A 55,646-nucleotide genomic window follows, 5' to 3' on the forward strand; every position below is an offset into this window, starting at 1 on the left:
CGCCCCCCCAACTGGGGCGGACGCATTGCCCATCTCCCTGGTGGGTTTTTTTTAAAAAACCCAAAATTTTTCTGCCCGGGGGGGGGGGGGGCGCGCCCCCCCGCGAGTGGAGGAGTTGTATCGCCATGAAAAAGTTGGGTATTTTGGGTGCGGCCATAGTCGGCCTGGTGATGAGTGCGCCGGTTGCCTTCGCCGAAGACATCACCTTTTCGGTGGTCGGACCGATGACCGGACAGCTTGCCACCATCGGCGACCAGTTCAAGCAGGGCGCGCAAGCCGCCGCCGACGCGATCAACGCCGCCGGCGGCGTCGACGGCCGCCAGATCAAGCTCGACGTCCAGGATGACCAATGCGATCCGAAGCAGGCGGTTTCGGTCGCAAACCGCATCGTCGCCAACGGCGTCAAGTTCATCGATGGCCATGCCTGCTCGGGCTCGAGCATCCCGGCCTCGGCCGTCTATGCCGAAGCCGGTGCGATGATGATGAGTCCGGCTTCGTCGAACCCGGAGTTGACGGACGCGGCGGCGAAATCCGGCTGGCCGACGATCATGCGCCTTTATACGCGCGATGATGCGCAGGGCGCCTTCATCGGTCCATGGATCGCCAAGAAATACGCCGGCAAGAAGGTCGTCATCATGCATGACAAGAGCGCCTATGGGCAGGGCGTGGCCGATGCCGTCAAGGCGACGATGAACCAGAACGGCCTCAACGAGATCCTCTACGAGGGCATCAACGCCGGCGAAAAGGACTACTCGGCGCTTGTCACCAAGCTCAAGGAACTGAAGGCTGATGTGGTCTATTTCGGCGGCTACCACCCAGAGGCCGGCCTCATCCTGCGCCAGTCGGCGGAACAGGACTTCAAGTTCCAGCTGATCATGCCGGACTCGATTGCCACGCCGGAATTCTGGCAGGTTGCCGGCCCGGCCGGCGAAGGCACCATGTTCGTCTTCCCGTCGGATCCGCAGGCGAAGCCCGAAGCCAAGCAGGCCATCGAAAAGATCAAGGCGGGCGGCTTCGTGCCCGAGGGCTTTACGCTGTTCTCCTATGCCGTGATCCAGGCCTTTGCCGAGGGCATCAAGCGCGCCGGCAGCGACGACCCGGCCAAGGTTGCCGAAGCGCTGAAGAATGGCCAGCCGATCAGCACCGTCGTCGGCCCTGTCACTTTCGATGAAAAGGGCGACCTCAAGAACGTCAGCTACGACATCAACCAGTGGCACGACGGCAAATACGCGCCGATCCAGCCTTGATCGCCGGCTTCGCCTGGCGACAATCGGAGATGGCCGGGGCAGATCCGGCCATTTTCACTTGGTCATGCGTTTGTGGCGCGCGTCTTCCGTCGTCGCCTCTCCTTGGATGAACAGCGTCAGCCGTGGGCTTCCTCGGCAAAACGCACCAGCACCGTCCCGTCGGTTACCTGCGCGCCCTCTGTTGCGATCTCGGCGATCGTCCCGTCATGCGTGGCGGAAATCGTGTGCTCCATCTTCATCGCTTCCAGGATCAACAGCGGCTGGCCCTTGATGACGGTTTCGCCTTTTGCCGCGCGCACCAGCTTGACCAGTCCCGGCATCGGCGCGCGCAGGCTGTCGGCACCGGCGGCGATTTCGTCGGCCCTTGCCAACGGGTCCGGCACCGCGAAGCTGTAGCCGACGGCGCCTGAAAAGACAGTGACATGGCCTGGCCAGCGGGCGAGGCGAGGGGCAGCGCGAAGATCAAGCGCGCTGTCATAAGGCGCGTCCAGTGCCACCTGGAAGCGCCCGTCCGGCCGCATCGATACAAGCGCCAGGATATCGTCCTCGCCGTAGCGAAGCCGCGTGCGCCGCGCCATCGCGTGGAAATGCGCATAGCCGGCAAGCGACGACCACGGGTCGCGGGTCGGCGCCTGAGCCCCGGCGCCGGACGCCGCAAGTGCGGCCGCGGCGACGATCTCGCTGCTCGGCGGCGGCACTGCGGTCAGCGCTTGCTGGTGCCTGCCGATCAGCCCGGTGTCGACGTCACCTGCCGAAAAATCCGCGTCAGCGGCGAGAGCCGCGAGAAAGGCGGTGTTGACGGTCGAGCCGGCAATCTCGGTTTGCGAAAGGGAAATGCCCAGTGCCTCGAGCGCCGCCTGCCTGTTCTTGCCGTGGACGACGAGCTTGGCGATCATCGGGTCGTAGAACGGCGAGATGGCATCGCCGGTCCGCACGCCGGTCTCGATCCGCATGCTGGCGCCCTCCGGCACTGTATCCGGAACTTTCAGGTGATGCAGCGTGCCCGTCGCCGGCAAAAAGCCCTTTGCCGCGTCCTCGGCATAGATGCGCGCCTCGAAGGCGTGTCCGGAGAGCGCAATCTCGCTCTGCGCCTTCGGCAGCTTTTCGCCCGACGCCACCCGCAACTGCCACTCGACCAGGTCGGTGCCGGTGACCATTTCGGTGACGGGGTGCTCGACCTGCAGGCGGGTGTTCATTTCCATGAACCAGAAGCGGTCGGCCTTCAGCCCTTGCGAGGCGTCGACGATGAACTCGATCGTGCCGGCGCCGGAATAGTCGATTGCCTTGGCGGCCTTCACCGCCGCCTCCGTCATCGCCTTGCGCAATGCCGGCGTCATCCCGGGGGCGGGGGCCTCCTCGATCACCTTCTGGTGGCGCCGCTGCGCCGAGCAGTCGCGCTCGTAGAGATGCACGACATTGCCGAAGCTATCGCCGAAAACCTGAACCTCGATGTGGCGCGGCTTGTCGACATATTTCTCGACCAGCACGCGGTCGTCGCCGAAAGCGGCCTTGGCCTCGCGCCGCGCACCCGACAGCGCCTCGGAAAAGTCGTCGGGATGTTCGACGCGCCGCATGCCCTTGCCGCCGCCGCCGGCGCGCGCCTTGATCAGCACGGGATAGCCGATCTCGCGTGCCTTGGAGGCGAGCAGCACGATCTCCTGCGCCTCGCCGTGATAGCCCGGCACAACCGGCACGCCGGCCTTCTCCATCAGCCGCTTGGCCGCGTCCTTCAGCCCCATGGCGCGGATCGAGGCGGCCGACGGGCCGATGAAGACGAGCCCGGCGGCTGTCACCTGATCGACGAAATCAGGGTTTTCCGACAGAAAACCGTAGCCGGGATGGATGGCTTCGGCGCCGGTGGCCAAAGCCGCCGCGACGATCTTGTCGCCGCGCAGATAACTTTCGCCGACCGGCGAGGGTCCGATATGCACCGCCTCGTCGGCCATCCCGACATGCAAGGCACCGGCGTCGGCGTCGGAATAGACAGCGACCGTGCGCACGCCCATCCTGCGCGCGGTGCGGATCACCCGGCAAGCGATCTCGCCGCGGTTGGCGATCAGGATTTTGGCGAACATGGGACCTCCAAAGCCAGAGCTTGCCGCCAACGGCGCGAATGCTCCTTCACGCGAGCTGTGGCAACACCCTGCTTTGCAGTCCGGCCATTGTCAAAGGATCGGTAAGCCAGCCTGCCTACTTGGAGGCGGCGATCTCGCAAGCTCCTCCGGTCGTGACCTATTTGGACGCGGCGATCCCGCAGCCGCCGGCCGCGGTCTTGACCTTCCATCTCGTCAAGCCGGCCTGGCAATTGCCCAACGCACTCTCTTCCGCGGCCTGTTGCGAGGGTGCATTGAGTTTGGAGCCGCAGATGATGTAGAGGTCGGTCACGCGCGATTGGAACGTCGTCGCATAGGCCGAATGGCCGCTCGCCGCGACATAGGCCTTGTAGGCCTTCGGGCAGTCTCCGGTCGAACCTGCCGGAAAATGGACGGCGAAACGTTTGTCGCCCTTGCTTCCCGCCAGCGGTTCCGCCGCTCCGATGCCGGGTGCCGCTAATATAAGCAATCCCGCAAGTACAGATACAGTTGTTTTCTGAAAAAGCTGCTGTCTCATCTTCGCCCAATCCCCATTGGTATTTGCAATGAGCAATAGCCGCGATTCTTTCGTCTGGCCAGGTCGGGGAATGAAAATAAGTCTGAGAACTATGGATGGATTTTCTTACCTGAGCCGGTTACGCTCCCGCCATGCGCAGCAACGCCTGTTGGTACAGGTCCGCCGTCTGTTGGTCGAAGCAGCAGAAGATGACGGTTTCCGGAACCGCGTTGTGGCTGATGAAGGCGCTCACGGTACCAACGGCGATCTGCGTCGCCTGGTCCTTTGGATACCGGTATACACCGGTCGAGATCGCCGGAAATGCCACCGTCCTGCAATCCTTGCCGGCGGCGAGTTCGAGCGACCGGCGGTAGCAGGAGGCCAACAACTCGGCTTCGCCCTTGCCGCCACCTTGCCAGACCGGTCCGACCGTGTGGATGACATAGCGTGCCGGCAGCCTGTAGCCCTTGGTGAGTTTTGCGTCGCCGACCTTGCAGCCATTGAGGGATTGGCATTCGGCCAGAAGCTCGGGGCCGGCCGCCCGGTGGACGGCGCCGTCGACGCCACCGCCACCCAGAAGTGAGGTGTTGGCGGCGTTGACGATGGCATCGACCGCCAGCCTGGTGATGTCGCCGACATGAACGCGAATCCTGGGCTCGCTCATCGTCACATCCTGAACACGCCGAAGCTCGTCTCCTCGATCCCGGCGTTCAGCGCGGCTGACAGGCTGAGCGCCAGCACCTCGCGCGTCTTGGCCGGATCGATGATGCCGTCGTCCCAGAGCCGGGCGGAGGAATACAGCGGATGGCCTTCATGCTCGTATTTCATCAGGATCGGCTTCTTGTATTTTGCCTCCTCCTCCGCGCTCCATTCCCCGCCCTTGCGTTCGATCCCCTCGCGCTTGACCACGGCCAGCACGGTGGCCGCCTGCTCGCCGCCCATCACCGAAATGCGGGCATTCGGCCACATCCACAGGAAGCGTGGCGAATAGGCGCGTCCGCACATGCCGTAATTGCCGGCGCCGAACGAGCCGCCGATGATCATGGTGACCTTCGGCACGCGGGCCGTGGCGACCGCCATCACCAGCTTGGCGCCGTCCTTGGCGATGCCGCCGGCCTCGTATTTTCGCCCGACCATGAAGCCGGTGATGTTCTGCAGGAAGATCAGCGGGATCTTGCGCTGGCAGCACAGCTCGATGAAATGCGCACCCTTCAGCGCGCTTTCGGAAAACAGCACGCCGTTGTTGGCGATGATGCCGACCGGCATGCCGTTGAGATGGGCAAAGCCGGTGACCAGCGTGGTGCCATAGTTCTGCTTGAACTCGTCGAATTCGGAGCCGTCGACGATGCGGGCGATCACTTCACGCACGTCATAGGGCTGGCGCAGATCGGTCGGCACGATGCCGTAGAGTTCTTCGGCCGCATGAAGCGGCGCAATCGGATCGCGTAGCGCCAGCCCGATCTGCTTCTTTCGATTGAGGTTCTTGACGATGCGGCGCGCGATCGCCAGCGCATGCTCGTCGTCCAGCGCAAAATGATCGGCAACACCGGAAAGCCGTGTGTGGACCTCGGCGCCGCCCAACTCCTCCGCGCTGACGTCCTCGCCGGTGGCGGCCTTCACCAGCGGCGGACCGCCGAGGAAGATGGTCGCCTGGTTGCGTACCATGATCGTCTCGTCCGACATCGCCGGCACATAGGCGCCGCCCGCGGTGCACGAACCCATGACGCAGGCGATCTGCGGAATGCCAGCAGCCGACATGTTGGCCTGGTTGTAGAAGATGCGGCCGAAATGGTCGCGGTCGGGAAACACCTCGTCTTGGTTGGGCAGGTTGGCGCCGCCGCTGTCGACCAGATAGACGCAAGGCAATCTGTTCTGCAGCGCGATCTCCTGGGCGCGCAGATGCTTCTTCACCGTCAGCGGATAATAGGTGCCGCCCTTTACCGTGGCGTCGTTGACGACGACCATCACTTCGCTGCCTTCGACGCGGCCGATGCCGGCAATGATGCCGGCCGATGCGATATCCTCGCCATACATCGACCACGCCGCGAACTGGCCGATCTCGAGGAATGGCGAGCCGGTGTCGAGCAATTGCGCGAGGCGCTCGCGCGGCAAAAGCTTACCGCGGCTCTGGTGGCGCTCACGCGCTTCCTCCGAGCCGCCACGCTCGACGGTTGCCGCCTTTTGCGCAATGTCGGCGACCAGCGCCCGCATGCGCTCGGCATTGGCGCGGAAGGTGTCGGAGGCTGGCGAGATCTGCGAGGTGAGGGGGGCCATTGGCGTTACCGGATCAGTTCGATCTTGCAGCCGATATCCAGGTCGCCCCAGTCGCGGTCGGCGGTGACGGCAATGGCGTTCTCGCGAATTGCCAGGGCCAGGCAGGCCCGGTCGCCCAGCGACAAGCCGCGATGCCGCGTCAGCTCGCGAAGCTGACCGGCGGCGATGCCCATCATCTCGTCGAAAGCAGCGACCGGCATGCCGAGACTGGCGAGGTCTTCCGCGGCCTCTTTCATGCTGCGTCCCCTGTCGATCAGCTTGGCTATGATTTCGGCCGCATTGACGGAGCTGCATTGCGCATCCGGCGCGAAACCCAGGGCAATATCGGTGCCTTTCTCGTCAAGCAGGATCGCAAGCGCCGCCGAACTGTCCATGACGTAAGGTTTCACTTCGCTCCCTTCCTCGCCGTACCTTCGGCATGAAGCCGATCCAAACGTCTATCGCTTCGACGCTGTTCTTCCCGCCGCTCCTTCAGAAATTCGTCGACGACACTTTCGCCGGGCTTTTTCAACGCTGACAATTCGGCCTGGACGCGCCGCAGGTTCCGAAGCCACGACCTTACCCGCAACTCGCCGTTCTCGACATGAAGGATCAAGTCCTCACCAGGCTTTACCCCGATTTCCTCGCGCATCGCAGCCGGGATAACGAAGCGTCCGCCCTCGCCAAGCCTGACGCGCTCGCGCTTCGCTGGCAACCGGAGCGGAGTTTTTTGAGCTCCTGCCTCGAATTGTGTCGGCGGATTCCCGTCAAACCCAGCCTTTTCGGTTCCGTTCGCCATAGCCCGCCTCGTTCCAAAAATATGACATATCACGAGAAATATGGGGCAAATCGTCCAGCATGGCAAATTCAGGAGATAGCGCCATCAGACTCCTTCCGCCATGATTTCCCGCCCGATCAGCCAGCGGCGGATCTCGCTGGTGCCGGCGCCGATCTCGTAGAGCTTGGCGTCGCGCAAAAGCCGGCCGGTCGGATAGTCGTTGATGTAGCCATTGCCGCCCAGCAGCTGGATGGCGTCGAGCGCCATCTGCGTCGCCTTCTCGGCAGCGAACAGCACGCAGGCGGCGGCGTCCTTGCGACTCGTCTGGCCGCGGTCGCAGGCGGCGGCGACGGCATAGACATAGGCGCGCGCGGCGTTCATCGTCGTATACATGTCGGCGAGCTTGCCCTGCACCAGCTGGAACTCGCCGATCGGCTGACCGAACTGCTTGCGTTCGTGCACATAGGGGACCGCCACATCGAGGCACGCCGCCATCAGCCCGAGCGGGCCGCCGGCGAGCACCGTGCGCTCGTAGTCGAGGCCCGACATCAGCACCTCGACGCCGCGCCCTTCCTCATGCAGCACGTTGTCGAACGGCACTTCGACATCCGAAAAAACCAGTTCGCCGGTGTTGGAGCCGCGCATGCCGAGCTTGTCGAGCTTTTGCGCGACGGAAAATCCGGCGAAATCCTTTTCGACGATGAAGGCGGTGATGCCGTGCGACTGGAGTTCTGGATCGGTCTTGGCGTAGACGACCAGCGTCTCGGCGTCCGGGCCGTTGGTGATCCACATCTTGGTGCCGTTGAGCACGTAGCAATCATTGCGCTTTTCGGCGCGCAGTTTGAGCGACACGACGTCGGAGCCGGCGCCGGATTCCGACATTGCCAGCGCGCCGACCTTTGCGCCGCTGCACAGCGCAGGCATATATTTTTGCTTCTGCGCCGGTGTTGCCCAGCGATTGATCTGGTTGACACAGAGGTTGGAATGGGCACCGTAGGAGAGGCCGACCGAGGCCGAGGCGCGCGAAATCTCCTCCATCGCCACGACATGGGCGAGATAGCCCATGCCGGTGCCGCCGAATTCCGGATCGGCGGTGATGCCGAGCAGGCCGAGCCCACCGAGCTCGGCCCACAGATGCGCCGGAAATTCATTCGAGCGGTCGATCTCGGCGGCGATCGGGGCGATCTTGTCCTGGGCGAAGCGCCGCACCAGGTCGCGCAGCGCTTCGATGTCTTCGTCAAGCCCGAAGTTGAGTGTGTGCGTGTACATGCCGTTTCTCCCGGCGCACGGCCCCGAAATCGAATTCGATTTCGGGAAGGGCGCAAAATCAAAGTGCTACAGCGTCCTTTGCTCGCCGGCTGCGGCTCTGCAGGTCGTTGTCGCGCCAGAGGCCTTTGCCTCCAACCAGGCGCATCGTCATTGAAAGATATGTGGCGGTTACCTCCGAGATCGATAGCCGCTCGCCCGGCCGGAACCAGACGATGACGCCGGTCATCATCTGGATCAGCGCCATGGCGGTCAGCCCTGTGTCTTCGACGTCGAAGACGCCGGCTTCCGCGCCGTCGCGCAAGATGACGCGCAGCTCCTTCTCATAGGCGGTGCGCATACGCAGGATCTGCGTCAGGCGGTCATGCGACAGGCTGCGCAATTCCATGTTCGAGACATGGGTGGAATGGCGGCGTTCGATGTGGAAGGCGATGTGGTTTTCGACATAGGCGGCGAGCCGTGTCGCCGGATCGGCCGCGACCGGGCGCGCCGCGTCCCATGCCCCGATCAGCCCTTCCATGTGCTCGCGCATCAGCGTGAACAAGAGGTCTTGCTTGGTCGGAAAATAACGGTAGAGCGCCGCCGCCTGGACGCCGACCTCGGCGGCCAGCTGGCGCATCGACATCGCCTCGTAGCCCAGACGCGCGATCAGGCTGACCGCCGCGTCGCGAACCGCTGCTTCGGTCTTTTCGCCGTCGGAACCGGTCGTGCGCGCCATGCAAGCCTCGTTGAGAGGGTAAGAATAAAACGAACGTTCAATTAATTCAAGAGCGCGACTCCTTCTTCTCCCCTTGTGGGACAAGGTGGCCTCGCGAAGCGAGGTCGGATGAGGGTGTTCCAGCTTGGCACCGTCGGCATTCCGTCCAACACCCCTCATCCGTCTCGGCGCTGCGCGCCGATCCACCTTCTCCCACAAGGGGAGAAGGAAGAGCGCCTTTCAGCTTCCCCGTGCTGCCGCCAGCGCACCCGGCAATTCCTCGGCAAAAATGTCGAGCTCGTGGTCGAGGCCGACGCTGACCCTGATACAACGGTCGAGCACCGGCACCATCGGCTTGCGGATGAACACATCGCGCGACAAAAGCGCCTGCAGCACCTTCAGCGCGAAGGCGCCGTCGCCGCCGCAGTCCATGGTGACGAAATTGGTAGCCGAGGGCAGCGGCTTCAGCGCATTGGCCTCGGCGATCTCGGCGATGCGCCGGCGGCCGGAAGCGACCCGCGCCACCACGCTTTGCAGATAGTCCTGATCGGCCAGCGCCTCGACGCCGGCGATCTGCGCCATGCGGCTGACGCCGTAGTGGTTGCGGATCTTCTCGAAATCGCGGATCACCTGAGCGTCGGCTACCGCATAGCCGCAGCGTATGCCGGCCAGCCCGTAGGCCTTCGAGAAGGTGCGCAAGCGGATGACGTTCGGCCGCGACACGTCGATCGGCGGCAGCGCCGAGGCAGGGCCCAATTCGCCATAGGCCTCGTCGAGCACCAGCATGGTGGTCTCCGGCAGGGCTTCGATGAAGCGGATGAGTTCCGCCGCCTCCCACCAACTGCCCATCGGATTGTCCGGGTTGGACAGGTAGACCAGCGGCGCTTTGTCCCTGGTGACCGCAGCCAACAGGCCGTCCAGGCTTTCCCGGTCGTTCTCATAGGGGACCGCGACCAGCCGGCCGCCGACGCCGGCAATATGGAAATTGAAGGTCGGATAGGCGCCGAGCGAGGTGACCACCGCGTCGCCCGGTGCCACATACATGCGCGCCACCAGGCTGAGCAACCCGTCTATGCCTTCGCCGACCGCCACGTTTTCGGCGCCAACGCCAAGATGCGCGGCGATCGTCAGCTTCAAATCGTGATTGTCGGGGTCGCAATACATCCACATGTCGCCGGCAGTCTCGGCCATCCGGGCTACGACGCGCGGCGAGGGGCCAAAACTGCTCTCATTGGCGCCGATGCGGGCGCGAAAGGCGCGACCGCGATCCCGCTCCTGCGCCTCCGGGCCGACAAACGGCACCGTCGAGGGAAGCGCGCTGACGATCGGCGTGAGGGGAGGGCGCTGGCGCATGGCAAAGGCTCGTTTGAAAAGGGCCTTCTTGCTAGCGCGCCACAGTTGGCCGCGCAAGCTCCAGCCTTGGCTGCAACCAGCATGCTGGATTCCCCCCTCACTTTTTGATAGCGAGATATCTCTTTTTGCTAGCGAGATATCATGAACAATCGACTCCCGCCTGCCTGGTCAAAGCACATCAAGCCCGGACCCGCGCCGAAAGTGAAGGGGCCGATAGTGAAGCCTTTGGTGAGCCCGCAGAAAGCAAGCGCCCAATCGCGTGCGCAGGCCGACGACGCATTGCTGAAACAGGCATATGCCTTTCAGCAGGCCAAGCGGTTCGACGAGGCTCAGGACCTATGCCTTCGTGTCCTGGAGCGCACGCCAAATCATCCGCTCGCCTTGTACATTCTGGGGACCATCTACCTGGGTTACGATGATGAGAGGGCCTTGCGATATTTCGCACGGGCGGTCGGCGAGGAACCCAAAAACCCGTACTATCATCTCAGCCTGGGCGAGGCCTATGTGAAGGTCAGCGAGTATTCGCCAGCAATCAAGCATATGCAGTATGCCTTGGAACTGCAGCCCGGCCTTATCGAAGCACTTTGTGCATTGGGGCGCACTTACACGGCGTTCGACAAGCCCGACATGGCTTTGCCGCTTTACGAAAAGGCGCTGAAAATCAACCGCGATCATCCCAAGGTGCGAGCCGGGCTGGCCAGCGCGCTCAGCGGCCTGGGGCGTATGGATGAAGCCGCAGCCTATCTGAAAGAAGCAATCCAACGTCGTATTGCCGTGCCGGCTGCCTACAATGATCTTGTACAGACCCGAAACTTCACCGAGGAGCCCGAGGAGCTCCAATCCATCCTTCGTGAGCTCGGCAATCCGAAACTTGGTTCGGAAGGCGCGCAGCAACTCCATCACGCCGCCGGCAAGGTGCTGAACGACCTCAAGCGCTATGACGAGGCATTCGACCATTTCAACAAGGCGAAACAGGCCTCCGGCCAAAGGTTCGATATCGACCTGTATCGTCGGTGGGTCGATTCGATGATTGAAACCTTCACGCCGGACTTTTTGGCTGACCGCGCCGGATATGGAAATCCTTCCGAAGCGCCTGTGTTCGTGGTTGGCATGCCACGCTCGGGGACGACGCTCACGGAGCAGATCTGCGCCAGCCATCCGGACGTCCATGGCGCAGGGGAGCTTAGCAAACTGAGTCGGGTCGCGAATGCGATCGGCCTCAAGACATTATCGGCTGGTGATTTGAGCCAGCCGATCACCTCGATCACTGAAGACCTGTCCAGAACGTTGGCCGAAGAGCATCTGTCCTATTTGCGGGAGCGGGCGCCTGCCGCACTTCGCGTCGTGGACAAGACGCCGCACAATTTTGAACTGATCGGCCTTATCGGCCTTCTCTTCCCCAACGCACGCATCATTCATTGCCGACGTGATGCCATCGACAATTGCGTCTCCTGCTTCGTCCTCAACTTCAGCGAGGCACACAGCTACAACACCGACCTGAATACACTAGGCCTGTACTATCGCGAGTATGACCGCCTGATGCGGCACTGGAACGAGGTCTTTCCAGGCCTTATCTTCGAAAATCGCTATGAAACGCTGGTTGAGGACCAGGAAGCCCAGTCGCGCCGCCTGATAGATTATCTCGGGCTGCCTTGGGATGACGCCTGCCTGCGCTTTTTCGACAGGGATGGTTCGGTCAACACGCCCAGCCGCTGGCAGGTTCGCCAACCGATATACAAATCGTCGGTCAAGCGCTGGAAGAATTATGAAAACGAAATTCAGCCACTGATACAGTCGCTGGGCGATCTTGCTGAGATTTGACCGGGGCTCTCTCCTTCTCCCCTTGTGGGAGAAAGTGGCCGAGCGAAGCTCGGTCGGATGAGGGGTGTTCCAGCTTGGCACCAACCGCACTCCGTCCAACACCCCTCAACGGTCTTGGCGCTGCGCGCCAATCCACCTTCTCCCACAGAGGGAGAAGGAAGAGCCCTGTCCGGCAGGACAGAGGGGGGCGCGAAGGATCGCCGCTGCTTTCATTCTGTGCAGCTGCATTATTCGGCTGAAAACATTCCGCCCTTGACAGCCACGCCGATACGAAAAAACCCGGCGGTTGCCCGCCGGGTTCGAGTTCAGTCAGACGCTGCTGATTAGAACGAGCGCTGGAAGCGGAGCATGCCGCCGAGGCTGTCTTCGTCGTCCGCAGCGGTCCAGTTGGAGAAGTCGGGCTCGTCGAAGTCGCCGGCGTGCAGGTAATCGACTTCGGCCGTGATCGTCAGGCCCGGAACGATGTCATAGGCGATGTTGGCAGCGATGCCGAGGTTTTCGCCTTCGTCATACGAGATCTGGGTGTTGAACGAGGTCTTCTCGTTGATGGTGTAGGTGCCACCGCCCCAGACCGCCCAGTTGCCGCTCCACAGCTTGTACATGCCGCGGCCGCCGGCGACGGGTGTTGCGAAGCCGGGATCCTCGTAGTTGTCGTCAGTGCCGTAGCCGGCCATGATGAACAGCGACAGGTTCTCCATCGGGGTGATGTCGAGGCGAACCTTGCCGGCCACTTCTTCGTAGTTGGCGTCGTAGGCAATGACGCCGGTGATGGCGCCCCAGCCCTGCGTCCACTTCAGGCCGCCGACGACATGCGGAACATAGCTGTCGATCGTGAAGTCGCCATAACCTTGTTCGAGCGAGACCACGGCCGAGAAGCCGTTGCCGGCGTCGAAATAGTACTGGACGACGTTGGTGTCGAAGCCGCCGTAGGGAACCAGCGTATCCTGGATGACGTTGCCGGCGTAGCCGATGAACGTATCGAAGGCCGATTCGTCTTTACCGACGCGCAGGCCACCGAGCTGGATCCAGGCGAAGTTCAGCGAAATGCCTTTGTTTTCGGCAGGGTTAGCGACATCAATGATAGTCTCACCTGGCGGCGCGGGCAGCGGACCGTCGCCGTCCGGATCGACACCGGGGACGTATGTGCTGCTGACGTGCCGGTTCCGGTTGCCGAAGTTGAAGCGGGTCTCGGTGTAGGTCTTCAAGGTGCCGAGCTCGGTTTCCTGGCCGGTCCAGGTCTTCAGGTTAAAGCGGGCCTGCTTGTAGTACGTGTCCTGAATGTCGCCGTCCTCGACGTCGAAGTTCTCAGCACCGTCGAACGAGCCGACGTCGCCGACGCCGATGTCGTAGCGGACATAGCCGCCGATGCGCAGGCAGGTCTCGGTGCCGGGGATGTAGAAGTAGCCAGCGCCGTAGACGTCGCAGATGCGGACGTATTCAGCGGGTTCCGGCTCGGCAACGACGACGGCGTCGGCGGCGCGCGCACCGGAAACTGCGACCAGTGCCGCAGCGGAGCCAAGAAGAAGGCTCTTGATGTTCATTTTCTGACCTCCAGTCAAAAGTTAAAAAACGGGTCTGGGTATTCTTTGCTGAAGGACAGCGTTCCCTGCCCCATCCCCACTACCGAAAAAGATGCGCACCGCGCCGCTCCTTCAAATTCGACATTACCCATGAGGCGGCGGCGTTCAACCACCATCGCATCGGCGAACGGTCTGTGCGGGTGCTATCCCCCTGCGTTGTTGCACAAATGACACGATTTGGCCTCACTCGGAAAGCTCCCGTTAACCATTGGGCTGCCGGAGACAGGTTGGAGACCCATTGGGCCAGCCCTTGCAATCCGGCCGATTCCGGCAATTGCCTGCCGCAATTGCGGCGATGTCTGTGAGTCGCCGGCCAAGGCATTGCCGCAGAATCGCCGCATGGCGAAAAGCGGCGAGCGCGAAGCGCGAAGCGCATGGCGGAGAGGATGGGATTCGAACCCACGAGAAGCTTTTGACCTCTACTCCCTTAGCAGGGGAGCGCCTTCGACCACTCGGCCACCTCTCCGTTGCGCTGGTGGATAAAGAAAAGCGCCGGCACAATCAACAAGCCTGACCCATTATCGTTGAAAAAACCGGCTCCCGGCGAAGCGTTGCTCTGTCCTGTCCAGAAAAGCGGCGATGGCGCCGGGCAGGCCGCCGGTATCGAGGAAAGGCGCATGGCCCTGGCCTTCGACCGTGATCGTCTCGACACAAGGATGACGCTTTCGCATCTGTTCGAAAGTCTCGGCGGACAGCAGCTTCGAATTGGCGCCGCGTATGGCGAGCAAGGGTATTGCCGCCAGCGCCTCGAACTGCGGCCACATGTCTGGCAGCTTCTGGGTCAGGTCGAGTCCCGCCAGCGTCTCGACCAGCTTCGGGTCGAAATCCGGCAATAATCCTTCAACCGTCTCTCGGTAGAGCGCCGCTACCATCCGCTCCCAATCCGCCTCGGTCAGGGCAGGAAAGTCACTGCCATGCGCGCCGCGCTGGGCGCCGACGGCCTCGGCATAGGTTTTCGGCTTCGGCGCGCGCTCGAGATAGGAGCGGATATGGGCGAGACCGCCGGCCTCGAGCACCGGGCCGATATCGTTCAGCACGATAGCCCGCAGGACTGCCGGCCGCATCGCGCCGAGCACATGGATGACCAGCCCGCCACGCGACGTGCCGATGAAACCTGCCTCGTCGATGCCCAGCGCCGCCAAGCCGGCGAGGATGTCACCGGCTTCGACGCCGATATTGTAGTGGCCGATATCGGGGTCGTAGGCGGATTGCCCGCGCCCGCGATAGTCGAAGGCGACGATTTTTCGCGGCGTTTGCGCCCGCCGCGACAGATGCAGCGCCAGTTCATGAAAATCGCGGCTATTGCGGGTCAGGCCAGGCAGGCAGACGACCGGCCAGTGGCCGGAATTCGCTTCGCCGTAGATGCGGGCGTGGAGTTCAAGCCCGTCCGGCGAGGCGTAGAAGAAGTCGGAAAAACCGCTCGACATTTTGGGACCTCGCTTCCTCGCCGTTGCCGGATCGTCGACTGCTACAGGCGAGGGCGGGGGTGGTCAAATCGAAGCGTCATTTTCGAGATGTCGGCGGGACAGCGCCCCCCTCTGTCCTGCCGGACATCTCCCCCTCAAGGGTCCCTCAAGGGGGGAGATTGGCTGTCCGTTTGCTTTTCGCCAATCGCCAACGCTGATAAGGAAGGCGCCGCCAGTGAAACTGCCAATCTCCCCCCTTGAGGGGGAGATGCCCGGCAGGGCAGAGGGGGGTGCTTCGCCAAGCCAGCCTTCGCCCGAACGGATCAACTCCGCCCGTTCACCAAATCCCCGACAATGTCGTACTTGCCGGAAATGCGCATCTTATAGACTTCGTAATTCTCCATCACGCGCTGGACGTAACTTCTTGTTTCGGTATAGGGAATCCGCTCGATCCAGTCGACGACGGCGTCGATGTCCTTGCCGCGCGGGTCGCCATATCTGGCCACCCACTGGGCTGCGCGGCCGGGGCCGGCATTGTAGCCGGCGAAGGTCAGCACATATGAGCCGTCGAAGCGGCCGAGCTGCTCGCCGAGGAAGGCGGCGCCCAAGGTCGCGTTGTAGCCGGCGTCGGTGGTCAGCCGCGCCTGCGAGAAGGTCATTCCGGCCTTGTCAGCCAATTGCCTGGCGGTCGCCGGCATCAGCTGCAGCAGCCCACGTGCGCCGGCGCTGGAGACGGCGCCGATGTTGAACTCGCTTTCCTGGCGGGCGATCGCATAGGCCAGCGCCTTGCCGGAGCCGGAAATATTGGCGGTCTCGGGAATGACGCCGAGCGGATGCGAAAGCGCCCCGACATCGATGCCGCGCGCGCCGGCGATCTTGCCGACTTTCAGTGCCAGGAAGTGATTGCCCTGCTTTTCCGCCATCGCGGCCAGCAGCGCCAGCTCTCCGGGACTGCTCAGCTGTCCGGCGAGGTCGCGGTAAAGCGTGTCGGCGTAGCGCTGATAGCCCGCCTGCTGCAGTCGCTTGATGGCGCTGACCGCCTCGCGGCTGGAAAAATTCCGGTGATCGGTGGCGCTCGGCTGCGGATGGGCGATGTTGAGGACCTGCCGGCCGACGCGCTCGCCGGCGAGCTGGCCGTAGAACGTCGTGCCGTAACCTGCGGCACGGCTAAAATAATCCCTGGCGCTGCCGGGGCCGCCGGCTTCGGCCGTACGGCCGAGCCAGTAGTAGGCGCGCGACAGCGATATCGGCCCCTGGGCGAGACCGGCGATCCGCTCAAAATGCTTGGCAGCGGTGGTGGGATCGTTGAGGCCGCGCAATGCGTACCAGCCGGCATGAAACTCCGCATCCGCCACGTTGGCAGCAGTTTCGCCGGCGTGTGCGGCGACTATCCTGTAGGCGGTCTTCATGTCGCCCTGGTCGACCAGTTCGCGCGACAGCACCCGGCGCTCGGCCCACCAGGCATCCGGGTCGATCAGAGCGCTGCGGTCGCTCGGCGCCTTCATCACCATTGCGGCGGCGTCGGAAAACTTCTGCTGCTTGCGCAGATATTGGGCTTGGGCGAAGAGATAGCCGGCCGAACGCTGCGCGCCGGGCACCGCCTTCAGCAGTCTGGCCGCGCTCTTGTCGCCCGCATTCTTGTCGCCCGCATTTTTGTCGCCCTTGTCCGCCGCGGCCCAGGCGTCGGCCAGCTGCCGGGCGCCGGCAAGGCCGGCGACGCGCAGCGCCGAATTGACCCGGTCGGCATAAAACATGCGCTCCATGCGGAAACGGTGGTCGGCTGCGGGGATCAGCGTGCCGAATTCCTGGATGATCGCCGCCTCGTCCCTGGCTTGCAGTTTCTCGGTGCGCCAGAAAGGCGACAGCACCGAGCGCGCCGCCTGGACGTTGCCCTGCGACACATAGGAGCGGGCGAGGATCACCACGCCCTCGGCTGTTTGCGGCTGGCTGCCGCCGAATGCCTGCACCACGATCTCAGGCGCGGGGTTCTCGCGGTAGAGCGCGCGCTCGCTGTTCTTGCGCAAGGCGATCATGCCCGGCCAGTTCGGCAGCATTTTCGCAGCATCGGCGATGTCACCGCTTGGCACCCTGTCGCCGCCATAGAACGCGATCGCCCAGGCAAGGATGTGCTGGTCAAGCGAATTGACCGGCAGGGTGTCGCGCACCTGGCGCGCACCGGCAATGTCGTTTGCCGCCAGCGCATCGAGGCCGCTTTTCAACCTGGCGACGCTGGCGAGAGGGGATTCTGGACCCTGCAGGCCGGTATCAAGCAGGTTTGGCTTCGGAATGGTCGACGTGACCTGTGCATCGACTTTGCCGGCGGCGGTCGGCGTCAGCAGGAGAATTGCGCCAAGCAGCGCGAAAAAATGAGGCTGCCGGGTCGGCATCGTCTTCATCATTTCCTGTCTTGCACAATCACCAACAGGCACAGATCAACTGAAGCCTAGTTGGGTGTGGTGAAGAGCCTGTAAACGGGGCTATCGAAGTCGTTCAAAATTGCGCTTGCTGGCATTCTTGTCATGCTTGCCGCGCAACAATGTCGAGACTATGGTGCGCCGCTTCGCTTTCGGCTAGAAGGCGCGCACGACAAAACACCTGCAGCGCCGCGCGTCGTCTCGGACGCGCAAAGAACGCTGTGGCACTTAAAATTTGGCGCATGATCTTTCCGTGAATCGGCTCCGATTTTCGGGCTCGTGCGCCAGTCCCAAGGAGTTGGACGACATGCTGAGAGGCTCGCTTACCGCGCTCGTGACACCGTTCGAAAAGAGCGGCCGTTTCGACGAGAAAGCGTTTCGCGCCTTCATTGCCTGGCAGATCGCTGAAGGCACGACCGGCGTGGTTCCGGTCGGCACCACCGGCGAGTCGCCGACGCTGTCGCATGACGAGCACCGCCACGTCGTCAAAGTGTGCGTCGAGATGGCAAAGGGCCGCGTTCCGGTCGTCGCCGGCGCCGGCTCCAACAACACCGAGGAGGCGGTTGGCCTGGTGCAATATGCCGAGAAGGCCGGCGCCGACGCGGCACTCGTCGTCACGCCCTACTACAACCGGCCGACGCAGCGCGGCCTCTATGCGCATTTCGCTGCCGTCGCCAAGGCGACCAGCCTGCCGATCATCATCTACAACATTCCGCCGCGCTCGGTGATCGACATGATGCCCGAGACGATGGGCCAGCTGGTGCATGACTTCAAGAACATCGTCGGCGTCAAGGACGCCACCGGCAAGGTCGAGCGGGTTTCCGAGCAGCGTGCCACCTGTGGCAAGGATTTCATCCAGCTTTCCGGCGAGGACGCCTCGGCACTCGGTTTCAACGCCCATGGCGGCGTCGGCTGCATCTCGGTGACGGCGAATGTCGCGCCGCGGCTGTGCGCCGAATTCCAGGAGGCGACGCTTTCCGGCGACAGCGCCAAGGCGCTGGACTTGCAGGACCGCCTGCTGCCGCTGCACAAGGCGATTTTCCTGGAACCCGGCGTGTCCGGCGCGAAATATGCGCTGTCGAAGCTCGGCAAGGTCGAGAACGTGCTGCGTTCGCCGCTGGTCACCGTCGAGCAGTCGACCGCCGAAAAGATCGATGCGGCGATGAAGCACGCCGGCTTGATAAACTAAGGATAAGGCGCCACCTCGCCGCATCATGAACCAGGTCAGAAAAGCCGATCCCAACAACAAGACCGTTGCGGAAAACCGCAAGGCGCGGTTTTCCTACGAGGTGCTCGACACGATCGAGGCCGGCTTGGTGCTGACCGGCACCGAGGTGAAGTCGCTGCGCCAGGGCCAGGCCAACATCCAGGACAGCTACGCCTCGGTCGAGGGCGGCGAGATCTGGCTGATCAACTCCTATCTGCCGGAATATCTGCAGGCCAACCGCTTCAACCATGAGCCGCGCCGGCGCCGCAAACTCCTGCTCAACAAGCGCGAGATGGCCAAGCTGTCGCAGAGTGTCGATCGCGAAGGCATGACGCTGGTGCCGCTAAAAATCTATTTCAATGAAAAGGGCCGGGCGAAGCTTGTGCTCGCCGTCGGCCGTGGCAAGAAACTGCACGACAAGCGCGAGACCGAAAAGCAGCGCGACTGGTCGCGCGAAAAGGGCCGGCTGCTGAAGGAGCGTGGGTAGGCCGGGAGCCACTCTTTTGAAGAACCGGATGAGGAACCGAATTGTCCTTTGGGGTGCGGCCAGCCTGATCCTGGCGTGCCTTGTCACGGCCGCCGGCTATTTCTACTTCCAGCCGTTTTCTCCGGACCGCGGCAAATATCCGGTCAGGGGCATCGACGTTTCCCATCACCAGCGACAGATCGACTGGCGGCGTGTTGCCGCCGACGATGTCGCCTTCGCCATCATCAAGGCAACTGAAGGCGGCGACCACGTCGACGATGCCTTCGCGGCCAATCTGCGTGAGGCGCGTGCGGCTGGTCTGGCGGCCGGCGCCTATCATTTCTTCACCTTCTGCCGGCCTGGCGCCGATCAGGCGAAGAATTTCATCTCCGTCGTGCCGAGCGATCAAGCGCTGCTGCCGCCGGTGGTTGATATCGAATTCGTCGGCAATTGCCCGCGACGGCCATCGCCCGAAGAATTGAGCGTTGAACTCTCGGCTTTCCTCGGCCCTGTCGAGGCAGCTTTCGGCAAGACGGCGATCCTTTACGTGACCGACGACGCGGCACGGGCCTATACCAGCCAGATCGTCGGCCGCCCGCGCTGGGTTCGTTCGCTGGCGCTGCAGCCAGGTCATGACGACTGGATCTATTGGCAGTACCACGACAGCGGTCGCGTCGACGGCATCACCGGGGATGTCGATCTGAATGTGCTTCAGGGCGGGCCGGAGAAATTGGCCGAGCTGTTTGCGTCACCGCCCGAATCTATCTCTCCAGAAACGCCGCTATCTCCCTGACGACGTTGACGAACATTGCTTCCGTCAGCACGCCGGTGTTGGTGTTGTAGCGCGAGCAATGATAGCTGGAAAACAGCGTCACGCCATTGGTTTGCTGCTGCCCGCCATGCTTGAACGGATAAGCGGCGACACGCTGGCCGAGCGCCCGCACGGTCGACTGGTGCGCGATCGAGCCCAGCGCCAGCACCGCGCGCAGGTTCTTGAACCGCGCGATCGTCGGCACCAGGAACGTCCGGCAGGTGGCAATCTCGGCGCCGGCCGGCTTGTTGTCCGGCGGCACGCAGCGAACTGCATTGGTAATCGCCGTGCCGACAAGCTCCAGCCCGTCATCGGGCCGCGCCTTGAATTGGCCACGGGCAAAGCCGTGTGCGATCAGCGTGTTGTAGAGCAGGTCGCCGGCAAAATCGCCGGTGAAGGGGCGTCCGGTGCGGTTTGCGCCGCGCAGGCCCGGCGCCAGTCCGACGATCAGCAGCCGCACCGCATCCTCGCCCTCGGGTGGCAGAAAGGTCGGCACTGGTGCATTGAACCAGGACGGCTCGCGCTGCCGCCATTGCGCGATAAAATCATGCAGCCGCGGGCAGAGCGGGCAATCGCGGTCGGGCTCGGAGGACGCGACCAGGGGAGCGGTCAAGACCGCCGCCGTCAATACTCGTCCTCGTCGACTTCGGCCGGTTCGGGCCGGCGCACCGGCCGCTCGGACGGATCGCGGCCGACATCGCTCTTCAAGGTAATCAGGTCGATGAAATGATCGGCCTGGCGGCGCAGATCGTCGGAAATCATCGGCGGCTGCGAAGCCATGGTCGAGACGATCGAGACCTTGCGCCCGCGCCGCTGCAGCGCCTCGACCAGCGTGCGGAAATCGCCGTCGCCGGAAAAGATGACATAGTGGTCGACGACATCGGCGAGTTCCAGCGCATCGACGGTCAGCTCGATGTCCATATTGCCCTTGATCTTGCGGCGGCCGGTCGAGTCGGTGAACTCCTTGGCCGGCTTGGTCACCACCTTGAAGCCATTATAGTCGAGCCAATCGATCAGCGGCCGGATCGAGGAATATTCCTGGTCCTCGACCAGCGCGGTGTAGTAGTAGGCACGCAGCAGGTAGCCGCGCTTCTGGAAGTTCGACAAAAGCCTGCGGTAGTCGATGTCGAAGCCGAGCGCGCGCGACGTGGCGTAAAGATTGGCACCGTCGATGAAAAGGGCGATTTTCTCACGAGGGTCGAACATGGAAATATTCCTTTTCGAAAATATGCGGTCGTCTAAATGCGCGTGACTATCGGTCAGCTTGAAATAACCGGCTGACCTTCGTCATTCGAGATAACGCCGGTTTTACGGCAATCCAAGGGTATGATGCTGCATAGCAAGCAATTGTGATCGGTGCCGCATGTCGCAGGCGGCGCGCGCCCAGACTGGCCTTGGCCAGACCCCGGGCCCAGGCCCCCAGGCCCGGCATTGTCCGGCACTGCCAAAAAGCTTGTATTTTGGCGGCGTTCGGGTTATGGACCGCGCCTGTTTTCCATCAAATCCAGGCATGAAAGGGGCAGCTCATGGCCCGCGTAACCGTTGAAGATTGCATCGACAAGGTCAACAACCGCTTCGAGCTCGTGCTTCTGGCCGGCCACCGCGCCCGTCAGATCAGCCAGGGCGCGCAGATCACCGTTCCTCGTGACAACGACAAGAATCCGGTCATCGCGCTGCGCGAGATCGCCGAGGAGACATTGTCGCCCGACGACCTCAAGGAAGACCTGATCCACTCGCTGCAGAAGCATGTCGAGGTCGATGAGCCGGAAGCCGACGGCGAGGCGATCGCCGACCAGACCGGTACCGCCGCTGCGGCAACTGACGCCGACGACACCGAGGACAACATCACCTTCGACCGCATGACCGAGGAAGACCTCCTGGCCGGCATCGAAGGTCTGGTGCCGCCGGAAAAAAGCGACGATTATTGATCTTCCCACCGGCCGCCGACACTTTCGCGCCGGCGGTTTCGTGGTTATCTATGACATGCGCCGTACGCCAGTGCGGCGCATGATTCATTTCTGCACTGCGAGATCCCGCCCATGATGCGTCAGTATGAGCTTGTCGAGCGCGTCCAGCGCTACAAGCCTGACGTCAACGAGGCGCTGCTCAACAAGGCCTATGTCTACGCCATGCAGAAGCATGGTCACCAGAAGCGCGCCTCCGGCGATCCCTATTTCTCGCATCCGCTCGAAGTCGCCGCCATCCTCACCGAAATGCACATGGATGAGGCGACCATCGCGGTTGCCTTGCTGCACGACACCATCGAGGACACCACGGCGACCAGGGCCGAGATCGACGAGCTGTTCGGTCCGGAAATGGGCAAACTGGTCGAAGGCCTGACCAAGCTGAAGAAACTCGACCTCGTCTCCAAGAAGGCCGAGCAGGCGGAAAACCTGCGCAAGCTGTTGCTGGCGATATCAGAAGACGTTCGCGTGCTTCTGGTCAAGCTTGCCGACCGCTTGCATAACATGCGCACCCTCGACCATGTCCCCGAAGCCAAGCGCCTGCGCATCGCCGAGGAAACGATGGATATCTATGCGCCGCTGGCCGGGCGCATGGGCATGCAAGGCATGCGCGAGGAGCTCGAGGAGATCGCCTTCCGCTTCATCAATCCGGAAGCCTACCGCGCCGTCACCGCGCGGCTCGCGGAAATCTTCGAGCGCAACAAGGATGTGCTGTCCGAGATCGAGAAGGCGCTATCCACGCTGTTCGACAAATATGCGATCAAGGCCGAGGTCAAGAGCCGTCAGAAGAAGCCGTGGTCGGTGTTCCGCAAGATGGAGGCCAAGGCGCTGTCCTTCGAGCAGCTGTCCGACATTTTCGGCTTTCGCGTCGTCGTCGATACTGTCGAGGACTGCTACCGGGCGCTCGGCGCCATCCACACGACATGGTCGATGGTGCCCGGCCGCTTCAAGGACTACATCTCGACGCCGAAGCAGAACGACTACCGTTCGATCCACACCACCATCGTCGGACCGTCGCGCCAGCGCGTCGAGCTGCAGATCCGCACCTATCAGATGAACAAGATCGCCGAATATGGCGTTGCCGCGCATTCTATCTACAAGGACAGCGGCGGCAAGGTGAACGGCACTGCCCATGCGATCTCGAAGGAGACCAACGCCTATGCCTGGCTGCGGCGCACCATCGAGCAGCTTGCCGAAGGCGACAATCCCGAGGACTTCCTCGAAAACACCAAGCTCGAGTTGTTCCAGGACCAGGTTTTCTGCTTCACGCCCAAGGGCATGCTGATCGCGCTGCCGCGAGGCGCGACGCCGATCGATTTCGCCTACGCCGTGCACACCGATGTCGGTGACACCTGCGTCGGCGCCAAGGTCAACGGCCGCATCATGCCGCTGATGACCGAACTGAAGAATGGCGACGAGGTCGAGATCATCCGCTCCAAGGCGCAGGTGCCGCCGGCGGCATGGGAATCGGTCGTCGTCACCGGCAAGGCGCGCTCGGCGATCCGCCGCGCCACCAAGAACGCCATCCGCAAGCAGTATTCGGGTCTCGGCATCCGCATACTGGAACGTGCTTTCGAACGGTCAGGCAAAATTTTTACCAAGGAAAGCTTGAAATCGGTGCTTCATCGGCTGGCACGCAAGGACATCGAGGATGTGCTGGCCTCTGTCGGCCGCGGCGAACTTGCCTCTACCGATGTCATCAAGGCGGTGTTTCCCGACTACAAGGACGAGCGCATCACGCTGGCGGCGCCCAAGCAGCGCGAGGAGGGCTGGTCGAAGATCCGCAACGCCGCCGGCATGCTGTTCCAGATTCCGGGCCGCGCCGCACGCAAGGACAAGGACCAACCAAGGGACGGCGCCGTACCGATCCGCGGCGTGCGCGGCGACCTGCCGGTGCGCTTCGCGCCGGAAGGTGCCGTGCCCGGCGACCGCATCGTCGGCATCGTGCAGCCGGGGACCGGCATCACCATCTATCCGATCCAGTCGCCGGCGCTGCAGGCCTTCGACGACCAGCCAGAACGCTGGATCGACGTGCGCTGGGACATTGACGAGCGCACCAAGGAGCGGTTTCCGGCGCGCGTCTCGGTCACCGCCATCAACGCGCCGGGCTCGCTGGCCGACATTGCGCAGGTCGTTGCATCCAACGACGCCAACATCCATACATTGTCGATGGTGCGCACCGCGCCTGATTTCACCGAAATGCTGATCGATCTCGAAGTCTGGGACCTGAAGCACCTGAACCGGCTGCTGTCGCAGCTCAAGGACAATTCGAGCGTCAGCGACGCACGGCGGGTGAATGGGTGAATGGCGAGAGTAGTGAATAGTGAATAGTGAATAGTGAATAGTGAATAGTGAATAGTGAATAGTGAATAGTGAATAGTGAATAGTGAAAGAAGGGCGCTCTCACTGCCGACTACTGACTATTCACCATTCACCATTCACCATGGTCGGAGCGAACAATGAACACCGATGAAGTGCTGGGCGTTTTCCGTGAAGCCGGTGCCGTTCTCGAAGGGCATTTCATCCTGACATCGGGCTTGCGTAGCCCGGTCTTCCTGCAGAAGGCGCGGGTCTTCATGCATGCCGACAAGACCGAGCGCCTGTGCAAGGCGCTCGCCCAAAAAATCCGCGCTGCTGTGTCCGGCAGGATCGATTACGTCGTCGGCCCGGCGATCGGCGGGCTGATCCCGGCTTACGAAACCTCGCGCCATCTTGGCGCACCGGCGATCTGGGTCGAGCGGGAAGCGGGCGAGTTCAGGCTCCGCCGCTTCGAGATCGCCAGCGGGTCGCGCGTCGTCATCGTCGAGGACATCGTCACCACCGGCCTGTCGATCCGCGAGACCATCGACTGCCTGCGCGCGCTTGGCGCCGAGGTGGTTGCCGCTGCCTGCATCATCGACCGCTCGGCCGGCAAGACCGATGTCGGCGTGCCACTGATCGCGCTCGCCGAATATGAGGTTCCGGCCTACCCGGCCGACAGGCTGCCGCCCGAGCTTGCCGCCATACCGCCTGTCAAGCCGGGCAGCCGCAACATTTAAGGCATGTCGCCTAAAAGCATGCCTTGGGCTTGAACCGGGGCTTGAACCGAGGGTGCGTAGCGGTTTTGGGACACGACCTGCTAAAACAAACATTAACTGAGGCGCTACCGTGATTATCGGCATCGATCATTTCGTGCTGACCGTTCGCTCCGTCGAAGACACCTGCGCCTTCTATCAGCGCGTGCTCGGCTTCAAGCGCCTCGACGAGCCGGACCGGCCGACGGCGCTGCTGTTTGGAACGCAAAAGATCAATGTGCATGAGGCAGGCCACACTTTCGAGCCGAAGGCCAAGGCGCCAACGCCAGGCTCCGCGGATTTTTGCCTGGTCGCCGCGCGCCCGCTCTCGGAGATATGTGCCAGCCTGGCTGCCAATGGCGTGGCGATAGAAGTCGGGCCGGTCGAGCGGATCGGAGCCCTTGGCCCGATGATGTCCGTCTATTTCCGCGATCCGGACGGCAATCTCGTCGAGATCAGCTGGTACAACAGGTAACCGGAATTTCGGCGCGAACGAGCGCATCGGCAAGTCGGCTTGCGGGCAACCGTGTTCACGCCCGCCGCAGCCATCATCGAGGTGCGACGCGCTTTAGTTTTGCCAAAGCCACAGCTCAGGCCAGTTCCGCTTCCACAGGGCAGTCAAGGCAAGCGGTATAGTTGCAGAGCCGGCAAATACGGTATGCATGGTCCTCGGTGCTGACGAGCCCACGCAACAGCTTGGCGGCAAGATTACCCAATTCCTGCAACTCCTCCTGACTTAGAACAGCGAGCGCTGACACGAGCCCTTTCTGGCGAGCGGAAAGAATAGCACTGCAGGTCGTCTCGCCCAGAGGAGTGAGCCTTAGCGCTACCGCGCGATGGTCGTCAGGCGCCGAGAACCGAGCCGCCAATCCATCCGCGACCAGTCGATCGACCAGTCTGACGGTGCCCGAATGGGACAGTGACAATGCGCGGCGCAGCCTCTCGATCGACAGGCCCGGTACGTGGCCAATGAGGGTGATCGCGGAAGCCGCTGGGCCGGGCTCCGGTGCTTTGGCCTGAGCGTCCCGCTGCAAAATGTCCGCAAAGGCGAGCGCTAGAGCGCCAATCACATTTTCAATCCTGGAATCGGTCATTGCCAAAAAATATATGCTCGGAGCATATACATCAAGGTCGAATTATTATATGCTTGGAGCATACAAATCGAAAGGAGAAGGCCATGTTTACCTCTGCAACCGCCAACGCTCCGTTCGTGGCGCGCATCAATCAAGCTGGCTACCACCTTGCTGCCGTCGGTCGCGCGGTAACCCTTTTGGGGGTGGTGCTTCCTCTGCTGTTGATCGGCATTTTGAAATTTACTGCAATCGAGATCGAGGCGCTTAGGCCATTCGTCGAGAATACGCCTTGGCTGGCATGGCTCTATCCCGCATTCGGATTTGCGGGAGCCTCCTACTTCCTGGGCGTGGTCGAACTGGTCACAGCGCTTCTGCTGATAGCATCTGTCCGCAGCGTTTGGGCCGGCCTCGTGGGGGGTGCCATCGGCTCAGTCATCTTCGCGCTGACATCCTCGACAATGCTCACCCTGCCGATCTGGGAAACGGGCTCCGGAGGGTTTCCCTTCCTCAACGGGTTAGGTGCCTTTCTGATCAAGGATGTCGCCTTGCTCGGAGTGAGCCTGGTCATATTGGGGAGCAGCCTTCAGCAACTCGTATCCGACCTCGGCCGAAAAATTGATCGTGGTGATGAACAACGCATCGAGAGGTGAGAGATGTCTCTACTCGCTATCTGGCGCAGGACGGACGAACCAGGGCACGATGTCGTGCAGCTAAAGCAGACAGACCTCGGCTGGCACTTGAATGGAGCCGCTGTATACCTGTCGGATGCGGGCCCGGCACGTTTGGACTACGCTGTGCAACTGGCCGAAGATTGGACGACCAAATCCGGCAGCGTTCGCGGGTTCATCGGTTCCCAGTCAGTTGATCTCACAATAATCCGCAACGAGACCGGCTGGACTGTCAATGGGCAGCGGCAGCCGGCGGTTCAGTCGATGGTGGATCTGGACTACAGCTTTACGCCGGCGACGAACCTACAACAAATTCGCAGAATGAACCTGAAGGTCGGCGACAAGGCGGATTTTCCGGTGGCCTGGCTGGTGGCTGGCGTGTCGAGTTTGGTTGTTCTGCCGCAAACCTACCATCGTGTGAGTGAGACCGAGTACATCTACGAGGCTCCCACAGTGCCATACCGTGCTACGCTGCTCATTCCCGAGGCTGGCTTTGCCGAGGATTACCCCGACGGCTGGGTTTTCGAGACCGGCAACGCCGGCCGCGCAGTATAGGATTGCGGCTGAAGCTTGGCGCTCGCAAGCTGACATCCATGCAACTTGCTGCTTCGGGGCAAGGCGAACCCGTCGCATTTGGTTACCTCCTGTGGCAGACCATCGCGGCAGCGATTCGTTGTCTTGGGACTTGGGTGTCGCTATATCGAAGCCATGATTGCCTTCCGGCGTGCTTGAAGACCCGCTACCGGGTGGCCGGGGCCGGCGTATTGGATCAGGACGGGGACAGAGTGCTTTTTCGACGCCGCAAGCCTGATGGTCTTCTCGAGCGGGTGCGCACCTATGTATGGCCACGCCGCTCTTTCTCGCGCTCCATGCGCCTGACGAACAGAGCTGGAACGGCCGGACGGGAAGTTCCCGCTCAATGATCATTGGCATCGGCAGCGACCTGATCGATATCAGACGCATCGAAAAATCGTTGGAGCGCCATGGCCAGCGCTTCATCCAGCGTATCTACACCGAGGTCGAACAGGCCCGCTCCGAAAACCGCGGCGCCCGCGCCGCCTCTTATGCCAAGCGTTTTGCTGCCAAGGAGGCCTGCGCCAAGGCGCTGGGCACCGGTATGGCGCAAGGGGTGTTCTGGCGCGACATGGGCGTCGTCAATCTGGCCAGCGGCAAGCCGACCATGGCGTTGACCGGCGGGGCGGCGGCGCAGTTGGACAAGATCCTGCCTGAAGGGCACAGAGCGGCGATCCACCTCACCATCACCGATGATTTTCCGCTTGCTCAAGCCTTTGTGATAATCGAGGCGATGCCCGTCGAATAAGCGCCATATTGATCGCATCTGACCACCGGCATGACGTTGCCCAGCGCGCGCCGAGACTCTATACCAACCAACGCATAATCGAGGACGACATGAGCGTGGCTGAAAAATCCCAGAAGAAATCCGGCGGGCTTGGCGAAACCGTCAGCGTCATCGTCCAGGCGCTGTTGCTCGCTCTGGTCATCCGTACGCTTCTTTTCCAGCCATTTTCTATACCGTCCGGGTCGATGCGGCCGACCTTGCTCGAAGGCGACTATCTCTTCGTCACCAAATGGTCCTATGGCTTCTCGCGCTATTCGCTGCCGTTCGGGCCGGACCTGTTTTCGGGCCGCATCTGGGGCGCCGAGCCGAAGCGCGGCGACGTGGCGGTGTTCAAGTTCCCGCCGGACCCCTCCGTCGACTACATCAAGCGCGTCGTCGGCCTGCCGGGCGACAAGATCCAGGTCAAGGATGGCCAGCTCTTCATCAACGGCGTCGGCGTGCAGCGCCAGAAGGTCGGGCAGATCGACAATCGCGACATCACCGAGGAGAGCGGGCCGGTCGACGTCTATCGCGAGACATTGCCGAATGGCGTCAGCTATGACACGCTCGACCTGATACCCAACTCGATCGGTGACAACACCCAGGAGTTCGACGTGCCGCCCGGCCACTATTTCATGATGGGCGACAACAGAGACAATTCCTCGGACAGCCGCTTCACCGTCGGTTTCGTGCCCGACGAGAACCTGGTCGGTCGCGCCAACCTCATCTTCTTCTCGATCGGTGGCAGCGCCAGCCCGCTCGAAATCTGGAAATGGCCGTCGCAGATGCGCGCGTCGCGCCTGCTCCATTTCGTCAAATAGGTCATGGTGGCGACAAAACGGCTGACCGTCGACGCGCTCGCCGAAGCGCTCATGGAGCGCACCGGCCACGCCTTTGCCGATCGACTGCGCTTGCAGCGCGCGCTGACCCATGCCAGCGCCCGCAGCAGCCATGCCGGCATTGACTATGAGCGTTTCGAATTCCTGGGCGACCGCGTCCTCGGCCTGGTCGTCGCCGACATGCTGCTGGCGGCGTATCCTGATGCTGCCGAAGGTGAGCTGTCGCTCCGGCTCAACGCGCTGGTCAATGCCGAGGTGCTGGCGGACATCGCCGAGGAGATCGGCCTGCCGGAGCTGATCCGTGCCGGCTCGGACGTACGCGGCCTGGACGGGCGCAAACGCGTCAATCTGCGGGCTGATGCGCTGGAATCGCTGATCGCCGTGCTCTATCTCGACGGCGGGCTGGAGGCGGCCCGCGCCTTCATCCACAAATACTGGCGGCCGCGCTCGCAGGCCATCGGTGCCGCCCGCCGCGATGCCAAGACCGAACTGCAGGAATGGGCGCATCAGGCGGCAGGCGCCGTGCCGGTCTACATAATTGACAGCCGCGAGGGACCGGACCACGATCCGCTGTTCACCGTCAGCGTCAAGGTCGGCGCCTATCCGCCGGCGAGCGGCAGCGGGCGCTCCAAGCGCGAGGCCGAGCAAGCCGCCGCGACCGCACTGCTGTTGCGCGAAGGCGTCTGGCTAAACAAGGGGAGCGCGGCATGACCGCCACCGAAGACGTCCCGCCGCCGGCAACAGAAGCCGCCACCACGCATTCTGGCTTCGTCGCGTTGATCGGCGCGCCCAATGCGGGGAAATCGACGCTGGTCAACCAACTGGTCGGCGCCAAGGTGTCGATCGTCACCCACAAGGTGCAGACGACGCGCGCCATCGTGCGCGGCATCGCCATCCACAATAACGCACAGATCGTCTTCGTCGACACGCCGGGCATCTTCAAGCCGAAGCGGCGGTTGGACACGGCGATGGTGACGACCGCCTGGGGCGGCGCCAAGGACGCCGACATCGTGCTGCTGCTGATCGACGCCGAGCGCGGCATCAGGGGCGACGCCGACGCGATCCTCGAACGGCTGAAGGATGTCCGCCAGCCGATGGTGCTGATCCTCAACAAGGTCGACCGGGTCAAGCCCGAGGCGCTGCTGGCCCTGTCCGCGGCAGCGAATGAAAGAGTGCCGTTCAAGCGCACCTTCATGGTCTCGGCGCTAACCGGGTCGGGCTGCAAGGACGTGCTCGACTATCTCTCGGAAACCCTGCCTGCCGGCCCCTGGTATTACCCGGAAGACCAGATCTCCGACTTGCCGATGCGTCAGCTGGCGGCCGAGATCACCCGAGAAAAGCTCTATCTCAGGCTGCATCAGGAACTGCCCTATTCCTCCCATATCGAGACCGAGAAATGGGAAGAGAAGAAGGACGGCTCGGTGCGCATCGACCAGACCATCTATGTCGAGCGTGACAGCCAGAAGAAGATCGTGCTCGGCCACAAGGGCGAGACGATCCGTGCCATCGGCCAGGCGGCACGCATGGAGATATCCGGTATCCTTGAACAGAAGGTGCATCTTTTCCTGTTCGTCAAGGTGCGCGAGAACTGGGGCGACGACCCCGAGCGCTATCGCGAGATGGGGCTGGATTTTCCGCATTAGAGCATGTTCCCGAAAAGTGGGAGCCGGTTTTCGGAAAAGATCATGCTCGAACCAGAAGTCACTATCGACACAGCCCTCGTGAGCCGGTTGGTCGCCACGCAATTTCCCCGATGGAAGGATCTTGCTGTCCGGCCGGTTGCATCAGGCGGATGGGACAACAGGACCTTTCATCTCGGAGACCATATGCTGGTGAGGCTGCCGAGTGCGGCGGCCTATGCCTTGCAGGTCGAAAAGGAACATCGCTGGCTGCCAAGGCTTGCGCCTCTGCTGCCGCTGCCTGTCCCTGTCCCGCTGGCGATGGGAGCCCCGGTCGATGACTATCCCTGGCATTGGTCCGTCTACCGCTGGATCGAAGGCGAGACGGCGACGCTGGAGCGTATTGCCAGCCTGCCGCAATTCGCGGCCGGCCTGGCCCAGTTCCTGGTCGCCCTGCAACGGATCGATCCCGCCGGTGGACCGGCGCCAGGGCAGCACAATTTTTTTCGCGGCGGACCACTGAGCGTCTATGACGGTGAGACCCGGCAAGCAATTGCAACCCTCGACGGCAAGATCGACACGGTCGCCGCGAGCGCGGTGTGGGAAGCGGCGCTTGCCGCGACATGGCACGGCGCGCCCGTCTGGTTCCACGGCGACGTCAGTTGGGGAAACCTGTTGGTCAGGCAAGGTGCTTTGAGCGCCGTGATCGACTTCGGAACTTCAGGCGTGGGCGATCCCTCGTGCGACTTGGCGATTGCGTGGACGCTCTTCGAAGGGAAAAGCCGAGAGGTGTTTCGCGCCGGTCTTCAGGCCGATGAGGCAACCTGGGCGCGAGGCCGTGGCTGGACGCTATGGAAAGCGCTGATTACGGTCGCCGGCCATATAGACATCAATCCAATTGAGGTTGAAAAGTCGCGACGCGTGATCGATGAAGTGCTTGCCGATCACCTCCGCGCGGATCGCCGCGGAGGGCACCCACACAGCGCCTGAAAAACTTGATTTCGCCACCGAAGCGATGACAAGCTACGTTCATGGAATGGCGCGACGAGGGAATTATTCTCGGCACCCGCAAGCATGGCGAAACCAGCGCCATTCTTGAGGTCATGACGCGTGCGCACGGCCGCCACCTCGGCCTTGTGCGCGGCGGCCGCTCGCGCAAGCAGCAGCCGGTTCTGCAGCCCGGCAACCGCGTCGACCTGTTGTGGCGGGCGCGACTCGACGAGCATCTGGGCACCTTCCAGGCCGAGGCGATCGAGATGAACGCCGCCCGGCTCATGGACAGCGCCGTCGCCATCTATGGGCTGCAGACCATGGCGGCGCATCTGCGCCTGCTGCCCGAGCGCGACGCGCATGACGGTCTCTACGAGACGCTGGCCGTGATGATCGCCCATCTCGACGATGCGGACGCCGCCGGCGAGCTGGTGGCGCGCTTCGAATTGCTGATTCTCGACGAACTCGGCTTCGGCCTCGATCTCAGCCAGTGTGCCGCGACCGGCGCCAGGCAGGACCTTGCCTATGTCTCGCCGAAGTCCGGGCGCGCCGTGTCGCGCGCCGCAGGCGCGCCATGGCGCGACAAGATGCTGGTGCTCCCCGAATTCCTGCAGCGCGGCTCCGGGCTGCGCGCCGATCCGGCGGCGATCGAGGACGCCTTCCGGCTGACCGGCTTCTTTTTTTCCCGCCATGTCTACGAGCCGCGCGGGATCGAGGAGCCCGGTGCCCGCACCGGCTTCCTCGCCGCCCTACGCAAGCACCATGCGGCGGGCAAAGAGATTGGCGCCGTGACCGCCGCCGGAGAAATCATTACATGAGCGACGTGGAACTCTTTCCAGGCCAGGTCTCGCCGCCCGGCCTCGGCACTTATTCCACACGCCGACATCGGCTGAATATACCGGCCTGGAATTGCTCCAGCGCATCATCGACAACAAATACAAGGCGCCGCCGCTGGCTTTCGGCACCGAAACATGCTCGATCTTTCCGCTCGCCAGTCTTTCCGCTCGCCAGTCTGGCGGCGCTGACTCGGCTGGCCGTCTGGCCGCCGTATTTGTCGGTCACTACTGGCTTGGTTTGGGGGAACCGCCATGTTCGAAAGCCTGATCGGCCTCGTCGCGATCATCGCGCTGTTCGTCATTATCTCGCGCCAGCAGAGCCGCATCGGCCTGATCGAGCGCGAACTTGGTGCGCTGCGCAGCCTCGTGCTTTCGGGCGTCCATGTGGCCCCGCCGCAGGCCAAGCCGGTAGAACAGGCCGCAAACGACAGCATGCCGGCAGACGCGGCAATTGCGGCCGTCACCGACATTGCCCCGCCACCGGCGGGCGAAGCTGCTGCTGAGGAAAAGCCGCCCACGGAGGTTGAAGCCACGGAGGCTGCATCCGGACCGTGGGCTGCGGGTGAAGCGGCGCCGGCTGGGCCTGCACCTGCGCAACCGGTGGCCGCGACGGCGAAACCGGCCCAAAAACCCGATATTGAAACGGCGCTCGGCACCCGCTGGGCGGTCTGGGTCGGCGGCATTGCGCTGGCGCTGGGCGGGCTGTTTCTGATCCGCTACACCATCGAGGCCGGCATTTTCGGTCCCGGCGTGCGGCTGAGCATGGCAGCAATGCTCGGGCTGGTGCTGGTCGCCGTCGGCGAGTTCATCCGCCGTACCGGCTTCAAGGTGCCGGTGCAGGGAGTCGCCGGCGCCTATATTCCGGCGATCCTGACGGCGGCCGGTGCTTTCATCCTGTTCGGCACGGTTTATGCCGCGCATGGCGTCTACGGCTTCATCGGGCCGGCGCTCGCCTTCACGCTGCTCGGCGCCATCGGTGTGGCGACGATCGCAGCAGCCCTCGTCCATGGCAAGGCGCTGGCCGGTGTCGGCCTGCTCGGCGCGGTGGTGACGCCCATGCTGGTCGCCTCGCAGGCGCCGAATCCTTGGGCGCTGTTCGGCTATTTGGCGATTGTGCTCGCCGCTACCGGCGTGATCGCCCGCCTGCGCGACTGGAAATTGCTGATGGCGGCAGCGTTCGTCGGCACCGGCCTCTGGACCATTCTTTACATGACCGATGCGCCGGGCACCAACCTGCCTGTCGTCCTCTTTATCAATGCGGTGACCCTGGCGGTGCTCGCCCTCGTCTGGCTCGGCCGTCGCGGTGGCGAAGCAGAACCCGCCAGGGGCTTCGACTGGCCATCGGTCGCGCCTGGCTTCTTCGTCGGCCTTTCGGCGATGGCGCTGTTCGTCGACCCCGCATACGCTGCCGGCGATGCTCTGCCGGGTGCAGCCCTTATCGCAGCCTTGGTCGCGGTAGCGCTCTACCGACCGCTGGCGCTGGCGCTTCTGCACGCCGCAGGGCTGGCGACGGTTCTGGTCTACCTCGGCATCATTCCGCCAACCTCTGTCGTTTCAGACTTTTCGGGTGGCGCTCTCGGCGTCGATGGCCTGCCGGCGGCAGTTGCCGATACGCTGATACTCAGGATCGGCATCGTTCTCGGACTTGTGTTCATCGCAGCCGGCTTCTGGGCAGCGCGCAAATATGCTGCATCGGCTCACATCCGCGCCGCCTCATGGGCGGCATGGGGCGTTGTCGCGCCGCTGGTCATTCTGTTGGCGCTCTGGTTCACCTTCGGCAATCTCGACCGCGATCTTGTCTACGCGGCGGTTGCAGCCCTTTTGGTGGTGGTCTTCGCCACCGGCGGCGAGTGGATTGCGCGCGGTGAACAGCCGCCGCTGCGGGGCGGTGCGGCCGTCTCGTTCGCGCTTGGCGGGGCAGCAGTCGCTGCCTTGCTGATGCTCTACATGGCCTTTGGGTCCGGCTGGACGACCATGCTTCTGGGTGCCGCGGCCATCGTGCCGGCGCTGGCCACCCGCTGGCGCGCCTACCCGGTGCTCGGCTGGATTTCGGTCGCTGCGGTCATCGCGGTGCTCGGTCGCATCGCCTTCGATCCGACAATCGTCGGCGCTGAATTCCTGTCGAGGACGCCGGTGTTCAACTGGCTGCTGCCGGGCTACGGCGTGCCGGCGCTTGCCTTCGGCTTCGCCGCCTGGCAACTCGCCCGCACCACAAATGGCCGGCCACGCCTCGCCATGGAAGCGGGCGCAGCGCTGTTTGCAGTGCTCACGGTTGCCATATTGGTGCGCCATGCCATGCATGGCGGCGTCATCGACATGGGTGCTGCGACGCTCGCCGAGCAGGCGATCTACACGCTGATCGCCATCGGCGCCGGCGCCATCCTGGTCGCCGTCGACATGCGCTCGCCAAGCTTGGTGCTGCGCTATGGTTCGCTTGCCGCGGGCGTCGTCTCGGTCGCCTTCATCGTCATCCAGCATTTTGTGGCGCTGAACCCGCTGTTTACCGACGAATCAACCGGCCGGATCCCGGTGTTCAACCTGCTGTTCCTCGCCTATCTCTTGCCAGCCCTCGCTGCCGGCGGGCTCGCGCTCTACGCCCGTGACAAGCGGCCGAAATGGTATGCCGCGATGCTGGCGCTGGTGGCGGCGCTGCTCGCCTTCGTCTATGCGACGCTGTCGGTGCGGCGGCTGTTCAAGGGCGAGTTCATCGGCCTGTGGAGCGGCCTCGGCCAGCTCGAGACCTACACCTATTCCGCGCTGTGGCTGATCATCGGCGTGGCGCTGCTAACCGCCGGCGTCTGGCTGAAGTCGCAGGTGCTGCGCGTTGCGTCGGCCGCCCTGATCTCGGTCGCGGTGTTGAAGGTGTTCCTCTTCGACATGTCGGAACTGGAAGGCGTTCTGAGGGCGCTGTCCTTCATCGGCCTCGGCGCGGTGCTGATCGGCATCGGCCTGTTCTATCAGCGGCTGCTGACAAGAGCAGCGAGAGGAACCTAAAGGTCTGTTGTTTGGATATTCAAAATGAAATATTTGAATATCCCGAAGGAGACTTTCAAGTGCCGCTCTATATTCGCGATGACGAAGTGGATGCGTTGCCCACGAAACTGCAGCGAGAGATCAACGCCGCCAGCAAAACGGAAGCCGTGCGGATTGCGCTTTTGCATGAACTTGAGCGTAACCACGCCTGCAAGCCTTTACGTGACAGGATTGCGGTGTGGCAGGAGAAGTGTGCCGCGTTGGGGCCATCCGATCCCAACTTCGACATGAAGGCATTTACTGACGAGGCATGGGAAGACTGACGCTGGCGAGCCCGGTCTGGGCGGTTCAACTGTGAGTCCCAATACGGCGTGGGATATTTCGCAGCGCTGGAGGGGTGCGAAGGAACTCGGCGGCTCGCTGCGCCTTCCGCACATGCCACGGCGGGTTATCGGGGCCCGCGATGAGAGGACTCTGCGTTGCCTCTCAATCCCACCGGGAATAAACCGGTCCGCGCCAGCGTTATTGCATTGCTTGGGTGGCCGGGCGGCGGACCGCTTCGCGCTGGCCGCTTGCGCCGCGCCGTGAAGGCGCGTTCAATCGGATGAACAAGGGCGACCTCAGAACCAGCGGTCATGGACGAAAAGAAGGCAGCAATCCTTGGCGAGATACCACGCCTGCGCCGTTACGCGCGCTCGCTGCTGCGCGATCGCGATTCCGCCGACGATCTCGTTCAGGACTGTCTCGAACGGGCGCTTGTGCGGCTCGACAATTGGCAGACTGGAGAAAGCCCCAGGAGGTGGCTGTTTACGATCATGCATCATTTGTTCATCGACCAGATGCGCAAGGTGAACCGGCGCGGCGAAGCAGCGATCTTGCCGCTGGAAGCGCGCGAGGCGCAGGCAGCGCCCGCTGAGCAGGTGGAGAGCATCGCCTCGCGCGAGATCATCGACGCGTTGCAGGCGATCAGCCCCGATCGGCGCGCAGCACTGGTCATGGTCGCCATCGAAGGCTTTTCCTATGCCGAGGCCGCCAACATCCTCGGCGTTCCGGCCGGCACGCTGATGTCGCGCATCGCGCGCGGGCGTGACGAGTTGCGCGGGTTGCTGGATGATGCCGCGCGTCGCCGGGCGATAAGGATCGTCGAGAAATGACCCGGCGCGACTTTTCCGAACGCGACATCCATATGGCCCTCGATGACGAGCTGCCGGTTGACGAGCGCGTGGCTTATGACGCCTGGCTCGAGGCCAATCCTGAAATGAAGGCGAGGAGCGTCCGCTATGTCGCCGACCGCGCAGCACTTCGTGCCGCCTTCGCCGGCGTGCTCGACGAGCCGGTGCCGGCGCGGTTGCAAAATATCGTGTTCGGCGAGGGGCCGGTCAAGACGGCGGCATCGAGCTCGCGCTGGTGGCGGGCGGCCGCCGCAGCGGCGATGCTGGCCATCGGCGGTGTTGGCGGCTATGTCGCCGGCATCGACCATCTCGGTCTGGAAGATCCGGCCGAGGACCAACTCGCCGAACAGGCGATCGCAGCCCATGTCCTCTATGCCGCCGAGCAGCGGCATGCGGTGGAAGTGCCGGCCAGCGACAAGGATCATCTGCAGACCTGGCTGTCCAATAGGCTCGGCCTGAAGCTGGTCGCACCGGATCTGGCGGCGCAAGGATTCCAGCTCATCGGCGGTCGGCTGCTGCCCGCTGGCGAGAGCAAGGCCGCGATGTTGCTTTATGAGGACGCCAAGGGCGAGCGCATCTCGCTGTTCGTCACAGCGGAATCGGCCGAGAAGACCAAGGGCACTTATGGATCGGAAGAAGACGGCCCCGAGGCGATCTACTGGTTGGACAAGGGCTATGGCTGCGCCGTCGTCGGCTCGCTGCCGCGCGCGCAGCTGACTGCAGTGGCGAAGAGCGCCTACAGCCAGCTTGTCGCCGGGCTTGCCAGCTGAGCTGCGCTGTTTTTCAAAGCTTGCGTCTACAGCGCCGCGTCTTTGGACACGCAAAGGCTGCGGCACTTAATTTTTGCGCATGATACTTTCCGAAAATCGATTTCGATTTTTTTGGGGGTCATGCGCCGCCGAAACTGTCACAATTCAGCCCGAATCGAGGTGCGATAGCGCTTGACGGATGCTGGCGCTTCGGCTGTGTTGTCGACACTTCTGACCAGGCCTTTCCAAGAATCCAATCGAGGTTTTCCAAGCCCGCATGCCTGCCGAGATTCGCACGGCCCGCGCGTCCGACGTCGATGACCTCGCGGCGATCGAAAAAGCTGTTTTCTCTGGCGACCGCATTTCCCGCCGTTCCTTTCGTCAGTTGATCGTACGCGAGACCGCCGAGATGCTGGTTGCCGAAAACGACGGCCGCATCGCCGGCTATGCGGTCGTGCTGTTTCGCAAGGGCAGCGGAGTCGCGCGGCTCTATTCCATTGCCACCGGTCCGTTTTCCGGCGGGCTCGGCATTGGCCGCATGCTGCTGGAACGGGCCGAGGAAGCCGCCTTCGAGCACAACCGCATGATGCTGCGTCTCGAGGTGCGCGAGGACAACAGCCGAGCCATCCGCATTTACGAGCAGAGCGGCTACCGCAAGATCGGCCGCGAACCGGGCTATTACGAGGACGGCGCCACGGCGCTGCGCTACGAAAAGACCCTGCGCGGCGACATTCCGGTCGCCACCAGGGTGCCGTTCTACCAGCAGACCTGCGATTTCACTTGCGGCCCGTGCTGCCTGATGATGGCGATGGCCAATTTCGATGCCGGCTTCGTGCCCGACCCGGTGATGGAAATCCGTTTGTGGCGCGAGTCGACCACCGTTTTCATGATGTCGGGGCCGGGCGGCTGCGAGCCGTTCGGCCTCGCCGTTGCCGGCCACGAAAGTGGGCTGTCTGCTGAGATATATGTCTCCTTTCATGGTGCGCTGTTCCTGCAGTCGGTGCGCAGCCAAGACAAGCGCCGGGTGATGGAACTGGCGCAGGTCGACTTTCGCCGGCGCGCGGAACGTTACGGCATCCCGGTGAATTACCGTCCATTCGCCATAGACGATATCCGCACCGCAATCGCAGAAGGAAAACTGGTGTTGGTCCTGATCAGCGGCTTCCTTATGTTCGGCAAGAAGGTTCCGCACTGGGTGCTGGCCATCGGCGACGATGGCGACCATATCCTGATCCACGATCCCTGGGTCGAAGACGAGAGACAGGAGACCATCCTTGATGCCGCCAACATTCCGGTGCCTTACGGCATCTTCATGAACATGGCGCAATTCGGCCGCGATGGATTGCGTGCCGCCATAATCCTCGGAAAGCGCTGAAGACAATGACCTGGGTCATCCTTACCGGCCGGCAGAACGATCTCGATCAGGTGGCGACACCGCACAAGATCATCACCAATCGCGACTATCTTGCGCATCCGGCGCTGTTTCGCGGCCAACGGCCGAAAGTCATCAACCTGTCGAACAATTACGGCTACCAAAGCCGCGGCTACTATGCCTCGCTGCTCGCCGGTTCGCGCGGTCACAAGGTCATTCCGACGGTCGAGACGATGATCGACCTGTCCGAGCGCAAGCTCTACGAGCATGCGCTGCCGGAACTGGAACTCGCGCTCAACAAATGCCGCAAGGATCTGGGCGGAGCCTTTCCGCAAAAAGTCTGCATCTTTTTCGGCATCGGCTCGTCGAAGATTTGGGATCGCTTCGCCAAGCTTTTGTTCGACTGGTTCCGGGCGCCGGCGCTGGAAGTCCATATCACGGACAACGCCGAATGGGCGTCGATCCGCAAGATCGGCTTCCATCCGCTGGCCAGGATGACCGAGGACGAAGAAAAGCGCTTTCTTCAGTGCCTCGAGACCTACACCAGCCGCGAGTGGCGTGACACCAAGGGCCGCACGCCGGCGCGCTACACCTTCGCCACGCTGGTCGATCCGCATGAGGAGTTGCCGCCATCGGAGATCTCGTCGCTGCGCTATTGGGCCAAGATCGCCGAGAAGATGGGCGTCGAAATCGAGCCGATCACCAAAAAGGATCTGGCCAAGCTCGCCAACTACGACGCGCTGTTCATCCGCGAGACGACTTCGATCTCCAATCACACCTACCGCTTCGCGCGCCGCGCCCAGCAGGAAGGCATGCCGGTCATCGATGATCCGCTGTCGATGATCCGCTGCACCAACAAGGTCTATCTCAACGAGCTGATGACCTACAACAAGGTGCCGGTGCCGCCGACGGTGATGATCGCCGGCATCTCGGACCTTGAAGTGGCGGCGCAGACGCTGGGCTTTCCGCTGGTGCTGAAAATCCCGGACTCGTCGTTTTCACGCGGAGTCAAGAAATGCGCTACCTTTGAGGAGTTGAAGACGCTTGCCACCGAATGGCTGGAGGATTCCGATCTCCTGATCGCACAGAAATTCATTCCGACCCAATATGACTGGCGCGTCGGCGTGCTCGGCGGCCAGCCGCTGTTTGCCGTGCACTACCTGATGGCCAAGAAGCACTGGCAGATCGTCAACCACAAGGCCAACAGCAAGCCTGACCAGGGCGGCATCAAGACCTTCACCTTGAAGGAGGCGCCGGCCCATGTCGTCGAGACGGCGGTGAGGGCGGCGCGCTGCATCGGCGATGGCCTCTACGGCGTCGACCTCAAAGAGACCAAGGACGGTGTCTTCGTCATAGAGGTCAACGACAATCCCAACCTCGACCATGGCTGGGAGGACTCTGGCGAAAAAGATGAGGTCTGGGTGCGGCTGACGCAGTGGTTCCTGGAGCGGCTCGACCGACAGGGACGGTAGCAGGGGTTCTATCCGATCGAAGCCCCAGCCTTCTATCCGTCGCGGCAGGCTCACACCTTCGGCTCCCCGCCCGAACACGGCGCTGTATCCCCTCAGCGTTTTTCAGTCGGCCGGCTGCACTGTTTGGCGCCGCGATTTCTCGATTGCCGCATACCGTTTGAGAAACGCGTTTTGCGCCCAGGTCACCGAACGCGGGGTGAAATCGAAGCGGTCGGCATTGAAGCCGCGCGGCCGGCCGAAGAATTCGGTCGCCTCGGCGGTCGAAAAACCGGCAAGCAGCGTCGCCTCGAAATAGGCGGCGATCTGGTCGGCGCGCTTGATCTCCTTGCGCAGGCCCGCAACCGGTTCGACCGGCAGCAAAAAGCGCAGATGGATGGCACGCTGCAGCCTCAGCTCGCACTCCTTGTAGCTGCCGCCCATGACCGATTTGAACGGTGAGATCATGTCGCCGATGACATATTCCGGCGCGTCGTGCAGCAAAGCCGCCAGCCGCGCATCGGCTGGGGCGTCCGGCACCAGCTCGCCGAAAAGCGCCTCGACCAGCAGCGAATGCTGGGCGACGGAAAAGGCGTGATCGCCGATGGTCTGGCCATTCCAGCGGGCGACGCGGGCAAGCCCATGGGCGATGTCCGAAATCTCGATGTCGAGCGGCGAGGGGTCGAGCAGATCGAGCCGCCGGCCCGACAGCATGCGCTGCCAGGCGCGCGGCGGCGCGCCGGGACGGTCAGCCGCCATCAGGCCTCCTCCGCGCCGACGGGTTCCTGCGGGAAGATGAATTTCGCCCAGGCCGGGATGGTGAGCGACACAGGGACGTCATCCGCCATGATCGGCTGGCCGGAGTCGAGCGCTGCCTTGACGCGGTCGATGCGGGCTATGGCGAGGCCCGCCGTGCCGGCGGCCGTGCCAAGCGTGCCGACCGGTCGCCCTGCAACTGTCAACTCTGTGCCAGGAGCGGGCAGGGGCCGTTCGGCCGAAACGATCAGCACCCGCCGTCTGGCGGTGCCGCGATGCTGCATCCGCGAAACCACTTCCTGGCCGACATAGCAACCCTTCCTGAAGCCGACGCCGCCGGTCTCGTCGAGCAGCACATCATGCGGGAAGGCGTCGCCGAGCTGATAGTCGCTGCCACTTTCGGCAATCCCATGGGCGATGCGCAGAGCTTGCCATGCGGCCGGGTCGCCGCCAGCGGCAGCGGCGCCATAAAAGCGATTGACGACTGCGTCGCGGAACCGTGCATCGGCAACCGGCGTTGAATCAAACTGCGAAGCAGTTGAATCATCCCCCCAAACAACAGCGACAAGTCCCTGATCTGCCTTGGCGATCTCGACCTTGGCGCGCAATTTGTAGAGCATCAGCCGGCGTATGAAATCGTCTGATATATCGGATCGGCATTCGAGGCGGAACAAATTCTCGCCAGCGCGGGAGATCAGGAAGTCGAACAGAATCTTGCCTTGCGGCGTCAGCAAAGCGCCCGGCTTTGCCTCGCCGGGAGCCAGCGCGTCGAGGTCGGTGGTCAGAATGTTCTGCAAAAAACTCTCGGCATCCGGGCCTGACACGGAAACGAGCGCGCGATCTTTCAACTGGGCAAAGGGCATGGGCGGAAAAGAACCTGATCTTGCAAAACGGTCGGCCATTACGTAAGCCGCTGGCACTCCCCCCGCAAGAGACCGGATCAGCATGGCCACGACCTACGACCTCATCCTGACAGGCGGCACGGTGGTCAACCACGACGGCGAAGGCCGGCGCGACATCGGCATCAACGGCGGGCGCATCGCCGCTATCGGCGATCTCGGCCAGGCTTCCGCTGGCGAAACGGTCGACTGTCGCGGCCTGCACATCCTGCCGGGCGTCGTCGACAGCCAGGTGCATTTCCGCGAGCCGGGGCTGGAGCACAAGGAAGATCTGGAGACAGGTTCGCGGGCAGCGGCGCTGGGCGGCGTCACCGCCGTCTTCGAGATGCCCAACACCAACCCGCTGACCACCAGTGAAGCAGCGCTTGCCGACAAGGTTCGGCGTGCCACCGGCCGCATGCATTGCGACTTTGCCTTCTGGGTCGGTGGCACCCGCGAGAACGCAAAGGACGCCGGCGACCTTGAGCGGCTACCCGGTGCTGCCGGCATAAAAGTGTTCATGGGCTCGTCGACCGGTGACCTTTTGGTCGAGGACGATGAAAGCGTTGCCTCGATCCTGAGGAATACGCGCCGCCGTGCGGCCTTCCATTCCGAGGACGAATTCCGGCTGCGCGAGCGGCTTGGCCAGCGCATCGAGGGCGACCCGGCCTCGCATCCTGTGTGGCGCGACGAGATCGCCGCCTTACGCTGCACCGAGCGCCTGGTGCGCATTGCGCGCCAGGTTCGCGCCCGCATCCACGTGCTGCACATCTCGACCGCCGAGGAGATTGTTTTCCTCGAACAGCACAAGGACGTCGCGACCTGCGAGGCGACGCCGCATCATCTGACGCTGAGCGCGGATGATTATGCGCAGCTTGGCACACTGATCCAGATGAACCCGCCGGTACGCGCATCGCGCCACCGCGACGGCATCTGGCGCGGCATTGCGCAAGGCATTGTCGATGTGCTGGGTTCCGACCACGCCCCGCACACGCTGGCCGAGAAGGCGAAACCCTACCCGGCCTCGCCGTCGGGCATGACCGGCGTGCAGACGCTGGTGCCGATCATGCTCGATCACGTCAATGCCGGCCGGCTGACGTTGCAGCGTTTCGTCGACCTGTCCAGCCACGGCCCGCAGCGTATCTTCGGCATGGCCAGGAAAGGCCGCATCGCCGCCGGCTACGACGCCGATTTCACGATCGTCGATCTGAAGCGCCGCGAGACCATCACCAATGCGCAGGCAGGCTCGAAGGCCGGCTGGACGCCCTACGACGGCCGGCAAGTCACCGGCTGGCCGGTCGGCACGATCGTGCGCGGCCGGCGCGTAATGTGGGAAGGCGAGATCGTCACACCCGGACAGGGCAGTGCGGTGGAGTTTTCCGAGGCGCTGGCGGTATAGAGCGGCGGACTTTCAAATCGCATCGTCCCGCCGCTTATCTTCTGTTTGAGCATCGGATTCTCCCAAAACCGGTATCGACTCCGATGCTCTGGGCGGGCTTGAGGGTAGGAGAGGCTATGCCGCTCAGTCTCCGGCGACGAAAAACGTCCACTGTCCATCCGGGGTGATGCCGACGCGGTAGAAGATGTAGGCACCGAACTGCTTCATGCTGTCATAGTCGCCGGCGGTGACGATCTTGAACAGCTCGACCCGCTGCCTGGCGTCGAGCTTGTCCAGCGGCAGCGCGAAGAAATATGGCCAGACATAGAGCTCCTGCGGCGTGCCGACATCGACATGGACATAGCCGGCACTGAGCACCTCTTCCAGGATGGCGAGGATTTCCTGGCCTTCCGCGTCGCCCGAAAGCCCTTTCAGGAAGGTGATCGGATCGCCTTCGATCTCGGCCAGCGACAATTGGGTCATCGCATCGCCCTGGCCGATCAGCGGCCGGAGTTTTTCGATGTCGCCGCTCTTGCAGGCCCCGATAATCAAATCGTGCATGCGCCTGACCGGCTCCGGCAGCTTGCCGAGATCGTAGACGACCTCGGGCAAGGGTTCATCCGGGTCGACTTGCGGATTGGCTATGCCACCATCGTCTGTTGGCCCGCCCGGTTCGACCTGTTCCCGTTCGTCGGGTGGCGTCGGTTGGCTCGCCGCAGGCGGCGTCGCGCCGAGCGGGCCGGGCGTCGGCACCGCGGTTCCGGGCGGCGACATGTCGTCGTCGGCGGGCGGCGTGACTGGCGAGGGCAGGTCCTCGCGCTTGATTTCACTCAAAGCATAGGCGGGGCTGATTGCGAGGCAAAGCGCCAGCGGAAACGCGGCGCAAAAAGCGGCAAGCCGGATGCTGAGGGCCAAGCCACGCGGCTGGCCTGACGTCGAAAAATTCACCGCCTGCCTCTCCATGATTCCGTCCAGCTGCCCAGGCCCGCCCAGGTGCCCGGGGCATGACGCCCAAGCGGCACGCCGTCATCGAAGAGCCTGATGCCAATCAGTGCCGCAGCCGTCCCGGCTCGAAGGCCCCAGCTATGACCTTTTCACGCATGCGGTCGAGCAAGGCAAGGGCTGAGGTCTCGCCATTGGCGCGCAGCATCTCGCCGAACGCGGTTTCGAGGGCCGCCTCGGCGATGATTTCCGTCTCGATTCCGGCCGAAAGCCCTTCCGCCCAGGCCTCGCTGTGGCTTTCCACTGCAGTCAGGCGCTTTTCTTCCCTGACCAGCGCGTCGATGTCGTTGACGCCATGTTCCATTGCGATGTCCACCCTTTTCAAGCGGCGATCCGGCGGATGCGGATCAGGCTTGGGCTGTCCCTTTTACTCGCAGGTTAAGTAAGTACTTGTAAATACGACATTTCTGGGGTCGTTTCGACAAGGGTTCGTCACGTTTTGCAAACCTGCGTTCGATCCGATTCAAAACTTAGCCGATTAGGCCGGCGAGCGGGATGAAAACCTTCAGTTTGAGTTAATTCCACATCCGCGCCGTAACGTTTTGTTAACACCGTTGCAGAAGTGCAACACAACAATTGCACCAAGACGCCACCAGACACAAGCGGGCCGGGACACAAGCAGGGGGAGCCAGGCCAGGCTCAGTTGCCGTAGCGCGAGGCGATGTCGCGCGACAGCGTCTCGCCTTCCTTCATGTAGCGGCTGATGGCTTCGGTCGCCGAGGCGGTACACTGTGTGTAGGTGCCGCCAAAGGAGCGGTAGCCGCGGTTGAAGCTGGCGATGAAGCGGGCGCGCCGCTCCGGGTTCGGGTTTTCCGAAGCAATCAGCTTCTCCATCTCGACCCGCCATTGGTCGCCCTTCTCGCCGCACAGATTACGCAGGAAATGCAGCGAGCCAAGCACCTCGGCCAGCCGCATCAGCCCCGGCTCGAACGGCGACTCGGTGGCCATGGCCGGCCGCGTCCCGATTGCCGTACTGGCGGCGAGGCAAGCTGCAAGGAAAACCGATGCGCGGATCATAAATCTATGTGGCCAAACAATTTGTCGCCTGCAAGGCGATTTTGGAGGTTACGCGCCTGTATTCCTGAGCAATTCGTCGGCAACGGCAAATACCGAAGCGGCAAGCGGCAGCGCCGTCATTTCGCTGAGTGTATAGAAGGCGGCGGTCTCGGCGTCGTCGCTGGCCACGGGCTCGCCGCCGGCATAGGTGGCGCCGAATACCGTCAGCAGATAGTCGACCGGATGCCCGTCGCTGCCGCCGTCGATGTGGATTTCCCGAAGGCGGCGGTAGTTGTGCGCATGCAACCCGGTTTCCTCCAGCAATTCGCGCTGCGCGGCTTGTTCCAGCGTTTCGCCGGCCTCGACCTTGCCGCCTGGAAACGCGTAGAATCCTTGCGAAGGCTGCCGCGCCCGCTTGACCAGCAGCACCGTGTCGCCGCGGACAATGGCGACCGATACAGCCGGGAGTATTTTGCGCATCTCGTCCATGGACCCCGATCGCCATTTGCCGCAGCCGGTTGTGGACCGGTCGGCGAGAACAAGCATTAGCGGTTGCGCAACGCCGGTTCCATCGCCACCTTCACATCCGACCAATCCAACGAGTTTCAGCATATGTGCGGACGCTTCGCCTTGACCGCCACGCCGGACCGGGCCGCCGCTTTTCTCGGTCTGTCCGAACTGGAGGATTTCCCGCCCCGCTACAACATCGCACCGACGCAGCCGGTGCTGATGGCGATTGCAGGCTTGCCGCGGGCGCCAGGTCGAACCTGCCAGACTCGAACCTGCAAGACCGGCAGCCGATGCTGGTGCGCTGGGGGCTGATCCCGACGTGGGTGAAGGACACGCGCGCGTTTCCGTTGCTGTTCAACGCGCGCTCGGAGGGAGCAGCGGAGAAGGCCTCGTTTCGCGCCGCCATGCGCCATCGCCGCGCTTTGGTGCCGGCTTCAGGCTTCTACGAATGGCGTCAATCAGGCGGCAAGCGGGGACAGCCCTATTGGGTGCGGCCGAAGCATGGCGGGCTTGTCGCCTTCGCCGGACTGATCGAGAGCTATGCCGAACCGGGCGGCTCGGAGATGGACACCGGCGCCATCCTGACCGTCAACGCCAATGCCGACATTGCCCATATCCACGACCGCATGCCGGTGGTGATAGCCACGCAGGATTTCGCCCGCTGGCTGGATTGCCGCACGCTCGAGCCGCGCGACGTGGCCGACCTGCTCAAACCGGCACAACTCGATTTCTTCGAGGCCGTCCCGGTTTCCGACCTCGTCAACAAGGTCGCCAACACCGGGCCGGAGATTCAGGAAAGGTGGCCGGAGTTCGAGAAGGCCAGGCGCCGGAAGCCGGGCGCCGACGACAGTCAGATGAGCTTGTTTCAGCAGTAGCTGCTATTTTCTGGGGCGCTTCAGCGCCTTCATTGCCGGCGCTGCCATTTCCTGGCGAACCCGCCGGCCGCACGTCACATCAGGCAGCGCGCGGCGAGGTGATCTTCTGCACCGGCTTCTTCTTCTTCGCTGTGTGGAGAAGGGCGGCGACGATCGCGGCCGGGCCGATCGCCCGGTATTGACTGGCGAGCGCCGGTTGCTTGGCGCTGCTGGAGTCCTGCTTGGCTCGAGGCATTTTTCTCTTCCCTGGTAACGTCTTCGTGTCCGCGTTTGCTGGTCGAATCCGACCAAATCGTGACATCTGCTGATCTAGCCGGTGAATGTTTCATGACTGTGCCGAGATGTTTAATAAATGTTTCACCGCGTCATTACCTGTGATCCAGCGGCTCTTTTGCCGAAAGTTGCGACTTGACGGCAACACTGGCTGAGGCGATAAAGCCGCTCATGAGAACGTCTTTCGCCATTTGTGGCATCTGCACTATTGGCTAGCTTCGCGCTGGTCCGGACGTTTTCGCCTATCTTCCTTCTAGAGTGGACAAACGCCCCGGCCAGCAGGCTGGTGGCTGATTTGCGTCTCGGCGCAAGTGGCCCCAACCAAAAAGTAACGCACCGGGAAGGCACGAATGTTTGACGCATCGAAGGGCCTGCGCCTCTACAACACGCTGACGCGGACCAAGGAGGATTTCTTCCCGATCGATCCGCGCAATGTGCGCATGTATGTCTGCGGCCCGACGGTCTACGACTTTGCCCATATCGGCAATGCGCGACCGGTGATCGTCTTCGACGTGCTGTTTCGTCTGCTGCGCCATCTCTACGGGCAAGCGCACGTCACCTATGTGCGCAACATCACGGATGTCGACGACAAGATCAACGACCGCGCACTGCGCGATTTCGGCACCGAGATTGCCTCGGGAGTGCTGTCGCTGAACGAGGCGATCCGGCGGGTCACCGAAAAGACCGCCGACCAGTTCCACAAGGACGTGGCGACGCTCGGCTGCCTGCAACCTACGGTCGAGCCGCGGGCCACTGAATTCGTCGAGCCGCGCGCAGATGGCAAGGTCGACATGATCTCTTTGATTCAACGCTTGATCGAACGCGGCCATGCCTATGTTGCGGCAGGCGAAGTTCTGTTCGACACGGCTTCGATGCCGGACTACGGCCAATTGTCGAAACGCAATCTCGACGAGCAGCAGGCCGGCGCTCGCGTCGCCGTCGATCCGCATAAGAAGAACCCTGGCGATTTCGTGCTGTGGAAGCTGTCCTCGCCGGAAGAGCCGGGCTGGGACAGCCCGTGGGGCAGGGGCCGGCCGGGCTGGCACATCGAGTGCTCGGCGATGTCGGCCGCCTATCTCGGCGAGGTCTTCGACATTCATGGCGGCGGGCTCGACCTGATCTTCCCGCACCACGAGAATGAAATTGCACAGTCGCGCTGTGCCCATGGCACCGAGGTAATGGCCAAGGTGTGGATGCACAACGGCTTCCTGCAGGTCGAGGGGCAGAAGATGTCCAAGAGCCTGGGCAACTTCTACTCGATCAACGAGTTGCTGGACACGGAGACCTTTGGCGGCCGCAAGTGGCCGGGCGAGGTGCTCAGGCTGGCGATGCTGATAACGCATTATCGCGAGCCGATCGACTTTTCCGTGCGCAAGCTGGAAGAGGCGGAAAATACGCTGCGCAAATGGAAGCGGGCGGCGGACCTGGCACCGGCGGCGGCCAAGCAATTGCCGGTCGAAGTGGTGGAAGCCTTGTCGGACGATCTCGCAACCTATTCCGCGTTCCAGGTGCTGACGCAACTGGCCGGCGAGGCTGTGGATTCCAATGCTGCCGGTGGCGGCAACGCCGCCGTGGGCAACCATGCTGCCGCTTCGCTGCAGGCGGCACTGTCGTTCCTCGGCTTCGACGTTGCGCCGGCCAAGGTCGATGAAGATGCCATCGCCAAGGCCATTGCCAGGCGCCTGGAACTGATCGCCGCCAAGAACTGGGCCCAGGCCGACCGCATTCGCGACGAGCTTCTGGCGCAGGGCGTGCAACTGAAGGACGGCAAGGACCCCGCCACTGGCACCCGCATCACCAACTGGGAGGTAAAGCGGTGAAGGTGGCGCGAGGCACCCCCCTCTGTCCTGCCGGACATCTCCCCCTGGGGGGAGATTGGCAGCTTCGCCGGAGGCGCCCAATCACCAACGACAGCGATTGGCGAAAGCCGAAGTGCCGTCCAATCTCCCCCCTTGAGGGGGGAGATGTCCGGCAGGACAGAGGGGGGCGAACCGCGATGACGCATTTCCCAGTACCCGCCAACAACCGCAGCAATGCGCGCAAGATGTGCAGCGCTATGACCGAAGCCGAGCTGAAGCTTTGGAATGAGATTAGAGCGCACAGGCTGATGGGACTAGCCTTCAGGCGGCAGATGCCTATCGCCCACTATATCGTCGATTTCGCCTGCCCCGCCAAAAAGCTGATTGTCGAACTGGACGGCTCCCAGCATGCCCGGTCTGAAGCTTCGGCATCCGATCTGGCAAGAAGCGCGAAGCTAGAAGCGCTGGGCTGGACCATCCTGCGTTTCTGGAACGACGACGTCATTCGCGACATCGACAATGTCTGCCAGCACATCGTCATCGAAGCCGGCCTGTCCGCTGCCGAAATGCCGGCCGGCGAACCAGCGAGGGAGGTAGTTCCATGATCGACCATCTTGGCATCACCGTTTCCGATTTCGACGTGTCGAAAGCTTTCTACGACAGGGCGATGGCACCGCTCGGTGCCTCGCTGCTCTACATGGTGCCGCAGGAATTTACTGGCGGCGCCAAGGTCGGCGGCTATGGCCGCGACCGGCCGGTGTTCTGGCTGCATCAAGGCAAGGACAAGCCGAAGGACCGCCAGCATGTCGCCTTCACCGCGCGCAGCCGCGCTGAAGTCGATGCCTTCCACGCCGCCGCCATCGCCGCCGGCGGCAAGGATAATGGTGGGCCGGGCCTTCGTCCGCACTATCACGCGAACTACTATGGCGCCTTTGTCTTCGACCCCGACGGCAACAATGTCGAAGCCGTCTGCCATGCCCCGGAGTGAAGTGATGAGCCTGGATAACAGACCGGTCTACACAGGCGGCTGCCAGTGCGGCGCCGTGCGTTTCCGTGTCGAAGGCGCGCTGGGCGACGCCTCCGTCTGTCATTGTCGCATGTGCCAGAAAGCAAGCGGCAATTTCTACCTGCCGCTGGTGTCGGTGCGTGGCGCAAAACTCGACTGGACGCGCGGCGCGCCCAAACGCTTTCGTTCCTCCAACGCCGCCTGGCGCGGTTTTTGCGCCGATTGCGGCACGCCGCTGACTTTCGAGGCGCCCGACGGCATCGCACTCGCCATCGCGGCCTTCGACCATGCGGAGGAGATCGCGCCGACCATCCAGTGGGGCACCGAAGCAAAACTCCCCTATGTCGATCACATTCACGAATTGCCTGGCGAGGAGACGATGGCCGATGTTTCGTCGTCCTCCTATCTCGCCGATCTCGTTTCTTACCAGCACCCCGACCACGACACCGAACAATGGCCGCCGGAGGAAAGATCATGACCGAAACCGTTCGAACCGGCGGCTGCCAGTGCGGCGCCGTGCGTTTCCGCATTCGTGGGGCGCTTGGACGCCCTTCCATCTGCCATTGCCGCATGTGCCAGAAACAGTTCGGTTCCTTCTTCGGCGCGCTGGTGACGGTGCCGAAGGACGGTGTCGAATGGGTGCGCGAGGAGCCGAGCTATTTCCAGTCGTCGGTCAACATCGATCGCGGCTTTTGCAGCCGCTGCGGCACGCCGTTGACCTACAGGCAGCCTGGCGGGCTTGAGATCGCCATCGGCGCCTTTGACGATCGCTCCGACCTCGCACCGCAGATCCAGATCAACTATGCCGCCCGGCTGCCTTGGGTGGAGAAGATCTTCGACGCGCCGGTCCATGACGATCCTGACTACTACACCCGGCAGGAATCGATCATCTCCTTCCAGCATCCGGATCACGAGACGGCCAATTGGCCGCAGCAGGGCCTGAAATTATGAGCAATGACCTGCGCACCCTCTATCCGGAGATCGAGGCCTTCGACTCAGGCATGCTCGATGTCGGCGATGGCCATCAGGTCTATTGGGAGCGTTCCGGCACCAGGGGCGCCAAGCCGGCCGTGTTCCTGCATGGCGGACCGGGCGGCACCATTTCGCCAAAGCACCGACGGCTGTTCGATCCGAAGCTTTACGATGTCATCCTGTTCGACCAGCGCGGCTGCGGGAAGTCGACGCCCAACGCCTCGCTCGAGGCCAACACTACCTGGCATCTGGTCGCCGACATCGAGCGCCTGCGCGACATGTGCAGCTTCGACAAATGGCTGGTGTTCGGCGGCTCGTGGGGCTCGACCCTGGCGCTGGCTTATGCCGAGACGCACCCCGAGCGGGTCAGCGAACTGGTCGTGCGCGGCATCTACACACTGACGCGCGCGGAGCTCGAATGGTATTATCAGTTCGGCGTCTCGGAAATGTTCCCCGACAAATGGGAGCGCTTCCTGGCGCCGATCCCTGAGGCCGAGCGCGGCTACATGATGGCCGCCTATCGCAAGCGGCTGGTCGGCAGCGACCGCAAGGCACAGGTCGAGGCCGCCCGGGCCTGGAGCCTGTGGGAAGGCGAGACGATCACGCTGTTGCCCGATCCGGAAACCAGCAGCCGGTTTGGCGAAGACGATTACGCCGTCGCCTTCGCCCGCATCGAGAACCATTATTTCGTCCATGCTGGCTGGCTTGAGGAAGGGCAGCTGCTGCGTGATGCCTTCAAGTTGAAGGACATCCCCGGCACCATCGTCCATGGCCGCTACGACATGCCGTGCCCGGCGCGCTATGCTTGGGCGCTGCACAAGGCGTGGCCGAAGGCGGACTTCCATCTGGTCGAGGGCGCCGGCCATGCCTATTCGGAGCCGGGCATCCTCGACCGGCTGATCCGGGCGACGGATAAGTTTGCGGGGAAATGATCATGGGCCGCGAGCGCCTCTATCTCTTCGACACCACACTGCGCGATGGCCAGCAGACGCCGGGCATCGACTTTTCGGTCGAGGACAAGATCGCCATCGCCGGGCTGCTCGACGGGTTCGGCGTCGATTATATCGAAGGCGGCTATCCCGGCGCAAATCCGACCGACACGGCCTTCTTTGCCAAGCACCGCACGGCCACCGCCAAATTCGTCGCCTTCGGCATGACCAAGCGGGCAGGGGTGTCGACCTCGAACGATCCAGGCCTTGCGGCACTGGTCCAGTCGAAGTCGGACGCCATCTGCTTTGTCGCCAAGAGCTGGGACTACCATGTCCGCGTCGCGCTGGGCTGCACCAACGAAGAAAACCTCGAGGCGATCAAGGCGTCGGTCGAGGCGGCGGTTGCTGCCGGGAAGGAAGCACTGGTCGACTGCGAGCATTTCTTCGACGGCTTCAAGGCCAATCCCGATTATGCGCTGGCTTGCGCCAGGACCGCTTACGACGCCGGCGCGCGCTGGGTGGTGCTGTGCGACACCAATGGCGGCACGCAGCCGTCGGAAGTGCGCGCCATCGTCGAGAAGATCATCGAGGCAGGCATACCGGGGGACCATCTCGGCATCCATGCCCATGACGACACCGGCCAGGCGGTGGCAAATTCGCTGGCCGCCGTCGAGGCCGGCGTGCGCCAGATCCAGGGCACGCTGAACGGCATCGGCGAGCGCTGCGGCAACGCCAATCTGATCTCGATCGTGCCGACGCTGGCGCTGAAGCCGGCCTTTTCCAACCGCTTCGAGACAGGCATCTCGGCCGAAGCATTGGCCGGCATATCGCGCCTGTCCCGCGCCTTCGACGAATTGCTGAACCGCGCGCCGGAAGCGCAGGCGCCCTATGTCGGCGCTTCCGCCTTCGCCACCAAGGCCGGCATCCATGCCTCGGCGCTGGCCAAGGAGCCGGCCACTTACGAGCATGTGCCGCCGGAAGCGGTCGGCAACCGCCGCCGGGTCATGGTCTCGGACCAGGGCGGCAAGGCCAATTTCCTCGCCGAGTTGAAACGGCGCGGCATCGAAATGCCGAAAGACGATCACCGGCTGGACGCGCTGATATCAGTGGTCAAGGAGCGCGAGGCCGAGGGCTATGCCTATGAAGGCGCCGATGCCAGCTTCGAGCTGCTGGCGCGCAAGATGCTGCACGGCCTGCCGGAATTCTTCAGCGTCACCTCGTTCCGCTGCATGGTCGAGCGCCGCTTCGACGCCAATGGCCAGCTGAAGACAGTCTCAGAGGCGATCGTCAAGGTGCTGGTCGATGGCGAGGAGAAAATGTCGGTGGCGGAAGGGCACGGTCCGGTCAACGCGCTCGACATCGCGCTGCGCAAGGATCTTGGAAAATTTCAGAACGAGATCGCCGACCTCGAGCTCGCCGACTTCAAGGTGCGTATCCTCAATGGCGGTACCGAGGCGATCACTCGCGTGCTGATCGAATCGCACGATGCAACCGGCGCCCGCTGGTGGACGGTCGGCGTCTCAGAAAACATCATCGACGCTTCATTCCAGGCGCTGATGGATTCGATCGTCTACAAGCTGATGAAGAACCGCGAGATGGCCGGGCTGGTCGCGGCGGAGTAGGATTGAACCATCAGCGAAAGTCCATTGATCCATCAGAACTTTGCGATGGTCTTGGCCCGGCGGCTGGCGCATAGCGTTGGGCCATGGCCACGGACGCAATTCAGCTCGAAGCAGACTCAAAGGCCCGGCGTGGATTCCTGCTGGCGCTGGGCGCCTATCTCCTGTGGGGGTTGCTGCCCTTCTATATGAAGGCGGTTGCACATCTGCCACTGGCCGAAGTCATCGCGCACCGCATCGTCTGGTCGGTGCCGATCGCGGCGGCAGTTTTGATCTGGGCCGGCCGCACGGCGGATTTCAAAGCGGCGTTGCGTTCGCCGCGCATTATTTCCATGGCGGCGCTGACGGCGGCGCTGATTTCGGTCAACTGGGGCATCTATGTCTGGGCCATCGCGGTCGACCGTACCATCGAGACCGCGCTTGGCTACTACATCAACCCGCTTGTCAGCGTCGTCGTCGGCGCGCTGCTGCTCAGCGAACGGCTCGACCGGCTGCAAATCGCGGCGGTGGTGCTGGCGGCCATCGCGGTCGCGGTGCTGACGATCGACGCCGGCAAGCTGCCCTGGGTGTCGCTGGTGCTGGCGTTTTCCTTCGCCGCCTACGCCTTCTTCCGCAAGACGCTGCCGATCGGTCCCAGCCAGGGTTTCTTGCTTGAAGTGCTTTTGCTGTCGGTGCCGGCGCTCGGCTACATCATCTTCCTCATCGTCACCGGGCAGGACCATTTCGTCTCCAGTTCCCTGAACGATACCGCACTGCTGATCGGCTGCGGCCCGGTCACCGCCATACCGCTGCTGCTGTTTGGCTTCGGGGCCAAGCTGCTGCGTCTCTCCACCATCGGCATCATGCAGTATATCGCGCCGACCATTGTGTTCCTGATCGCCGTGCTGATTTTCGGCGAACCCTTCGGCAGCACCCAGGCCATCGCCTTCGGCCTGATCTGGGCGGCGCTGGCGATCTATTCCTGGTCGATGTTCCGCGGCCGCGAGATCCGGCCGGCAATGCGTTAGAGCGAGGATTTTCGATGTACGTGCTGCACATAGCAAACAAGAATTATTCCTCGTGGTCGCTGCGGCCATGGGTGCTGATGCGGACATTGGACGTCGCCTTCGAGGAGCGGCTGACACCGTTTCCGACCGGATCGAGTTGGAGCCTCTACCGGCCGTTCTCGCCCAGCGGCCTCGTACCGTGCCTGATTGACGACGGCTGGGCAGTCTGGGATTCGCTCGGCATCACCGAATATCTGGCCGAGCGCCACGCTGGCGTCTGGCCTGCCGAGCCGAAGGCGCGAGCCTGGGCGCGGTCGGCAGCGGCCGAAATGCATTCGAGCTTCACCGCCTTGCGCGGCTCCTGTCCGATGAACTGCGGTGTCCGCGTCGCGCCGGTGCCGATGTCGGATGCGCTGAAGCACGACCTTTTTCGCCTCGGCGATCTCTGGGACGACGGGCTTCGCCGCTTCGGCGGACCGTTCCTGGCTGGCGATCGCTTCACTGCCGTTGACGCCTTCTTTGCCCCGGTGGCGTTTAGGGTTCAGTCCTACGGACTGTCCTTCGAGGGCGCGGCTGCCACCTATCCGGCGCGATTGCTGGCTCTGCCGGCGATGCGCGAATGGTACGCGGCAGCCCTTGCAGAGGAGTGGCGCGAGCCGAACCACGAAGCGGAGGCGCGCGCCGCCGGCACTGTCATCGAGGATTTTCGCGCGACCTTGTAACGGTTGCCGCTACATCCCGCGCCCCAGCCGCCTGACGAACAGATAGACGACCACCGCGACGGCGAGCGATATCGCCGACGCCACCCAAAAGCCCACCGGCGTGTCGACCAGCGGCAGCCCGCCGACATTCATGCCGAACAGGCCTGAGACGATCGTCATCGGCAACAGCACCGCGGTCATCACCGACAGCATGTAAAGCAACTGGTTCGACTGCGTCGTCAGCTTGGCCATCAGCTCGTCCTGCAAGAGCCGGGCGCGGGCCTGCAATTGCTCGCCGTCATGATGCAACGTATGGGCGCGGTGCGAAAGCCGTGCCGCCATGTCGTTGATTGCGTCCGGCAGGTCATTGCGATGCGAATGGTCGAGATGGCGGAACAGGCTGGTCAGCGTCGCCATCTGCCGATGGATCACCACCAGTTGCCGGCGCGCATCGACCAGCGCCTGCCGCTCATTGTGCCATGCATCGCAGACGATGCGGTCCTCGATGCCATCGAGCGTGTCGCCAAGGCCAGCGAGTTCCGTCGTCATGCCGTCGAGCGACTGGCCCATGACAGCCTCGATCAGTTCGGCCGGAGAGCGGAACTTTCGCGATCCGTTGTCGATCGCCTTGCGGATTTTGTCGACCGATTGCAGCGGTTGCTTGCGGCCGCCGATCAGCATCGTGTCGTTGAAGGCGAAGCGGAAATGGCCAAGCCCGCGCGCCTCCGCCGAATAGTCGTGGCGCAGGTCCGGCAAATCGCCGTACAGCCAGTCGCCCTCGAGGTCGATATGGCAGCCATGGCCGGCCGACAGGAAGGCATCGCGCACCGGCGGCGGCAAAGCCGGCTCGGTGGCGATCTCGTGGCGCGCGCGCATGTCGGAAAGCTGGTAGCTGCGCCATGTCCAGCGTGTGGCGGTCGCGTCTTTGGTTCTCGTGCCTTCGGCGGCGAAGTGATAGACGAAGAACAGCCCGTGCTCGTCCG

General features: G+C 63.0%; 56 protein-coding genes, 1 tRNA gene and 1 pseudogene (1 of these 58 cut by a window edge). 34 read left to right on the forward strand and 24 right to left on the reverse strand.

Features of this window, described 5'->3' with window-relative positions:
* The first annotated feature begins 125 nt into the window (after positions 1-125).
* Positions 126-1,247, forward strand: a complete 1,122-nt coding sequence (locus tag AC0L2K_RS12375) for a branched-chain amino acid ABC transporter substrate-binding protein (protein ID WP_473531470.1) — start codon at positions 126-128, stop codon at positions 1,245-1,247.
* Between the two features lie 116 nt (positions 1,248-1,363).
* On the opposite strand, the gene AC0L2K_RS12380 is transcribed toward AC0L2K_RS12375, so the two are convergent.
* From AC0L2K_RS12380 to AC0L2K_RS12420, 9 genes are all read right to left on the reverse strand, one after another.
* Complete coding sequence (locus AC0L2K_RS12380; RefSeq protein ID WP_473531471.1) at positions 1,364-3,322, reverse strand: acetyl/propionyl/methylcrotonyl-CoA carboxylase subunit alpha; 1,959 nt, start codon at positions 3,320-3,322, stop codon at positions 1,364-1,366.
* Between the two features lie 157 nt (positions 3,323-3,479).
* Positions 3,480-3,809 (reverse strand): hypothetical protein, encoded by a 330-nt coding sequence (locus tag AC0L2K_RS12385; protein WP_473531472.1) that lies wholly within the window; start codon positions 3,807-3,809, stop codon positions 3,480-3,482.
* 166 nt (positions 3,810-3,975) lie between these two features.
* Positions 3,976-4,500, reverse strand: coding sequence for an O-acetyl-ADP-ribose deacetylase (locus tag AC0L2K_RS12390; RefSeq protein ID WP_473523333.1), 525 nt, complete (start codon positions 4,498-4,500; stop codon positions 3,976-3,978).
* Positions 4,501-4,502: 2 nt separating this feature from the next.
* Positions 4,503-6,110, reverse strand: a complete 1,608-nt coding sequence (locus tag AC0L2K_RS12395) for a carboxyl transferase domain-containing protein (protein ID WP_473531473.1) — start codon at positions 6,108-6,110, stop codon at positions 4,503-4,505.
* 5 nt (positions 6,111-6,115) lie between these two features.
* The gene (locus AC0L2K_RS12400) at positions 6,116-6,499 is read right to left on the reverse strand and encodes a type II toxin-antitoxin system VapC family toxin (protein ID WP_473531474.1); all 384 of its coding nucleotides are present in this window, start codon (positions 6,497-6,499) and stop codon (positions 6,116-6,118) included.
* Entirely contained in the window at positions 6,496-6,888 is a 393-nt protein-coding gene (locus AC0L2K_RS12405; RefSeq protein WP_287064249.1) for an AbrB/MazE/SpoVT family DNA-binding domain-containing protein, read from the reverse strand. Before AC0L2K_RS12405 ends, AC0L2K_RS12400 begins: the two co-directional genes overlap by 4 nt.
* Before the next feature lie 84 nt (positions 6,889-6,972).
* Positions 6,973-8,136: an isovaleryl-CoA dehydrogenase gene (locus AC0L2K_RS12410; protein ID WP_473531475.1), complete on the reverse strand. Its 1,164-nt coding sequence runs from the start codon at positions 8,134-8,136 to the stop codon at positions 6,973-6,975.
* Positions 8,137-8,194: 58 nt separating this feature from the next.
* Positions 8,195-8,851, reverse strand: a complete 657-nt coding sequence (locus tag AC0L2K_RS12415; RefSeq protein WP_473531476.1) for a TetR/AcrR family transcriptional regulator — start codon at positions 8,849-8,851, stop codon at positions 8,195-8,197.
* Positions 8,852-9,070: 219 nt separating this feature from the next.
* Complete coding sequence (locus tag AC0L2K_RS12420) at positions 9,071-10,183, reverse strand: pyridoxal phosphate-dependent aminotransferase (RefSeq protein WP_473531477.1); 1,113 nt, start codon at positions 10,181-10,183, stop codon at positions 9,071-9,073.
* 141 nt (positions 10,184-10,324) lie between these two features.
* On the opposite strand from AC0L2K_RS12420, the gene AC0L2K_RS12425 reads away from it, so the two are divergent.
* Positions 10,325-12,004: a tetratricopeptide repeat-containing sulfotransferase family protein gene (locus AC0L2K_RS12425; RefSeq protein ID WP_473531478.1), complete on the forward strand. Its 1,680-nt coding sequence runs from the start codon at positions 10,325-10,327 to the stop codon at positions 12,002-12,004.
* A gap of 323 nt (positions 12,005-12,327) precedes the next feature.
* On the opposite strand, the gene AC0L2K_RS12430 is transcribed toward AC0L2K_RS12425, so the two are convergent.
* The 4 genes from AC0L2K_RS12430 to AC0L2K_RS12445 all read right to left on the reverse strand — a co-directional run bounded on the left by AC0L2K_RS12430 (position 12,328) and on the right by AC0L2K_RS12445 (position 17,377).
* Entirely contained in the window at positions 12,328-13,545 is a 1,218-nt protein-coding gene (locus AC0L2K_RS12430; RefSeq protein WP_473531479.1) for a porin, read from the reverse strand.
* A gap of 414 nt (positions 13,546-13,959) precedes the next feature.
* Positions 13,960-14,050, reverse strand: a tRNA-Ser gene (locus AC0L2K_RS12435).
* A 52-nt stretch (positions 14,051-14,102) separates the two neighbouring features.
* Complete coding sequence (locus tag AC0L2K_RS12440) at positions 14,103-15,011, reverse strand: alpha/beta fold hydrolase (protein ID WP_473531480.1); 909 nt, start codon at positions 15,009-15,011, stop codon at positions 14,103-14,105.
* A 302-nt stretch (positions 15,012-15,313) separates the two neighbouring features.
* Positions 15,314-17,377 (reverse strand): lytic transglycosylase domain-containing protein, encoded by a 2,064-nt coding sequence (locus AC0L2K_RS12445; RefSeq protein ID WP_473531541.1) that lies wholly within the window; start codon positions 17,375-17,377, stop codon positions 15,314-15,316.
* A 334-nt stretch (positions 17,378-17,711) separates the two neighbouring features.
* Between AC0L2K_RS12445 and dapA the strand changes: the two genes are divergently transcribed.
* Genes dapA through AC0L2K_RS12460 form a run of 3 tightly spaced genes read left to right on the forward strand, consistent with a single transcriptional unit; the run spans position 17,712 to position 19,870 of the window.
* The gene (gene dapA, locus AC0L2K_RS12450; protein ID WP_473509938.1) at positions 17,712-18,593 is read left to right on the forward strand and encodes a 4-hydroxy-tetrahydrodipicolinate synthase; all 882 of its coding nucleotides are present in this window, start codon (positions 17,712-17,714) and stop codon (positions 18,591-18,593) included.
* A 25-nt stretch (positions 18,594-18,618) separates the two neighbouring features.
* Positions 18,619-19,098: an SsrA-binding protein SmpB gene (smpB, locus tag AC0L2K_RS12455; RefSeq protein ID WP_023800776.1), complete on the forward strand. Its 480-nt coding sequence runs from the start codon at positions 18,619-18,621 to the stop codon at positions 19,096-19,098.
* Between the two features lie 28 nt (positions 19,099-19,126).
* Positions 19,127-19,870 carry a GH25 family lysozyme gene (locus AC0L2K_RS12460; RefSeq protein ID WP_473531481.1) on the forward strand — a complete coding sequence of 248 codons (744 nt, stop codon included), beginning with the start codon at positions 19,127-19,129 and terminating at the stop codon, positions 19,868-19,870.
* Here AC0L2K_RS12460 and AC0L2K_RS12465 read toward each other — a convergent pair.
* Positions 19,839-20,516 carry a uracil-DNA glycosylase gene (locus tag AC0L2K_RS12465; RefSeq protein ID WP_473531482.1) on the reverse strand — a complete coding sequence of 226 codons (678 nt, stop codon included), beginning with the start codon at positions 20,514-20,516 and terminating at the stop codon, positions 19,839-19,841. The genes AC0L2K_RS12460 and AC0L2K_RS12465 overlap by 32 nt on opposite strands.
* Positions 20,513-21,094: a LabA-like NYN domain-containing protein gene (locus AC0L2K_RS12470; RefSeq protein WP_023800773.1), complete on the reverse strand. Its 582-nt coding sequence runs from the start codon at positions 21,092-21,094 to the stop codon at positions 20,513-20,515. The genes AC0L2K_RS12465 and AC0L2K_RS12470 overlap by 4 nt, the downstream gene beginning before the upstream one ends.
* Positions 21,095-21,414: 320 nt before the next feature.
* Here AC0L2K_RS12470 and rpoZ point away from each other — a divergent pair, with 320 nt between their 5' ends.
* The 4 genes from rpoZ to AC0L2K_RS12490 all read left to right on the forward strand — a co-directional run bounded on the left by rpoZ (position 21,415) and on the right by AC0L2K_RS12490 (position 25,380).
* Positions 21,415-21,816 (forward strand): DNA-directed RNA polymerase subunit omega, encoded by a 402-nt coding sequence (gene rpoZ / locus AC0L2K_RS12475; protein ID WP_023800772.1) that lies wholly within the window; start codon positions 21,415-21,417, stop codon positions 21,814-21,816.
* 111 nt (positions 21,817-21,927) lie between these two features.
* On the forward strand, positions 21,928-24,156 hold the full coding sequence (locus AC0L2K_RS12480) for a RelA/SpoT family protein (RefSeq protein ID WP_023800771.1): 2,229 nt from the start codon (positions 21,928-21,930) through the stop codon (positions 24,154-24,156).
* Between the two features lie 155 nt (positions 24,157-24,311).
* Entirely contained in the window at positions 24,312-24,890 is a 579-nt protein-coding gene (pyrE, locus tag AC0L2K_RS12485) for an orotate phosphoribosyltransferase (RefSeq protein ID WP_023800770.1), read from the forward strand.
* A gap of 109 nt (positions 24,891-24,999) precedes the next feature.
* Positions 25,000-25,380 carry a VOC family protein gene (locus AC0L2K_RS12490; protein WP_473531483.1) on the forward strand — a complete coding sequence of 127 codons (381 nt, stop codon included), beginning with the start codon at positions 25,000-25,002 and terminating at the stop codon, positions 25,378-25,380.
* 115 nt (positions 25,381-25,495) lie between these two features.
* Here AC0L2K_RS12490 and AC0L2K_RS12495 read toward each other — a convergent pair whose 3' ends face one another.
* Positions 25,496-25,999, reverse strand: coding sequence for a MarR family winged helix-turn-helix transcriptional regulator (locus AC0L2K_RS12495; RefSeq protein ID WP_473531542.1), 504 nt, complete (start codon positions 25,997-25,999; stop codon positions 25,496-25,498).
* 83 nt (positions 26,000-26,082) lie between these two features.
* Between AC0L2K_RS12495 and AC0L2K_RS12500 the strand changes: the two genes are divergently transcribed.
* The 14 genes from AC0L2K_RS12500 (at position 26,083) to AC0L2K_RS12565 (ending at position 40,007) form a co-directional block, all read left to right on the forward strand.
* The gene (locus AC0L2K_RS12500) at positions 26,083-26,628 is read left to right on the forward strand and encodes a DUF417 family protein (RefSeq protein ID WP_128171001.1); all 546 of its coding nucleotides are present in this window, start codon (positions 26,083-26,085) and stop codon (positions 26,626-26,628) included.
* A 3-nt stretch (positions 26,629-26,631) separates the two neighbouring features.
* Positions 26,632-27,201 (forward strand): putative glycolipid-binding domain-containing protein, encoded by a 570-nt coding sequence (locus AC0L2K_RS12505; protein WP_473531484.1) that lies wholly within the window; start codon positions 26,632-26,634, stop codon positions 27,199-27,201.
* A gap of 364 nt (positions 27,202-27,565) precedes the next feature.
* Positions 27,566-27,967, forward strand: coding sequence for a holo-ACP synthase (acpS, locus tag AC0L2K_RS12510; protein ID WP_023800765.1), 402 nt, complete (start codon positions 27,566-27,568; stop codon positions 27,965-27,967).
* A gap of 89 nt (positions 27,968-28,056) precedes the next feature.
* Entirely contained in the window at positions 28,057-28,806 is a 750-nt protein-coding gene (gene lepB, locus AC0L2K_RS12515) for a signal peptidase I (protein WP_287064369.1), read from the forward strand.
* 3 nt (positions 28,807-28,809) lie between these two features.
* Positions 28,810-29,535 (forward strand): ribonuclease III, encoded by a 726-nt coding sequence (rnc, locus tag AC0L2K_RS12520; RefSeq protein WP_128170822.1) that lies wholly within the window; start codon positions 28,810-28,812, stop codon positions 29,533-29,535.
* Positions 29,532-30,467, forward strand: coding sequence for a GTPase Era (gene era / locus AC0L2K_RS12525; RefSeq protein ID WP_023800762.1), 936 nt, complete (start codon positions 29,532-29,534; stop codon positions 30,465-30,467). The genes rnc and era overlap by 4 nt, the downstream gene beginning before the upstream one ends.
* A 42-nt stretch (positions 30,468-30,509) precedes the next feature.
* Positions 30,510-31,433, forward strand: coding sequence for an aminoglycoside phosphotransferase family protein (locus AC0L2K_RS12530; RefSeq protein WP_128170821.1), 924 nt, complete (start codon positions 30,510-30,512; stop codon positions 31,431-31,433).
* 41 nt (positions 31,434-31,474) lie between these two features.
* Positions 31,475-32,251, forward strand: coding sequence for a DNA repair protein RecO (gene recO, locus AC0L2K_RS12535; RefSeq protein WP_473531485.1), 777 nt, complete (start codon positions 31,475-31,477; stop codon positions 32,249-32,251).
* A 270-nt stretch (positions 32,252-32,521) separates the two neighbouring features.
* A complete protein-coding gene (locus AC0L2K_RS12540; RefSeq protein WP_473531486.1) occupies positions 32,522-35,263 on the forward strand; it encodes a DUF2339 domain-containing protein in 2,742 nt (913 codons plus the stop codon).
* Between the two features lie 59 nt (positions 35,264-35,322).
* Positions 35,323-35,565, forward strand: a complete 243-nt coding sequence (locus AC0L2K_RS12545) for a type II toxin-antitoxin system VapB family antitoxin (RefSeq protein ID WP_473531543.1) — start codon at positions 35,323-35,325, stop codon at positions 35,563-35,565.
* Positions 35,566-35,877: 312 nt separating this feature from the next.
* Complete coding sequence (locus AC0L2K_RS12550; RefSeq protein WP_023800756.1) at positions 35,878-36,396, forward strand: sigma-70 family RNA polymerase sigma factor; 519 nt, start codon at positions 35,878-35,880, stop codon at positions 36,394-36,396.
* The gene (locus AC0L2K_RS12555) at positions 36,393-37,184 is read left to right on the forward strand and encodes an anti-sigma factor family protein (protein ID WP_023800755.1); all 792 of its coding nucleotides are present in this window, start codon (positions 36,393-36,395) and stop codon (positions 37,182-37,184) included. Before AC0L2K_RS12550 ends, AC0L2K_RS12555 begins: the two co-directional genes overlap by 4 nt.
* A 256-nt stretch (positions 37,185-37,440) precedes the next feature.
* Positions 37,441-38,538, forward strand: coding sequence for a peptidase C39 family protein (locus AC0L2K_RS12560; RefSeq protein WP_473531487.1), 1,098 nt, complete (start codon positions 37,441-37,443; stop codon positions 38,536-38,538).
* Positions 38,539-38,543: 5 nt separating this feature from the next.
* Entirely contained in the window at positions 38,544-40,007 is a 1,464-nt protein-coding gene (locus AC0L2K_RS12565; RefSeq protein WP_473531488.1) for a RimK family protein, read from the forward strand.
* Positions 40,008-40,109: 102 nt separating this feature from the next.
* Here AC0L2K_RS12565 and AC0L2K_RS12570 read toward each other — a convergent pair whose 3' ends face one another.
* Both AC0L2K_RS12570 and ygfZ read right to left on the reverse strand, forming a co-directional pair.
* Complete coding sequence (locus AC0L2K_RS12570; protein WP_128170814.1) at positions 40,110-40,742, reverse strand: HD domain-containing protein; 633 nt, start codon at positions 40,740-40,742, stop codon at positions 40,110-40,112.
* Positions 40,742-41,602, reverse strand: a complete 861-nt coding sequence (gene ygfZ, locus AC0L2K_RS12575) for a CAF17-like 4Fe-4S cluster assembly/insertion protein YgfZ (protein ID WP_473531489.1) — start codon at positions 41,600-41,602, stop codon at positions 40,742-40,744. Before ygfZ ends, AC0L2K_RS12570 begins: the two co-directional genes overlap by 1 nt.
* Before the next feature lie 82 nt (positions 41,603-41,684).
* On the opposite strand from ygfZ, the gene AC0L2K_RS12580 reads away from it, so the two are divergent.
* The gene (locus tag AC0L2K_RS12580) at positions 41,685-43,016 is read left to right on the forward strand and encodes a dihydroorotase (RefSeq protein WP_473531490.1); all 1,332 of its coding nucleotides are present in this window, start codon (positions 41,685-41,687) and stop codon (positions 43,014-43,016) included.
* A gap of 123 nt (positions 43,017-43,139) precedes the next feature.
* On the opposite strand, the gene AC0L2K_RS12585 is transcribed toward AC0L2K_RS12580, so the two are convergent.
* The 4 genes from AC0L2K_RS12585 to AC0L2K_RS12600 all read right to left on the reverse strand — a co-directional run bounded on the left by AC0L2K_RS12585 (position 43,140) and on the right by AC0L2K_RS12600 (position 45,482).
* Entirely contained in the window at positions 43,140-43,943 is an 804-nt protein-coding gene (locus tag AC0L2K_RS12585) for a hypothetical protein (RefSeq protein WP_287229971.1), read from the reverse strand.
* A gap of 100 nt (positions 43,944-44,043) precedes the next feature.
* Positions 44,044-44,301 (reverse strand): hypothetical protein, encoded by a 258-nt coding sequence (locus AC0L2K_RS12590; RefSeq protein ID WP_023800747.1) that lies wholly within the window; start codon positions 44,299-44,301, stop codon positions 44,044-44,046.
* 335 nt (positions 44,302-44,636) lie between these two features.
* Positions 44,637-45,014, reverse strand: a complete 378-nt coding sequence (locus AC0L2K_RS12595; RefSeq protein ID WP_287312045.1) for a TIGR02301 family protein — start codon at positions 45,012-45,014, stop codon at positions 44,637-44,639.
* Positions 45,015-45,062: 48 nt separating this feature from the next.
* Positions 45,063-45,482, reverse strand: coding sequence for an NUDIX hydrolase (locus tag AC0L2K_RS12600; RefSeq protein WP_128187865.1), 420 nt, complete (start codon positions 45,480-45,482; stop codon positions 45,063-45,065).
* A 123-nt stretch (positions 45,483-45,605) separates the two neighbouring features.
* Between AC0L2K_RS12600 and AC0L2K_RS12605 the strand changes: the two are divergent.
* Positions 45,606-46,378: pseudogene (locus tag AC0L2K_RS12605) on the forward strand (SOS response-associated peptidase).
* A 79-nt stretch (positions 46,379-46,457) separates the two neighbouring features.
* Here the strand turns inward: AC0L2K_RS12605 and AC0L2K_RS12610 are convergent.
* Positions 46,458-46,613, reverse strand: coding sequence for a hypothetical protein (locus tag AC0L2K_RS12610; RefSeq protein ID WP_023800743.1), 156 nt, complete (start codon positions 46,611-46,613; stop codon positions 46,458-46,460).
* Between the two features lie 388 nt (positions 46,614-47,001).
* On the opposite strand from AC0L2K_RS12610, the gene cysS reads away from it, so the two are divergent.
* The 9 genes from cysS (at position 47,002) to AC0L2K_RS12655 (ending at position 54,684) form a co-directional block, all read left to right on the forward strand.
* Positions 47,002-48,471, forward strand: a complete 1,470-nt coding sequence (gene cysS, locus AC0L2K_RS12615; RefSeq protein WP_473531491.1) for a cysteine--tRNA ligase — start codon at positions 47,002-47,004, stop codon at positions 48,469-48,471.
* 176 nt (positions 48,472-48,647) lie between these two features.
* Positions 48,648-49,055 carry an endonuclease domain-containing protein gene (locus tag AC0L2K_RS12620; RefSeq protein WP_473531492.1) on the forward strand — a complete coding sequence of 136 codons (408 nt, stop codon included), beginning with the start codon at positions 48,648-48,650 and terminating at the stop codon, positions 49,053-49,055.
* Positions 49,052-49,438 (forward strand): VOC family protein, encoded by a 387-nt coding sequence (locus AC0L2K_RS12625; RefSeq protein WP_128187863.1) that lies wholly within the window; start codon positions 49,052-49,054, stop codon positions 49,436-49,438. The genes AC0L2K_RS12620 and AC0L2K_RS12625 overlap by 4 nt, the downstream gene beginning before the upstream one ends.
* A gap of 4 nt (positions 49,439-49,442) precedes the next feature.
* Positions 49,443-49,934: a GFA family protein gene (locus AC0L2K_RS12630; protein ID WP_128170808.1), complete on the forward strand. Its 492-nt coding sequence runs from the start codon at positions 49,443-49,445 to the stop codon at positions 49,932-49,934.
* On the forward strand, positions 49,931-50,407 hold the full coding sequence (locus tag AC0L2K_RS12635; protein WP_023800738.1) for a GFA family protein: 477 nt from the start codon (positions 49,931-49,933) through the stop codon (positions 50,405-50,407). The genes AC0L2K_RS12630 and AC0L2K_RS12635 overlap by 4 nt, the downstream gene beginning before the upstream one ends.
* A complete protein-coding gene (pip, locus tag AC0L2K_RS12640; protein ID WP_473531493.1) occupies positions 50,404-51,360 on the forward strand; it encodes a prolyl aminopeptidase in 957 nt (318 codons plus the stop codon). The genes AC0L2K_RS12635 and pip overlap by 4 nt, the downstream gene beginning before the upstream one ends.
* A gap of 2 nt (positions 51,361-51,362) precedes the next feature.
* Positions 51,363-52,979: a citramalate synthase gene (gene cimA / locus AC0L2K_RS12645; RefSeq protein ID WP_287216733.1), complete on the forward strand. Its 1,617-nt coding sequence runs from the start codon at positions 51,363-51,365 to the stop codon at positions 52,977-52,979.
* Positions 52,980-53,062: 83 nt separating this feature from the next.
* A complete protein-coding gene (gene rarD, locus AC0L2K_RS12650) occupies positions 53,063-53,983 on the forward strand; it encodes an EamA family transporter RarD (protein ID WP_128170805.1) in 921 nt (306 codons plus the stop codon).
* A gap of 14 nt (positions 53,984-53,997) precedes the next feature.
* Positions 53,998-54,684 carry a glutathione S-transferase family protein gene (locus AC0L2K_RS12655; protein ID WP_473477369.1) on the forward strand — a complete coding sequence of 229 codons (687 nt, stop codon included), beginning with the start codon at positions 53,998-54,000 and terminating at the stop codon, positions 54,682-54,684.
* A 9-nt stretch (positions 54,685-54,693) separates the two neighbouring features.
* Here the strand turns inward: AC0L2K_RS12655 and AC0L2K_RS12660 are convergent, their stop codons facing one another.
* Positions 54,694-55,646 carry the 3' portion of a transporter gene (locus AC0L2K_RS12660; protein WP_287174989.1) on the reverse strand. It continues 49 nt past the right edge of the window, so the window shows 953 of its 1,002 coding nt (coding positions 50-1,002); the start codon falls outside the window, past its right edge — the gene reads right to left on this strand; its stop codon occupies positions 54,694-54,696.

It is taken from the genome of Mesorhizobium sp. WSM4817 (genome assembly GCF_055811135.1).

Coding starts and splice junctions, on each gene's coding strand:
- AC0L2K_RS12375 (WP_473531470.1), top strand. CDS start 126: ATGAAAAAGTTGGGTATTTTGGGTGCGGCCATAGTCGGCCTGGTGATG.
- AC0L2K_RS12380 (WP_473531471.1), bottom strand. CDS start 3,322: ATGTTCGCCAAAATCCTGATCGCCAACCGCGGCGAGATCGCTTGCCGG.
- AC0L2K_RS12390 (WP_473523333.1), bottom strand. CDS start 4,500: ATGAGCGAGCCCAGGATTCGCGTTCATGTCGGCGACATCACCAGGCTG.
- AC0L2K_RS12395 (WP_473531473.1), bottom strand. CDS start 6,110: ATGGCCCCCCTCACCTCGCAGATCTCGCCAGCCTCCGACACCTTCCGC.
- AC0L2K_RS12405 (WP_287064249.1), bottom strand. CDS start 6,888: ATGGCGAACGGAACCGAAAAGGCTGGGTTTGACGGGAATCCGCCGACA.
- AC0L2K_RS12410 (WP_473531475.1), bottom strand. CDS start 8,136: ATGTACACGCACACACTCAACTTCGGGCTTGACGAAGACATCGAAGCG.
- AC0L2K_RS12415 (WP_473531476.1), bottom strand. CDS start 8,851: ATGGCGCGCACGACCGGTTCCGACGGCGAAAAGACCGAAGCAGCGGTT.
- AC0L2K_RS12420 (WP_473531477.1), bottom strand. CDS start 10,183: ATGCGCCAGCGCCCTCCCCTCACGCCGATCGTCAGCGCGCTTCCCTCG.
- AC0L2K_RS12425 (WP_473531478.1), top strand. CDS start 10,325: ATGAACAATCGACTCCCGCCTGCCTGGTCAAAGCACATCAAGCCCGGA.
- AC0L2K_RS12430 (WP_473531479.1), bottom strand. CDS start 13,545: ATGAACATCAAGAGCCTTCTTCTTGGCTCCGCTGCGGCACTGGTCGCA.
- AC0L2K_RS12440 (WP_473531480.1), bottom strand. CDS start 15,011: ATGTCGAGCGGTTTTTCCGACTTCTTCTACGCCTCGCCGGACGGGCTT.
- AC0L2K_RS12445 (WP_473531541.1), bottom strand. CDS start 17,377: ATGCCGACCCGGCAGCCTCATTTTTTCGCGCTGCTTGGCGCAATTCTC.
- dapA (WP_473509938.1), top strand. CDS start 17,712: ATGCTGAGAGGCTCGCTTACCGCGCTCGTGACACCGTTCGAAAAGAGC.
- smpB (WP_023800776.1), top strand. CDS start 18,619: ATGAACCAGGTCAGAAAAGCCGATCCCAACAACAAGACCGTTGCGGAA.
- AC0L2K_RS12460 (WP_473531481.1), top strand. CDS start 19,127: ATGAGGAACCGAATTGTCCTTTGGGGTGCGGCCAGCCTGATCCTGGCG.
- AC0L2K_RS12470 (WP_023800773.1), bottom strand. CDS start 21,094: ATGTTCGACCCTCGTGAGAAAATCGCCCTTTTCATCGACGGTGCCAAT.
- rpoZ (WP_023800772.1), top strand. CDS start 21,415: ATGGCCCGCGTAACCGTTGAAGATTGCATCGACAAGGTCAACAACCGC.
- AC0L2K_RS12480 (WP_023800771.1), top strand. CDS start 21,928: ATGATGCGTCAGTATGAGCTTGTCGAGCGCGTCCAGCGCTACAAGCCT.
- pyrE (WP_023800770.1), top strand. CDS start 24,312: ATGAACACCGATGAAGTGCTGGGCGTTTTCCGTGAAGCCGGTGCCGTT.
- AC0L2K_RS12495 (WP_473531542.1), bottom strand. CDS start 25,999: ATGACCGATTCCAGGATTGAAAATGTGATTGGCGCTCTAGCGCTCGCC.
- AC0L2K_RS12500 (WP_128171001.1), top strand. CDS start 26,083: ATGTTTACCTCTGCAACCGCCAACGCTCCGTTCGTGGCGCGCATCAAT.
- AC0L2K_RS12505 (WP_473531484.1), top strand. CDS start 26,632: ATGTCTCTACTCGCTATCTGGCGCAGGACGGACGAACCAGGGCACGAT.
- acpS (WP_023800765.1), top strand. CDS start 27,566: ATGATCATTGGCATCGGCAGCGACCTGATCGATATCAGACGCATCGAA.
- lepB (WP_287064369.1), top strand. CDS start 28,057: ATGAGCGTGGCTGAAAAATCCCAGAAGAAATCCGGCGGGCTTGGCGAA.
- rnc (WP_128170822.1), top strand. CDS start 28,810: ATGGTGGCGACAAAACGGCTGACCGTCGACGCGCTCGCCGAAGCGCTC.
- era (WP_023800762.1), top strand. CDS start 29,532: ATGACCGCCACCGAAGACGTCCCGCCGCCGGCAACAGAAGCCGCCACC.
- AC0L2K_RS12530 (WP_128170821.1), top strand. CDS start 30,510: ATGCTCGAACCAGAAGTCACTATCGACACAGCCCTCGTGAGCCGGTTG.
- recO (WP_473531485.1), top strand. CDS start 31,475: ATGGAATGGCGCGACGAGGGAATTATTCTCGGCACCCGCAAGCATGGC.
- AC0L2K_RS12540 (WP_473531486.1), top strand. CDS start 32,522: ATGTTCGAAAGCCTGATCGGCCTCGTCGCGATCATCGCGCTGTTCGTC.
- AC0L2K_RS12550 (WP_023800756.1), top strand. CDS start 35,878: ATGGACGAAAAGAAGGCAGCAATCCTTGGCGAGATACCACGCCTGCGC.
- AC0L2K_RS12555 (WP_023800755.1), top strand. CDS start 36,393: ATGACCCGGCGCGACTTTTCCGAACGCGACATCCATATGGCCCTCGAT.
- AC0L2K_RS12560 (WP_473531487.1), top strand. CDS start 37,441: ATGCCTGCCGAGATTCGCACGGCCCGCGCGTCCGACGTCGATGACCTC.
- AC0L2K_RS12565 (WP_473531488.1), top strand. CDS start 38,544: ATGACCTGGGTCATCCTTACCGGCCGGCAGAACGATCTCGATCAGGTG.
- AC0L2K_RS12570 (WP_128170814.1), bottom strand. CDS start 40,742: ATGGCGGCTGACCGTCCCGGCGCGCCGCCGCGCGCCTGGCAGCGCATG.
- ygfZ (WP_473531489.1), bottom strand. CDS start 41,602: ATGCCCTTTGCCCAGTTGAAAGATCGCGCGCTCGTTTCCGTGTCAGGC.
- AC0L2K_RS12580 (WP_473531490.1), top strand. CDS start 41,685: ATGGCCACGACCTACGACCTCATCCTGACAGGCGGCACGGTGGTCAAC.
- AC0L2K_RS12590 (WP_023800747.1), bottom strand. CDS start 44,301: ATGGAACATGGCGTCAACGACATCGACGCGCTGGTCAGGGAAGAAAAG.
- AC0L2K_RS12595 (WP_287312045.1), bottom strand. CDS start 45,014: ATGATCCGCGCATCGGTTTTCCTTGCAGCTTGCCTCGCCGCCAGTACG.
- AC0L2K_RS12600 (WP_128187865.1), bottom strand. CDS start 45,482: ATGGACGAGATGCGCAAAATACTCCCGGCTGTATCGGTCGCCATTGTC.
- AC0L2K_RS12610 (WP_023800743.1), bottom strand. CDS start 46,613: ATGCCTCGAGCCAAGCAGGACTCCAGCAGCGCCAAGCAACCGGCGCTC.
- cysS (WP_473531491.1), top strand. CDS start 47,002: ATGTTTGACGCATCGAAGGGCCTGCGCCTCTACAACACGCTGACGCGG.
- AC0L2K_RS12620 (WP_473531492.1), top strand. CDS start 48,648: ATGACGCATTTCCCAGTACCCGCCAACAACCGCAGCAATGCGCGCAAG.
- AC0L2K_RS12625 (WP_128187863.1), top strand. CDS start 49,052: ATGATCGACCATCTTGGCATCACCGTTTCCGATTTCGACGTGTCGAAA.
- AC0L2K_RS12630 (WP_128170808.1), top strand. CDS start 49,443: ATGAGCCTGGATAACAGACCGGTCTACACAGGCGGCTGCCAGTGCGGC.
- AC0L2K_RS12635 (WP_023800738.1), top strand. CDS start 49,931: ATGACCGAAACCGTTCGAACCGGCGGCTGCCAGTGCGGCGCCGTGCGT.
- pip (WP_473531493.1), top strand. CDS start 50,404: ATGAGCAATGACCTGCGCACCCTCTATCCGGAGATCGAGGCCTTCGAC.
- cimA (WP_287216733.1), top strand. CDS start 51,363: ATGGGCCGCGAGCGCCTCTATCTCTTCGACACCACACTGCGCGATGGC.
- rarD (WP_128170805.1), top strand. CDS start 53,063: ATGGCCACGGACGCAATTCAGCTCGAAGCAGACTCAAAGGCCCGGCGT.
- AC0L2K_RS12655 (WP_473477369.1), top strand. CDS start 53,998: ATGTACGTGCTGCACATAGCAAACAAGAATTATTCCTCGTGGTCGCTG.